Genomic DNA, 57671 nt, shown 5'->3' with positions numbered 1-57671 from the left:
GATCCAACAACGCATGTCTGACGCCTATCAGCTCGTCCACGACTTCCCGACCGTGCATGCCGCGTTGTCGTCGGGTGAGGTCACGTCGGCGCACGTTGATGCGGTGCTCGAGCACGGGCTCCCCGTGGAGGCTGGGCCCGCAAGGGACGCCTACGTTGAGCGTGCTCTGGAGCTGGCGCGGGCGGAGTCCCCGAACCGGTTGCGGCGCATGCTGCGCCGCATCGCGGAAGAGGTACGCGACATCAGCATCACGGAACGCCATCGCGAGGCCAGCCGCGCCCGCACCGTCTGGGTCACCGACGACCAGGACGGCATGGCCACCCTGCACGCCCTCCTCCCATCCGTGCTCGCGCACGGAGTGAAGGACCGGTTGGATCAGATGGCCCACGCCCTCCGCGCCAGCAATCGGGCAGCCAGAAGCAAGGGTACGGGCGGGGGCGGCGGCTTTGGCTCGGGTGCTCGTGTGGGCTCCGGCGGAGATGTCTGGATCTCCATAGACGCCGGCGCCGTCGTCGATACCGGCGCGAACGCTGACGCTGACGCTGCTGGGTTTCACGATGTGCGGACGGTGGATCAGATCCGCGCCGACCTCCTCGCCGACCTGCTCCTCACCGCCACCCCTGACAGCGTCGACACCGCCATCGGATCCATCCACGCCACCATCGCCGTCACCATCCCCGTCCTCACCCTCCTCGGACAAGACGACACCGGCACCGAACTGGACGGCATCACCCCCATCGACGCAGACACCGCCCGCGTCCTGGCCGGCGGTCAGCCCGGGCTAGACCGAATCCTCACCCACCCCATCACCGGCGCCATCCTCGCCACCGACCGATACCGACCCACAGCCGACATCAAACGCTTCCTCACCCACCGAGACCAACACTGCCGACACCCCGGATGCCGCGTCCCGATCCGCTACACCGACATCGACCACAACCACGACTGGGCCAACGGAGGAAAGACCGACATCAGCAACCTCGCCCCACTCTGTCGCCGGCATCACACGTTGAAGACCAGCGCCGACTGGAAGCTCACACCCCACCCCGACAATGACGGCACCGTCATCTTCCACACCCCCGCCGGCTACACCCACACCGAGAACCCACCACCGCCCCACACCGTCACCTTCACACCCACCCCTGAACACGACGGCAGTATCAATCCGACATGCGACCACAGCGGGAACACTGACGACGCACCACCGTGGTGACTGGAACGCGGAGCCTGTGTCTCCTAGACAGTTCAGAACGCGTCTGGACTATCCGAAATGCGGCGCAACCGTCGGGCACCACGTGGCGCAACCGTCTGGCACGGGTCTCAACCGTCGGAACGTGCCTTGACGGTCGGGAATGTGCTTAACGGTCGGGAATGTGCTTGACGGTCGGGATACGCCTCGACTGTCCGGAGCAAAGCCCGATCATCGGAACAAGGCCCGACCATCCGGAACGCGCCTCGATCGTCCGGCACGAGACCCGACCACTGAGAACGCGCCTCAGCCGTCGGGAACGAGGCTCAACCGCACACGAAGCCCGTCTGGCCGACTACGAGTCCGCCAGTGAAGCCAGAAGGACCGGGTCGGGGAGGTACGCCACGATCGTGAGGTCGGGAGCGTCCTGCGGTGTGATCTTCACCTGCTCGAACACCCGCTCGCCATCGACCGGGTGAACGAATGCGCGCCGGCGGGAGGCGAAGCGGTCGATCTCGTGCTCGTCCCAGGCCGTCGCGAAGTCCGGACTCGCGCCACGCAGGAAGCCCACGAGCCGCACATGGTCCGGCCCGCCGATACGACCGCCGGCCTCGGCCCGATACTCCGCCAAGAACTGTCGCGACGTGGTGTCCCAATCGGGGAGCATCGCTCGGACATATGGATCGGTGAAGACGAACACCAGCAGATTGCGTTCCTCAGCTGGCGCCGTCACGACGCCGGGGAAGAGATGCTCGTACGCCGGATTCCAGGCGGCGATGTCCCAGTGCGGGGTCACGGCGAAGGCGGGCGCGGGATCGAGCGCATCGAGCAGGTGCTGAACGTGCGCGGGCACGGGGTCCGGCGCGAGCGGTTCCGGACGGGGCGACGGCGTGAATCCCGCGAGTCCGAGCAGATAGTCGTGTTCGGCGTGGGTCAGCCGGAGGTTGATCGCAATCGCATCGATCACCTGTCGCGACGGATTGATGTCTCGACCCTGTTCGAGCCAGGTGTACCACGTGACCGACACGCCAGACAGGAAGGCGATCTCCTCCCGACGCAACCCGGTGGTCCGCGCGCGTCCGACCGGGGGAAGGTCGTACTCGGCGCGGTTCACCCCCGTGCGTCGCCGACGCAGAAACTCGCCCAGTTCACGCCGCGAATCATCCACCGCGGTCATGAGTGCCTCCTCTTCACGGGCCGTCATGGAATCGGAACCTAGCAGTCCCACTACTAGTATCAGCGCCGTCCGGCTGCAGTACCGACGATGACCGAGGTCACGTCCATACTGGATCCATGCCGATGCTTCGATCTCGTACCGTGACCCATGGCCGCAATATGGCCGGTGCCCGCGCACTGATGCGCGCTTCCGGCGTTGCCGATTCGGACATCGGCAAGCCGATCATCGCCGTCGCGAACTCCTTCACCGAGTTCGTCCCCGGGCACACGCACCTCCAGCCCGTCGGACGCATCGTCTCGCAGGCGATTCACGATGCCGGGGCTGTCGCGCGCGAGTTCAACACGATCGCCGTCGATGACGGTATCGCGATGGGCCACGGTGGCATGCTCTACTCCCTCCCGTCGCGCGACCTGATCGCCGACTCGGTGGAGTACATGGTCAACGCACACTGTGCCGACGCCCTGGTGTGCATCTCGAACTGCGACAAGATCACGCCCGGCATGCTGATGGCCGCGCTGCGCCTCAACATCCCCACCGTGTTCGTCTCCGGCGGACCCATGGAGGCAGGCCGCGTCACCCTCACCGACGGCTCCGTGCGCTCGCTCGATCTGGTCAACGCGATCTCCGACGCCGTGGATGAGTCCATCTCCGACGCCGACATCAGCCTCATCGAAGAGAACGCCTGCCCCACCTGCGGCTCGTGCTCCGGCATGTTCACGGCCAACTCGATGAACTGCCTCACCGAGGCGATCGGCCTGTCACTTCCCGGCAACGGATCCGTCCTCGCCACGCACACCGCGCGCCGCGCGCTGTATGAGAAGGCCGGCGCGACGGTCGTCGACCTCGCCCAGCGCTACTACGAGAAGGACGACGAGTCGGTCCTGCCTCGCTCGATCGCGACCCACGAGGCGTTCGACAACGCAATGGCGCTCGACGTCGCCATGGGCGGCTCCACCAACACGATCCTCCACTTGCTGGCCGCCGCCCGCGAGGCCGGCGTCGACTACGACCTGCACGACATCGACGCTCGCTCCCGCCAGGTGCCCTGCCTCGCCAAGGTCGCGCCGAACCCGGCCTACGGGAAGATGTACTACATGGAGGACGTCCACCGCGCCGGTGGCATCCCCGCTCTGCTCGCGGAGCTCCACCGCGGTGGGCTGCTGCACACCGACGTCAAGACGGTGCACTCCGACTCGCTGCAGCAGTGGATGGACGACTGGGACATCCGCGGCGGAAAGGCCACCGACGAGGCCAAGGCCCTGTGGCACGCCGCACCCGGTGGACAGCGCTCCTCGACGGCCTTCTCGCAGTCCAACGAGTGGACGTCGCTCGACACCGACGCTGCCGAGGGCTGCATCCGCTCCGTTGAACACGCCTACTCGAAGGACGGCGGACTCGCCGTGCTGCACGGCAACATCGCCCGCCACGGCTCGGTCGTCAAGACGGCCGGCGTGGACGAGTCGATCTGGGTGTTCGAAGGCCCCGCAGTGGTCTGCGAATCCCAGGAGGAAGCGGTGCAGAAGATCCTCGACAAGACCGTCAAGGAGGGCGACGTGGTCGTCATCCGCTACGAGGGTCCCCGGGGCGGTCCGGGCATGCAGGAGATGCTGTACCCGACGTCGTTCCTGAAGGGACGCGGCCTCGGTAAGAAGTGTGCCCTCATCACCGACGGCCGCTTCTCCGGCGGCACCTCGGGCCTCTCGATCGGACACATCTCACCCGAGGCTGCCTCGGGCGGCGAGATCGCGCTGATCCAGGACGGCGACCTGATCCACATCGACATCCCCAACCGCTCGATCCGCGTGCTCGTGGACGATGCCGAACTGGATGCGCGTCGCGAGAAGCTCGAGGAGAACGGCGGCTACCACCCGCAGAACCGCGAGCGTCAGGTGTCCGCGGCACTCCGCGCCTACGCCGCCATGGCGACGTCGGCCGACAAGGGCGCCGTCCGCGACGTCGACGCCCTCTACCGGATGACCGCGCCGCAGCCTGCCTGATCCACTCCCGTCGAACGCGCCCGCGAATTCCGCGGGTGCGTTCGACATTGCGAGCGACAGTGTGTCCGTTCTCGGACACGCGGCGGACTCATTTTCGTTGCCAGCGTGAGCCCACGAGCACTCCCGCGGAGGCTCCCACGGACTCGTGGTGTTGGCGTGGCGTCCGCCGAGGTCCGCGCGCTGACGTGTGGGTGTAGGTGCTGCGAGGGCTCCCACGCGCTGACGTGTCGGTGTAGATTCTGCGGAGCCTCCGGCGCCACTACTGTTCGGTACGTGGCCGTTGGAGGTTTCTCGCGCGTTGACTTGTCGACGTGGACCCGCTGAGGTTCTCGCGCGGGGTAGGGGTATCTTTCGCGCTGACACCCCTCCGTTGGCGACGACCGGAAAGCCCGCGCGGGCCCGTGTTCACTGGACAGGAGGCGAAGCAGGGGCCCGCATAGAATAGGGGGATCATGAATCCCGATTCGCTCGCCTCAGCCCTGTTCGACGTCGTCGCCCCCATCCTCGCGGAGCGACGACCCGGCGAGGACCTCGGCGTGAGCGTAGCCGACATCACGCTGGAGCGCCCGAAGAACCGCGACCACGGCGACTGGGCCACCAACATCGCGATGAAGCTGGCGAAGAAGGTCGGCACCAACCCGCGCGAGCTGGCGCAGCTGATCGCCGAGGCCGCATCGTCGATCGAGGGCGTGGACTCCGTCGAGATCGCCGGACCCGGATTCATCAACATCCGCCTCGAAGCTGGTGCTGCGGGTGAGCTGGCACGCACAATCGTCGACGCCGCCGAGAAGTACGGCACGAACGAGACGATGGCCGGACGCAGCGTCAACGTCGAGTTCGTGTCGGCTAATCCGACCGGTCCGCTGCACATCGCGCACACCCGCTGGGCGGCGCTCGGCGACTCCATCGTGCGCCTGATGATCGCCAGTGGCGCGACCGCCGTGCGCGAGTACTACATCAACGACGCGGGTGCGCAGATGGATCGCTTCGGCCGGTCCGTGCTCGCCGCGGCGCAGGGTGAGCCCACTCCGGAGGACGGCTACCCGGGCGAGTACATCACCACGCTCGCCCAGGCGGTGCTCCTGGAGCGCCCCGACCTGCTCAATCTTCCTGTCGAGGAACGACAGTCGGTGGCGCTGGAGATCGCCTATCGCCTGCAGCTCGCCGAGATCAAAAGCTCGCTGGACCGCTTCAACGTGCCGTTCGACGTCTGGTTCAGCGAGCGCACGCTGCATGAGAAGGATGCCTCCGGCCTCAGCGACGTCGACCGCTCCGTCGACCGCCTGCGGGAGCAGGGGCACGTGTTCGACGAGGACGGTGCGGTCTGGGTGCGCACCACCGCATTCACCGACGACAAGAACCGCGTGATCCGTCGCTCCAACGGCGAGTACACCTACTTCGCCGCGGACGCCGCGTACTACCTGAACAAGACGGACCGCGGCTTCGAGACGAAGATCTACCTCCTCGGTGCCGACCACCACGGCTACGTGAACCGCCTCAAGGCTGTCGCGGGGGCTGCGGGCGAGGACCCGGATTACAACATCGAGGTGCTGATCGGGCAGATCGTCTCGATCAACGGCGCGCGCCTGTCGAAGCGCGCGGGCAACATCATCGAGATGGACGATCTGCTCAACTGGATCGGCACCGATGCGCTGCGGTACTCGCTCGAGCGCTCTCCGGCCGACTCACCGCTGGATCTGGATCCTGAGATCCTGCGCAAGCGCACCAACGACAACCCGGTGTTCTACGTGCAGTATGCCCATGCCCGTACCTTCAACGCGGCCAAGAACGCCGACGACTCCGGCGTCGATCGCTCCGTGTTCGCGCCCGAGACGCTGACGCACGAGACGGAATCCGCGCTGCTCGGTGCCCTGCAGGAGTTCCCGCGCCTGGTCGCCTTCGCGGCCGAGGTTCGCGAACCCCACCGCGTCGCGCGCTACCTCGAAGAGATCGCCGGCCTGTACCACCGCTGGTACGACAACTGCCGCATTGTGCCCCTCGGTGACGCGACTGTCGAGCCCGTGCACCACAGCCGCCGCTGGTTGAACGATGCGACCGGCCAGGTGCTGCGCAACGGACTCGACCTGCTCGGGGTCAGCGCTCCCGAACGGATGTGACATGACCAGCGAAGCACCCACGGCCGGCCCGCGCCCGAAGCGGCGTCGCTGGCCGTGGGTGCTCGCGGCGGTCGTCGTCGCGCTCGTCGCGATCCTGGTCGCCGCCGAGCTGATCGCCCGGGCCCTCGTTCCCGGCATCGTCGCGGACAAGCTTCGTACAGCGCTGTCCCTTCCCGCCGAGCACCCGGTTCAGGTAGAAGTCGACGGATGGGCTCTGCCCCAGGTGATCGCCCAGCGCTTGGACCACGTCGTCGCCTCATCGGACGGCGTGACTCTCGGCACGCTGACAGCCGACATCTCGGGCACGGCCGACGGCGTGACATTCGACGGAGGAATGCAGTCCGCGCGGATCAGCGCGGAGATCTCGGCGGAGCAGATCCTCGCTCTGGTGTCGACAGCGGGGGTCCCGCTCGAGGATGTGACCTTCGGCGACCACGTGGTCACGGGAACCACAGCGCTGACCTTCTTCGGCCAGCGCATTCCGATCTCGCTCACGCTCGCACCGGCCGTTGCCGACGGCGACCTGCAGCTGACAGCCGAGAGTGCAGACGTCGGCGGGATCACCCTCACCGCGGACGGCGTGCGCGAGAGGTTCGGAGACCTGGCGAACGCTGTGATCGGTCCCTGGCCGGTGTGCCTGCGCGGTCAGCTGCCGACCGGGGTGCATCTCGCCACGGTCACGGTGGGTCCGAACGGCTTGGTGGCCACGGCCGATCTCGACGGCCGCATCGCCCTGGATCCCGCGCTGCAGGCGACGGGAACCTGCGACTGACCGGAGCCGGGTCGCAGATGGAAGACGCATCTCGGGCACGTGGGAGGCGTGCGTTTGTGGTCTTCCACGGGCATCGACGACAAGAATCCCGCGGGCGGCGTGGGACCGCGACCACCCGTGCGCCGGGGTCGCGGACCGAAAACGCATCCCGGGGACGAAGCAGGCATGGGCTTGTCGTCTTGCACGGACGCCGCCGGAATCTCCCGCGCGACGCGGAACGACACCTGGCCAGGGCCGGCATGTCGGTTGCCCTAGACTTTTGGGACGATCCGACCGCGCCCGCGTCGCGGCGACCGCACCCGTCCAGAATAGGTCCGCTATGTCTTCCGCCCTGCCCGACAGCCTTGCTCCCGGGTGGCTTCACGAGCCCGCAGACGCCAACGGGCTGGCCGATGGCGTCTGGCCCGCGCGTGCCCGTCGCGACGATGACGGACGCCTCGTGTTGAACGGCATCCCTGCCGTGCGCTTGGCCGAGACCTACGGCACTCCCGTTCTGGTGCTGGATGAGGACGAAGTTCGAGAGCGTGCCCGCGGTGCCGCCCGCGCTTTCGCTGCAGCAGCCGAACGGCATGGCACCATCGCGCGCGTGTATTACGCGGGCAAGGCGTTCCTGTCCACGCAGATCGCGCGCTGGGTGACCGAGGAAGGGCTGAAGGTGGACGTCTGCAGCCCCGGAGAGCTCGCGGTCGCACTGCGAGCCGGAGTCGCTCCCACCGAGATCGGCTACCACGGCAACAACAAGAGCTCGACGGCGCTGGCGGAGGCGCTCGCGGCCGGACTGAGCACCATCGTGGTCGACAACATCGATGAGCTGCGTCGCCTCGACACTGTCGCGCACGCCGCGGGCACCACGGTTCGCGTGGTCTTGCGTGTGCAGAGCGGTGTGCACGCGGAGACGCACGACTTCTTGGCCACGGCGCACGAGGATCAGAAGTTCGGCCTCTCGGCGACGGATGCAGAGCGCGCCGCCGCGCTCATCCACGACACGGATGCCCTGGAGCTCGTGGGCGTGCACTGCCACATCGGCTCACAGATCTTCGGCGTGGCCGGCTTCCGCGAGTCGGCTTCGCGTGTGATCGACCTCTCCATCCGTCTCGGCGGCGGGCAGCCGCTTCCCGTACTGAACCTGGGTGGTGGTTTCGGCATCGCCTACACGTCCGCCGATGACCCCACGCCCCTTCCCGTGCTCGCTGAAGCGATCATCGAGGCAGTCGCGGAGGTCGCCGCCGAGCGTGGCGTCGCACTGCCAGAGCTGGCCTTCGAACCCGGACGTGCGATCGTCGGCACCGCCGGGGTGACGCTCTACCGTGTCGGATCCGTGAAGGACGTCACGGTGGAGACCGCGCACGGCACGGGGCAGCGCACCTACGTAGCCGTCGACGGCGGAATGAGCGACAACGCCCGCACGGCGCTGTACGGCGCGCAGTACTCCGCGCGGCTCGCGGATCGCGCGAGCGACGCTGCTCCCGCCCTCAGCCGCGTGGTCGGGATGCACTGCGAGTCCGGCGACATCGTCGTGGACCACGAGTACCTTCCGGGCGATGTCGCCGATGGCGACCTGTTGGCCGTTCCGGTCACGGGGGCCTACTGCGCATCGCTCGCCAGCAACTACAACCACGTTCCGCGCCCGCCGGTAATCGCCGTCTCCCACGGCACTGCCCGGGTCATCGTTCGTGGTGAGACCATCGCCGACCTCCTCGCGCGTGACGCGGGCGTGGACGGCGCGAATGAGCCGGCCATCGGCTCAGAGGAGAACGCATGATCGACTACCGACGCCTCCGTATCGCCCTGCTCGGAGCCGGCTCCGTCGGCTCGCAGGTGGCCCGGCTCCTGCTGGAGCAGCGCGCTGAACTGGCCGACCGCGCCGGTGCCGATCTGGAGCTCGTCGGCATCGCCGTGCGCGATGTGAACGCACCTCGCGATACCGACATCCCGCGTGAGCTCTTCACCACGGACGCCGCGGGCCTCATCCACGGTGCTGACATCGTCATCGAGCTCATGGGCGGCCTCGAGCCGGCGCGCGAGCTCATTCTGGAGGCCATCAACTCCGGCGCCGATGTGGTCACCGGCAACAAGGCGCTGCTTGCCACCAGCGGCCCCGAGATCTTCGAGTCCGCCGAGCAGGTCGGAGCCTCGGTGTACTACGAGGCGGCCGTTGCCGGAGCCATCCCGATCATCCGCCCGCTGCGGGACTCGCTCGCCGGTGACCGCGTCAAGCGGATCACGGGCATCGTGAACGGCACCACCAACTACATCCTCGACCGCATGGACACCGAGGGTGCGGAGTTCGACGCGGTGCTCGCGGATGCACAGCGGCTGGGCTATGCGGAGGCGGACCCCACCGGAGATATCGAGGGCTTCGATGCGGCGCAGAAGGCCGCCATCCTCGCCAGCCTCGCCTTCCACACCACGGTTCCCCTGGAGTCGGTGTATCGCGAAGGCATCACCACCGTCACCGCCTCGATGATCGAAGCCGCGCGTCACGCCGGATTCGTCATCAAGCTGCTGGCCGTGGCCGAGCGCATGGACACCGACGGCCAGGAGAGCATCTCCGTCCGCGTCTACCCGGCGCTGGTGCCCCGCGAACACCCGCTCGCGAACGTCCACGGTGCGAACAACGCCGTCTTCGTCGAGGCGGAGGCGGCCGGCCCTCTGATGTTCTACGGCGCAGGCGCGGGCGGTGTGCAGACGGCATCGGCCGTGCTGGGAGACGTCGTCTCCGCGGCCCGCCGCCACATCGCCGGCGGCGTCGGCGTGGGGGAGTCCACGCGCGCCAATCTGCCGATCGTCCCGATCGGCGCTGTGACCACCCGCTACCAGATCACCCTGGAAGTGACGGATCAACCCGGTGTGCTCGCGACCGTCGCAAGCATCCTCAGCGACGGCGGCGTGTCCGTTGCGACGGTCGAACAGACCGTCGTCGACGGCGCTGGTACGGCCCGCATCGTGATCGGCACGCACACCGCACGCGAAGAAGATCTGAGCAGCACTGTTCAGCGCCTGACGGCCAGTGACGTCGTCCGCGCCGTGAGCAGTGTGCTGCGCGTTGAAGGAGAGTGACGTGGCACGTTCCACGAGCGGACTCGTCCGCGATGTCGTCGACCCTCGTCCGGGAAAGCTCCGCCTCGCATGAGCGCCCGCACGGTTGCGGTGCGCGTCCCGGCCACGAGTGCCAACCTGGGCCCCGGTTTCGACACCCTCGGCCTGGCGCTGAGCGTTTACGACGACCTGACGGTGACCGAGCTACCCGCGGGCGAGCTCGAGATCGACATCACCGGCTCGGGTGCTGACGACATCCCGCGCGATGAGTCGCACCTTGTGGTGCGAACGATCCGTCATGTCTTCGCGGAGTACGGCATTGCGCATCCCGGCCTCCGGCTGGTGGCGCGCAATGTCATCCCGCACGGCCGGGGGATGGGGTCGTCCGGCGCGGCCGTGGTCTCGGGAATCCTCGCGGCCAAGGGACTGCTCGAGGGTCGAGTGGAGCTCAGCGAAGCCGACCTGCTGCGCATCGCGACCGAGATCGAGGGGCATCCCGACAACGTCGCCCCGGCCTTGTTCGGTGGCCTCACGATCGCCTGGATGACTCCTGAGGGGCCGGCGCACAAGAAGCTGCTGGTGCACCGCGGCGTGTCGCCCGTGGTGTTCGTTCCCGACTTCACGATGTCCACGTCGCTGGCTCGGAGCCTCCAGCCCACGCAGGTGCCGCGGGAGGATGCGGTGTTCAACGTGTCGCGTTCTGCGCTCCTGATCGCCGCGCTCATCCAGAGCCCCGAGCTGTTGCTGGCTGCGACCGAGGACAAGCTCCACCAGGACTACCGAGCACAGGCGATGCCGGCCACGATCGAACTGGTCAAGGCGTTGCGCGCTGAAGGCTTCCCCGCCGTCGTCTCGGGTGCGGGTCCGTCCGTGCTTGTGCTGGCCGACGGGCCGGGCGCCCGCGCCGCCGCCGTCGATCTCGCCGCCGACGCGCCCGGCGCGACCTGGGACCCGCGCATTCTCGCTGTGGATTTCAAAGGTGCTACAGTGAGGAACATATCGGGGGATTCCACGCCTGGAGCGTGATCTGACCTCCGATCGCAATTCTGCGAAACCTCTGCATCATCCCATCGGGAGAACGCAACTTCCCTCCTGATGGTCGTGCTCGTCCGAGTGACGAATGCAGAGATGTCTGACATTTCCCACCTTCAGAGGAGCGCTCGTGGCGTCGAACTCCGACATCGAGAACACCCCTGCCGTCGAGACGGCACCCGCCGCCGAGGCAGCACCCGTCCGCAAGCGTGCACCGCGACGTGCAACGACGGCATCCGCGGCCAAGGCAGCTGAGGCATCCGCCGAGGCCGCGCCTGCAGCCGAAGCGGCACCGGTCGCTGACGAGGCGCCGGCCAAGGCTCCGCGCAAGCGCGCACCGCGTCGCACCGCTGCCGCAGCCGAGACACTCGAGGCTTCGGCACCGGAGACCCCAGCAGCCGACGCGTCGAGTGCCGAGGAGGCGCCGAAGAAGCGTCCGTCGCGCGCTCGCAAGCCGAAGGCTGACGCTGACGCGCCGGCAGAGGCCGCTGCAGACGCGACCCCCGCTGCCGATGCTGCAATGGAGACCGAAGCTCCGGCCAAGCCCAAGCGCACCCGGACGACCAAGGCCGCGGCTGCGAAGGCAGCGGCCGAAGCCGAGGCCTCCAACGTCGCGCCGAACGCCGATTCGCCCCGTCAGGAGTCCGCGGAGAGGGGCGAAGCGGCACCTGCCGCCGACGCAGCGCAGACATCCGACACCAACGGCGAGCCGTCAGAGGGTGGCGATCAGGCCGAAGGCGGTCGCCGCACCCGTAACCGCAACCGCAACCGCAACCGCAACGGTGGCGAGGGCTCGCAGAACGGCGACGGCCAGCGCAACAACGGCGGCCAGCAGAATGGCAACCAGAACAATGGCGGCCAGAACAACGGTGGCCAGAACAACGGCAACCAGAACAACGGTGGCCAGAACAACGGTGGCCAGAACAACGGCAACCAGAACAACGGCAACCAGAACAACGGCAACCAGAACAACGGTGGCGGCCAGCAGAACAACAACGGCCGCAACAACCAGAACCAGAACCAGAACCACGGCGACGACGACGGCAACTCGCGCAGTCGCAAGCGCACGAACCGCCGCGGTGTCAACGTGCAGCAGGACGAGTTCGAGCCCGAGATCGGTGAGGACGATGTCCTGATCCCGATCGCCGGAATCCTGGATGTGCTCGACAACTATGCGTTCGTGCGCACTACCGGTTACCTTGCCGGACCGAGCGATGTGTACGTCTCGCTCGGACAGGTGAAGAAGTACAACCTGCGCAAGGGCGACGCGGTCGTCGGTGCGATCAAGCAGCCCCGCGAGAGCGAGCAGAGCGGTCGCCAGAAGTACAACGCGCTGGTCAAGGTCGATTCCATCAACGGTCTGTCCGTGGACGACGCCGCGGCTCGCGTGGAGTTCGGCAACCTCACCCCGCTGTACCCGCAGGACCGTCTGCGTCTGGAGACCGCGCCGGAGAAGCTGACCCAGCGCATCATCGACCTGGTCGCCCCGATCGGCAAGGGCCAGCGCGGCCTCATCGTCGCGCCGCCGAAGGCCGGCAAGACGATCGTGCTGCAGCAGATCGCGGACGCCATCGCGCAGAACAACCCCGAGGTTCACCTCATGGTCGTTCTGGTGGACGAGCGCCCGGAAGAGGTCACCGACATGCAGCGCCGGGTGAAGGGCGAGGTCATCGCCTCCACCTTCGACCGTCCCGCCGAGGATCACACCACCGTGGCGGAGCTCGCGATCGAGCGCGCCAAGCGCCTCGTGGAGCTGGGCCGCGACGTGGTCGTACTGCTCGACTCCATCACTCGCCTCGGTCGCGCCTACAACATCTCGGCACCGACCTCGGGCCGTGTGCTCACGGGCGGCGTCGACGCATCGGCGCTGTACCCGCCGAAGCGCTTCTTCGGAGCTGCGCGCAACATCGAGAACGGCGGATCGCTCACGATCCTCGCCACCGCTCTCGTGGAGACCGGATCCAAGATGGACGAGGTCATCTTCGAGGAGTTCAAGGGCACCGGCAACTCGGAGCTGCGCCTCAGCCGTCAGCTCGCGGACAAGCGCATCTTCCCGGCGGTTGACGTCAACGCATCGTCCACGCGTCGCGAGGAGATGCTGCTCAGCCCCGACGAGGTCAAGATCACGTGGAAGCTGCGTCGCGCCCTTGCAGGCTTCGACCCGCAGCAGGCGGTGGAGGTCATCCTGGGCAAGCTCAAGGAGACGTCCTCCAACGTGGAGTTCCTCGTGCAGATGCAGAAGTCCATTCCGGCTCCGACCGGTGGTTCTGCGCACGCGCACGAGAACAACATCCGCTGAGTCGCGATCCAGACGCTGATGTTCGAGTCCGTCCAGGCTCTGATCGACGAGCACCGCGCCGTCGAGCGCGAGCTCGCTGACCCGGAGGTTCACGCCGATGCCGCTCGTGCCAAGCGAGTGAATCGGCGTTACGCCGAGCTCAGCAGGATCGTCAAGGCTCATGAGGACTGGGTGGCGGCGGGGGAAGACCTCGCTGCCGCCCGGGACCTCGCCAAAGAGGACGACGCATTCGCGGCGGAAGTTCCCGGGCTGGAAACACAGCTGGCCGTCGCTCAGGAGAAGCTGCGTCGTCTGCTGATCCCGCGCGACCCCGACGACGCCCGCGACGTGATCATGGAGATCAAAGCGGGCGAGGGCGGCGCGGAGAGCGCGCTGTTCGCCGCCGATCTGCTGCGCATGTACTCGCAATACGCGGCGCACCAGGGGTGGAAGGTCGAGCTTCTCGATCGAAACGAGAGCGATCTCGGCGGCTACAAGGACGTGCAGGTGGCCATCAAGGGTTCCTCGTCCGATCCGTCGCAGGGCGTCTGGGCGCACCTCAAGTACGAGGGCGGCGTGCACCGCGTGCAGCGTGTTCCGGCCACGGAGTCGCAGGGACGTATCCACACCTCCACCACGGGCGTGCTGGTGTTTCCTGAGGTCGATGAGCCCGAGGAGCTGCACATCGACCCGAACGATCTCAAGATCGACGTCTACCGCTCGTCGGGCCCGGGCGGACAGTCCGTCAACACCACCGACTCGGCGGTTCGCATCACGCACGTCCCCTCTGGGATCGTCGTGTCCATGCAGAACGAGAAGAGCCAGCTGCAGAACCGTGAGGCCGGCATGCGCGTGCTGCGCGCTCGGCTCCTCGCCAAGCAGCAGGAAGAGCTCGCGGCCGCCGCATCCGACGCCCGCAAGACGCAGATCCGCGGCATGGACCGCTCCGAGCGGATCCGCACCTACAATTTCCCCGAGAATCGCATCGCGGATCACCGCACCGGCTACAAGGCCTACAACCTGGATGCCGTGCTGGATGGTGCGCTGGAGCCGGTCATCGCCTCGTGCATCGAGACCGACGAGCAGGAGCGGCTGGCAGCCGTCGGTGACCAGTCCTGATCGAGCCTCGGGCTCCGCGGGTTAGGCGCGTGCCATGAACTTGGCGGGATCGTCGAGGGGTTCGAAGCCGTAGGACGCATACAGGCCGTGCGCGTCCGCAGTGATGAGCATGACACGGCGGAGTGCCAGCGGCTCGAGCTCGGCCGTGATGCCGGCCATCAACCGCTTGCCGATGCCCTCGCCTCGTCGTTCCGGGTCCACGAACACGTCGCAGAGCCAGGCGAAGGTGATGCCGTCCGTGATGATGCGCGCGAAGCCGACCTGTTCGCCAGATTCGGCCTCATAGACCCCATACGCGCGAGAGTTCGCGATCGCTGCGACGTGACGCTCACGCGCTCGGTCCTGACCCCAGTACGACTCTTCGGCGATCCACCGGTGGGTGCGATCGATGTCGATGCGAGCGGGATCGGCGGAGAACTCGTAGACGGCCATGACGCAACGCTACGACCCGCCTGTCCTACTCGGGGCAGGCCACCGCGGCGGTCGTGGCTCGTGCTCGAACGTGGCTCGTGCTCGCGGCTCGTGCTCGCGGTCGACGGGGTCGAGCGCTCGAACGTGGCCCGATCGTCACGTGTGCGCGGTCCGCGGTGTCGGTCGTCGTGTGATCTCAGCGGCTCGACGAGAAGAACACGTTGGTGATCGCCTGGGCCGTGCTGCGTGCTCCCTGCCGCGTCGCCCAGCGCGTGAACGGGCGAAGGATCCTCCCCAGCCCGGAGCGACCGGGAGCGGTGCGGTGCCACTGCACTGTGACGTCGACGCGCGCGCCGCCCGCCGACGGCGCAAGCTCCAGAAGTAGGCGCTGTCGGTTCGCTCGGGGGAGGTCGGGGTATGTCACCTGCCACTCCACATGCGTCGGCATGCTCGCGCCGAGGAGAGTCCAGTGCTGGTGGCGGATGCCGTCCCGTACCCGCAGGGGGCGACCGTCGGGACCCGCCGCCGGCGTGGTCGCAAGCCAGCTGCCGTTGTCCATGGACAGTGCGGACTCACCGACCGACGGCGCCCATTCGTGAAGGCGCAGCGGGTCGGCGAGGAGGTCCCAGACGACCTCGACCGGCGCAGCAACGTGAACTCCCACGCTCCCGCTGAGAACGCCAGTGTCGATTGGTCGCGGTGGCGGCGTGTCGCCCGCCGCGTCGAGCACCCGCTCGAGCTCCGCCCGGTCCAGGGTCGTGTGCGCGAGAACCTCCGCGACGTGACCGCTCGGTTCGTCCAGCACAGCGCGCAGGATCGTCGCCGAGAAGTCGTGTGTGACCGGCACCGACTGGAACAGCTGCAGGACGCGACCGCTCCACTCGCACCGGGTCATGTGGCGCCCCGATGAATCCTCGGGCTCCGGGGAAACCACGGCGATGCCGAGCGCAGCGAGCCGGTGTGCTCGGGTAGCCACGATCGCCGTGCGCAGGTCGTCCCGCTGGACGCCGCCGGCGCGGAGCGCTTGCCCGCCCAGCCCATCGTCGACGGTGAGGGCGATCAGCAGATCGTCCAGGTCGGCAACGGTGCGGTGATGCCGCGCGGCCTCGGCAAATCCCGCCATCGACAGCGTCTGCGAGGCGGCGAGAGTGGCGGCGAGGCGGCTCATGACGACCTCCGCGGTAGCGCGATGGTCGGGTCGACACGGCGGCTGTACTTCTTGTGGACGGCCTGACGTGTGACGCCGAGAGCCGCAGCGATGTCGGTCCAGCTCATGCCGGCGCGCAAGGCGGCCTCGACCTGTCGGAGTTCAAGCGACTCGGTGAGTTCGCGGAGGGAGACGACGGCCCGCAGCCCCGCGCGTGGATCGGAGGTGTCGGTGGCGACATCCACCATCGTGGTCTGTGTCATGATGTCAACCTAGGTTGCTTGGTGACCGTTGTCAACCGAGGTTGCTTGGCGTGAGGTAGGTAGCGACGGTTGCGGAGTCAGCGGAAGGCGGGCGGACGAGGAAGCGGGCCCCGCTCCGCCTCCAAGCGCGCTGCGAGTGCGAGGATCGCGCGCTCACCGCCCGGGCGGCCCACCAGCTGCACGCTCCACGGACGTCCGGACGGGTCGGCGAGCACGGGAACGGTGATCGCGGGGAGCCCGGCGACGTTCACCCAACTGGTGTGCGGCGCGTACTCGACCTGCTGGTCGAAGGTGCGCTCGGCGTCGGCGGTGTCGTACCAGCCGAGCGGACGTGGGCTGAGAGCGAGGGCGGGCGTGAGGATCGCGTCGTCATCGGCGAAGGCCTCGATGGTCTGACGCTCGAACAGCCGTGCCGCAGCGTAGGCGGACACGAGTCGCTGCGCATCGAGGGCACGTCCCTGACGGGCCAGCCAAGCGGTGATGGGCTCCACCCGATCCAGGGCCGAGTCATCGAGGGGCAGTGTGACAGCACTCGCGCGCCACAGAGTTCCGAACAGCTCCGGGTACCCGGTGGGTCGCCAATCCGCGCTCTCCACCCTGACGCCAGCGGACGCGAGCACACGGGCCGCGTAGTCGTATGCCGCCCGCGCGTGCGGGTCCAGGATGAGATCCATGGCCTCGTCCCACGGGGTCACCAGAGTCATCCCCACCCGCATGCCCGCGACCCCTTCGCGGGGTGCGTCGACAAACGGACCCGATCCTGGCGCCAGGACGGAGCGGTGCGACGGTGCCATCGTCGTCAGCACGTCCAACAGCAGGGCGGCGTCGGCGACCGTGCGGGTGATCGGGCCGTTCACCGCGAGACCGTCGTAGGAATCCAGACCCGCGCCGATCGGCAGCCGGCCGCGGGAAGGCTTGAGCCCCACCACCGCACACGTGGCCGCGGGGATGCGGATGGACCCGCCGCCATCGGATGCCGGAGCCCAGGGGAGCAGGCCTGCGGCAACGGCGGCGGCGGCACCGCCACTGGAGCCGCCCGCGCCCGTCATCGTGTCCCACGGGTTCCTCGCCGCGGGTCCCACCCGCGGCTCCGTGAAGCCAGTGAGACCGAACTCCGGTGTGGTGGTCTTGCCGAGACTGATCCCGCCCGTGGCATCGAGTGCCTCAGCCAGCGGATCCGATGTGACGGGCACGTTGTCGGCGAAGGCGAGCGAGCCGTATCGTGTGGGCACTCCGGCGCGGGCGACCAGGTCCTTGTCGCCGAACGGGATGCCGCGCAACCGCCCCGCTGGCAGCTCTCCCGATGCGCGCTGCACTGCAGCATCGGCGGTGACCTCTGTGAACGCGCCGACCTCTGCGTTGAACCGGTCGATTCGCTCCAGGTAGTGCGCGACGACGTCGGTCGGGCTCAGCGCGCCCGCGGCGATCTCGGCGGTGAGCTCGACAACGGTGAGGTCATGGATCCGGGTCACCGTTCGAGCCTATGGCGTGGGCGCGCGCAGGTGTGTTCTGTAAGGGAGCTGATGAGATCAGGTAGTGCACGCGGGGAGGGGACCCGGGTGTGTCTGGGGTGAGTGCGGGGCGCATTCTTGGATGCCACAGGTGCGTGCTGGGACGGCGCGGGTGTCATCTGTGGGTCGCGTCTGGACTAGATCATGTACTCCGGCGCAGTGAGGACAGCGCGCGTGTCCTCGCCGGGAACGCGCGGCCGCGCCTTCGCGGGGATGCCGATGAGCACCGAGTCGGCGGGAGCATCACGGGTGACGACGGCGTTCGCGCCGATCGCCGATCGTTCCCCGATGGTGATGTCGCCCAGCACCTTCGCTCCCGCGCCGATCGCGACGCCGTCCTCGATGGTCGGGTGGCGTTTGCCCGCTGCATGAGTACGTCCGCCCAGGGTGACGCCGTGGTACATCATGACGTCGTCGCCCACGACGGCCGTCTCCCCGATGACCACACCGGCACCGTGATCGATGAAGAATCGGCGACCGATGCTCGCGCCCGGATGGATCTCGATTCCGGTGAGGAAACGCGTGAACTGTGATCCCGCGCGTGCCAGGAAGCGCAAATTACGCTGCCAGAGCCAGTGGTTGAGTCGATGCGCCCACAGCGCGTGCAGGCCGGGGTACAGCAGCGCGATCTCCAGCGAGGTGCGCGCCGCCGGGTCCCGTAGACGCGCGGCGGCGAGGTCCTCGCGCAGACGGGAAAGGGCGCTCATGCTTCCATCCTGCCGTCTCGCGGACGGCGTCGGTCGAGTATGACAGTGCCCGCCCATATGACGGTGCCAATCCATATGACCGAACTGGTGAGGAATGCCAACAGGAACGGGCCGGATCGATGTGATCCGGCCCGTTCCGCACGTCTGACGGTTCAGCCCTCGCGCAGATCCTCGAACAGCGCGGTGGTGATGTATCGCTCGCCCGTGTCGGGAATGACGACCACGATGCGCTTGCCCGCAGCCTCCGGGCGCTTGGCCACCTCCAGTGCTGCCCACACGGCGGCACCCGCCGAGATACCCGCGAGGATGCCCTCGTCCGCGGCCAGCGCGCGGGAGGAGGTGATAGCGTCCTCGAACGCGACGTCGATCACCTCGTCGATGACGCCCTGGTTCAGGATCGGGGGGATGAAGTTCGGGCCGAGGCCCTGGATCTTGTGCGGGCCGGGCGTGCCCTGCGTCAGCAGGGGCGAGTCCTTCGGCTCCACGGCCACGATCGTGATGCCGGGAACCTTCTCCTTCAGCACCTCGCCGACGCCCGTGATGGTGCCGCCGGTGCCGACTCCGGCCACGAAGTAGTCGATGGCGCCGTCGGTGTCGCGCAGGATCTCCTGTGCGGTTGTGCGGCGGTGAATGGCCGGGTTCGCCTCGTTCGCGAACTGGCTCGCGAGGATCGCGCCGGGAGTCTCAGCGACGATGCGCTCTGCCTCGGCGACTGCGCCCTTCATTCCGCCGGCGGGGTCCGTGAGAACCAGCTCAGCGCCGAATGCGCGCAGCAGCACGCGACGCTCGATGGACATCGACGACGGCATGGTCAGGATCACCTTGTAGCCGCGGGCAGCGCCCACCAGTGCGATGCCGATTCCCGTGTTGCCGCTGGTCGCCTCGACGATGGTGCCGCCGGCGGGAAGCGCACCCGACTCCTCTGCTGCGTCGACGAGGGCGACGGCGAGACGGTCCTTCACCGATGAACCCGGGTTGAAGAACTCGAGCTTGGCGACGATTTCGGCACCAGTGTCCGCGCCGAGACGGTTGAGGCGCACCAGCGGGGTGTCGCCGAACGTGGAGGTGATGTCTGCGTGAATACCAGCCATGTGCGGGGCCTTTCGGGTTGGACGAGCAGCGTTGCCGTTCTGGCACGATACGACGCCCGGGTGTCCGGTATCCGTAATGTGACGTCGCTTGACGGGTGACGGGGTGACGGGGTGACGTCGCTTGACGGGGTGATGGGGTGAGGTTGAGCTGACGAGGTGCCGCTGTCAGGGTCGGCATCCGTCCGTTGACGCTACTTGACGCTGCTTGACGGTGCGACGACCGCAATAGGCTGGGGGAGCGTCGCCCGGACGCTCCCGAGGAAGAGGACCGATGACGACGGATTCGCCGCTCACTCTGCGTGCTGCCCTGGAATCGGGCACCACCGTGCTCGCGGAAGCCGGCATTCTCGACGCGGTGGTGGACGCCGAGCTCCTCGCCGCCCACGTGCTGGATCTGTCCCGCGGCGCAGTCCAGGCCGCTGTCGTCACCGGGAGAGAGTTGACCCCCGACGAGGCAGCCGCGTTCGATGAGGTGATCGCTCGCCGAGCCGAGCGGGTTCCCCTGCAGCACATCACCGGGCTCGCCCCGTTCCGTCACCTGGAACTCACCGTCGGACCCGGTGTGTTCGTCCCGCGTCCTGAGACGGAGATCCTCGCGCAGTTCGCGATCGATGCGCTCGCGGCCATGCCCTCGCCGCGTCCGCTCGCGGTCGACCTGGGCACAGGCTCCGGTGCGATCGCGCTCGCGATGGCCACCGAAGTCCCGCATGCGCGCGTTGTCGCCGTGGAGCGCAGCGCGGACGCGCACCGCTGGGCCGCGCGCAACGTTGCACGACTCACCGACGGAAACCTGGAACTTCGCCACGGCAGCTTCGTCGACGCGCTCGAGGATCTCGCCGGGACGGTTTCGGTCGTCGCATCCAACCCTCCGTACGTTCCGGCCGGCGCGATTCCGCGCGATCCGGAAGTTCGCCTGCACGATCCGCGGGAGGCGTTGTACAGCGGCGAGGATGGCCTCGATGACATCCGCACGATCTCGCGGGTGGGGCTGCGGCTTGCTCACTCCGGTGGAATGATCGTGTTGGAGCACGGTGAATGGCAGGGCGAGGGCGTGCGGGAGATCCTGACCGCCGACGGCTGGCAGGCTGCCGCCACGCACCCCGACCTCACCCACCGCGACCGCGTAACCACCGCCCTCCGCCCCTGACCCTCATCCCACTCCTGATCCTCATCCCACTCCCGGCCCTCATCCGGCCCTTGATCCTGACCCGGAACCCGCCCCCGGCCCGCGTCCCCTCCGTGCGCTGGACCCATACCCCGCGAGACTTCCGTCTGTGGGCGAGAATCCGTGCAACGCGGCGATTATCGCCCGCAGACGCAAGTCTCACGGGAACCGCAGGGCCGCGCGCCGTAGACTGGAGCCGCCATGTCTCCTGTCTTCGACTGCTCTGATGAAACGCAGCTGCTCAGCGGCATGCGTCATGCCCGCCAGGCCATCGCTCGAGGCGAGCTGATCGTCCTTCCCACCGATACCGTGTACGGCGTCGGCGCAGACGCGTTCAGCCCTGCCGCAGTGCAGCGACTGCTGGATGGAAAGGGGCGCGGACGCAACCAGCCGCCGCCTGTGCTGGTGGGCAGCGTCGCCGCGATGACCGCACTCGTCAGCGAAGTGCCCGCGGCAGTCAACGACCTCATCGACGCCTTCTGGCCCGGCGGCCTCACGATCGTCCTGCCGGCGCAGGAGAGCCTGGTGTGGGATCTCGGCGAGACGCGCGGCACGGTCGCCGTGCGCATGCCCGATCACCGCATCGCCCGTGAGCTGCTGATGGAGACCGGCCCGCTGGCCGTGTCCAGCGCCAACCTCACGGGCCGGCCAGCCGCACGCAACGCGGCCGAGGCGCAGGACATGCTCGGCGACGCCGTGGCCGTCTACCTCGACGGGGGAGAGGTCACCGAAGGCATCGCCTCGACGATCATCGATGCCACCACCCTGGTCCGCGCTGCCGACCTCCCCGAGGGGCAGGAGCCGGTCGTACGCGTGCTGCGCGAGGGGGCGATCTCCCGCGATCGACTCCGCGAGGTGCTCGGCGACCTTCTCGAAGCCGATCCGGTGCCGGTCACCATCGCGCTGACCTCGGATACCGATGTCCCTGCTGCAGATGACTCATCGTCAGACGCTCCTGCGCCGGGAGCCTCCGTTACGGACGCTTCCACCTCAGACACTGATGCTTCCGCTGCCGACGGCGCCGCGAGCGTGGAAGGCCCTCCCGGCGGCGAGCACGCGTGAAGCAGTATCTCTTCGCCATCATCCTCACGGGAGCCATGTCGCTCATGCTCTCGTGGGGCGTATGGCAGTTGAGCATGCGCTTCAAGCTGTACCCCGGCATTCGCGAGCGCGACGTGCACACCACGCCCACGCCGCGTCTGGGTGGCATCGCGATCTTCCTGGCGTTCGCGCTGATGGTCCTCATCTCGCGGGCGAACCCCTACTTCGCCCCGTTCTGGGCGGATCCGGCGCCGATCATCTCGATCCTGATCGCGTCCGCGCTCATCGTCGGCGTCGGTGCGGCGGATGACATCTGGGACCTGGACTGGATGATCAAGCTCGGCGCGCAGTTCATCGCCGCCGGCATCATCACGATCGGCGGCGGGCTGCAGATCATCGCGCTGCCCATCGGGGGGATCATGGTCGGCTCCAGCTGGATCAGCATCGCCGCCACGATGATCGTGATCGTCGTCGTGATGAACGCGGTGAACTTCATCGACGGCCTCGACGGCTTGCTCACCGGCACGGTGTTCATCGCCGCCGGCGTGCTGTTCGCATACTCCTACCTGCTCGTCCGCGACACCGGTGGCGACAACAACTTCAACCTCGCCACCTTCCTCGCGGCCGTGATCGTGGGGGCGTGCGCTGGATTTCTGCCGCTGAACTGGCGACCCGCCAAGCTCTTCATGGGAGATTCGGGCGCCCTGCTGCTCGGCCTCCTGCTCGGCACCTGCACCATCGCGATCCTCAGCCGCATCACGCCGGAGATGCTGGACCCCGAGACGTTCGGCCAGTCCATGCTGCTCGGAGCGTTCATCCCGATTCTGCTGCTGCCGATCATCATCGTGATCTTCCCCCTCGCCGACTTCGTACTCGCCGTGCTGCGTCGCATGGGGGCGGGCAAGAGCCCGTTCGCGCCGGATCGCAAGCACCTGCACCACCGCATGCTCGACCTCGGCCACTCCGATCGCGACTCCACGCTCATCTTCTACGCGTGGACGGCCGTGCTGTCGCTGTCTGTGCTGCTGATGTATGTCGCGGTGCGCGAGCGCTGGCCCGGCGGCTACTGGCTCGGAATCGTCTTCGCGGCGATCGGACTGGCCGCGTGCGCCGTCGTCACCTTCATCCCACCCGAAAACGCGCGCCGCGCACGACGCCGCGCCCTCCAGGAGGCCTCGAAATGACCCCCGCAGCTCCCGTCGCCAGTAATCCCGTCCTTCGGCGGGTTCTCACCGTCGCCGCCATTGTCACCGCCGTGCTCGCTGTGGCGGGTGCGGCGATCGGATTCGCCGTGTCCGGTACTTCCGGGCTGTTCAGCGCGCTCGTGGGTGTCGTCCTCGCCGCCCTGTTCCTCGGCATCACCAGCGGCAGCATCCTGATCGCGAATCGCTGGAACGGCGATCCTCTCTATCCCACGCTGTTCTTCTCGATCGTGCTCGGCGGCTGGGTGATCAAGTTCGTGATCTTCATCGCCGCGCTCTTCCTGCTCCGTGGGGCGGCCTGGCTCGACTCGATGGTGTTCTTCGTCGCCCTGGTGGTCAGTATTCTCGCGACCCTCGTGGTCGATGTGATCGTGATGATGAAGATGCGCATCCCCTACGTCTCCGACATTGACCTGCCCGAGACCTTCGACGATGAAGAGGAAGCTCGGAACCCGGCAGCGGGGGAGGATACGCCTTCTGATCGGGATGCGTCATCCAGCAACGCGGAGAAGCCGTCCGATCGCCCGTGATTCGATTCGTGACATCCCGGAAATCTTGATAGGCTGAAGAAGTTCCCCTGGCCTGTGGTGCGCCTCTTGTGCGCGAAGGTCGGGATGACGCCGTCTCACCCATCGTCGTATCGGCTCGCCCGGTGCCCCGAAGTTGGAGCCGCAACCTGTGATCCACGCCGCGAGCCTTATCGCCGCAGCCGCATCGTCTGAGGACGAAGACGGCTTCCATGCCCCCTCCATCTGGGAGTTCTTCCCGGATATCGTTTTGTTCGAGGGCACGCCGTTCGCGATCAACCGGATCCACCTGATCCAGATCCTGGTCACCGTCGTGCTCGTGCTGATCCTCTGGCTCGGCACCCGCAAGATGAAGCTGATCCCCGGACGCGGTCAGTCGATCGTCGAGATGGGCTTCGACTTCGTGCGCGTCAACATCGCGCATGACCTGCTCGGACGCAAGGACGGCAACCGCTTCCTTCCGATCCTGACCACCCTGTTCTTCATGATCCTGTTCATGAACCTGACGGGTGTCATTCCGGGTCTGAACCTGGCGGGTACCTCGATCATCGCGATGCCGTTGCTGCTCGCCGTGGTCGCATACGTGACCTTCATCTACGCGGGTCTGAAGAAGAGCCCCAAGGGCTTCATCAAGAACTCGCTGTTCCCCTCGGGTGTGCCGTGGCCGATCTACTTCCTGGTCACGCCGCTGGAGTTCATCTCGACCTTCATCATCCGTCCCGTCACCCTGACGCTCCGACTGCTGATGAACATGATGGTCGGCCACCTCATGCTGGTGCTGTTCTTCTCGGCCACGTGGTTCTTCTTCTTCCACGCCGGTGGCTTCTTCCCCATCCTCGGTGTCGGCACGCTCGCAGCGGGCTTCGCCTACACCATCTTCGAGCTCCTGGTGGCCTTCCTCCAGGCGTACGTCTTCACCATCCTGACTGCGGTCTACATCCAGCTCGCAGTCGCAGACGAGCACTGAGCGGGTCGGCACAAGCCGTACCCACCCAACGAAAGGAAAAACCGTGGACGCTACCACGATTCTCGCCGCAGTCTCCGGAAACGTCGGAACGATCGGCTACGGCCTCGCGGCCATCGGTCCCGCCATCGGTGTGGGCATCGTCGTCGGCAAGACGATCGAGGGTGTCGCCCGTCAGCCCGAGCTGCAGGGTCGCCTCCAGGTCATGATGTGGATCGGTATCGCCTTCACCGAGGCGCTCGCCTTCATCGGCATCGCGACCTACTTCATCTTCCAGGGCTGATTCACCTACTGACACGTAAGGAGACAGGATGCTGAACGCTCTTGTCACTGCCGCAGCCGGCGAGGGGGAGACTCCGAACCCGCTGATTCCGGCGATCTACGACATCGTGTGGTCCGCGGTCTGCTTCGTCGTCATCCTGCTGGTCGTCTGGAAGGTCGCCCTTCCGAAGGTCACGAAGATGCTCGACGAGCGCTCCGCGGCCATCGAGGGCAACATCGCCAAGGCCGACGAGGCTCAGAAGCAGGCCGAGGCGGCTCTCGCGGAGTACACCGCGCAGCTGGCCGAGGCACGCAAGGAAGCCGGCACGATCCGTGACGCCGCCCGCGAGGATGGCAAGAAGATCGTCGCCGAGGCGAAGGAGGCCGCGACCACGGAGGCCGCGCGCATCCAGACCGCTGCTTCCTCGCAGATCGAGGCTGAGCGTCAGGCCGCATTCGTCTCCCTGCGTGGCGAGGTCGGCACGCTGGCCCTCAGCCTGGCGGGCAACGTGATCGGCGAGACGTTGAACGACGACACGAAGGCTACGGCTGTCGTCGATCGCTTCCTTGCTGACCTCGAGGCCTCCGAGAAGGCGAACCACTGATGGGCAGCGCGACCACTCAGGCACTCGCGGCGTCGGTGAAGGCGCTCGACGCGCACACGCTCGATCTCGCCACCGCACGCGACCTGTTCGCAGCCGCGCGTGCGGTGAACGAGTCGACGCAGCTCGCCGGTGCCCTGTCCGACTCCGCAGCCCCCGTGGCCGCGCGTGAACAGGTCGTGAAGGCTGTCTTCGGCTCGGCGCTCAGCGCCGCAGCCGTGGACGTCCTCACCACCGTCGCCGCACAGCGTTGGTCTGATGCCGCCGGTCTCGCCGACGGCATCGAGGAGCTCGCGATCCGCTCGGCTTCGGCCGCGGATGTGAACGCCGACATCGAGGGAGAGCTGTTCGGCTTCTCTCGTACCATCGCTCAGAACCCCGAGCTGGAGCTCGCCCTCGGCAGCCGCCTGGGTCAGTCTGCGGCGAAGGGTGCCCTCGTCGAGAAGCTGATCAGCAGTGCCGCTTCCGCCGCCACGACGCTCATCGTCTCCTCGCTCGTGCAGCTCCCGCGGGAGCGGCGCGTTCGTCAGCTGCTGAACAGGGCGATGGACATCGTCTCGGCGCAGCGCGGCCGCACGGTCGCCACGGTGGTCTCGGCCGCCCCGCTGAACGACGAGCAGAGCAAGCGCCTCACCGCGGCGCTGGCAGCCAAGTACGGCTCCGGCGTCACGCTCAACACGGTCATCGACCCCACGGTCGTCGGGGGACTGCGCGTGCAGATCGCCGATGACGTGATCGACGGATCGATCTCGTCGCGTCTGGCCGACGTGCGCCACAAGCTCATCGGCTGACACCAGACTTTCCCGCACCAGCGGAGAACTTCGGGGCAGGGCCCCACTGAACGAAGGAACACAATGGCAGATCTCTCTATCAGCCCCGATGTCATCCGTGACGCGCTGAAGGACTTCGTCGCCGCTTACGAGACCCCTGGCGCTTCCGCGACCGAGGTCGGCACCGTCATCGACGCTGCCGACGGCATCGCGCACGTCGAGGGCCTCCCGGGCGTGATGGCCAACGAGCTCGTCCGATTCGCCGATGGCACCCTGGGTCTTGCCCAGAACCTCGACGAGCACGAGATCGGCGTCGTCGTCCTGGGCGAGTTCTCGGGCGTCGAGGCCGGTCAGGAAGTCACCCGTACGGGCGAAGTCCTCTCGGTCCCGGTCGGCGACGGCTACCTCGGCCGCGTCGTTGACGCGCTCGGCAACCCGATCGACGGTCTCGGTGAGATCGGCTCGATCGAGGGTCGTCGTGCTCTCGAACTCCAGGCACCGGGCGTCATGCAGCGCAAGTCGGTGCACGAGCCCATGCAGACCGGCATGAAGGCCATCGACGCGATGATCCCGGTCGGTCGTGGCCAGCGTCAGCTGATCATCGGTGACCGCCAGACCGGTAAGACGGCCATCGCGATCGACACCATCATCAACCAGAAGGCCAACTGGGAGTCGGGTGACGTCAACAAGCAGGTCCGCTGCATCTACGTCGCCATCGGCCAGAAGGGCTCGACCATCGCTTCGGTGAAGGGCGCGCTCGAAGAGGCTGGCGCGCTGGAGTACACGACGATCGTGGCCGCTCCCGCCTCGGACCCCGCGGGCTTCAAGTACCTCGCCCCCTACACCGGCTCGGCCATCGGTCAGCACTGGATGTATGGCGGCAAGCACGTCCTCATCGTGTTCGACGACCTGTCGAAGCAGGCTGAGGCCTACCGTGCGGTTTCCCTGCTGCTTCGTCGTCCGCCGGGACGCGAGGCCTACCCGGGTGACGTCTTCTACCTGCACTCGCGTCTGCTGGAGCGGTGCGCGAAGCTCTCCGATGAGCTGGGTGCCGGCTCGATGACGGGTCTGCCCATCATCGAGACGAAGGCCAACGACGTCTCCGCGTACATCCCGACCAACGTGATCTCCATCACCGACGGCCAGATCTTCCTGCAGTCCGACCTGTTCAACGCCAACCAGCGTCCGGCCGTCGACGTGGGTATCTCGGTCTCGCGAGTCGGTGGTGACGCTCAGGTCAAGTCCATCAAGAAGGTCTCCGGTACGTTGAAGCTGGAGCTGGCCCAGTACCGCTCGCTCGAGGCGTTCGCGATGTTCGCATCCGACCTCGATCAGGCGTCGCGCCGTCAGCTCGACCGTGGAGCCCGCCTCACCGAGCTGCTCAAGCAGCCGCAGTACTCGCCGTACCCGGTGGAGGAGCAGGTCGTCTCGATCTGGGCTGGCACCAACGGCAAGCTCGACACGATCGCCATCGAGGATGTGCTTCCGTTCGAGCGCGAGCTGCTGGACTACGTCGGTCGCAACACCGAGATCCTGACGCGCCTGCGCGAGACCAACGTGCTGGATGATGACACGGTTGCCGAGCTGAACAGCGTCACCGACAAGTTCATCCTCGAGTTCAACGGCGGCAAGGGCCGCGCGATCAACGCCCTCGGCAACGAGAGCGTGGATGCAGCCGCTTCGGACGACGTCACGCAGGAGAAGATCGTCAAGGGTCGTCGGGCGTAATCGCCTGACGGAGAGACACTCATGGGCGCACAATTGCGGGTCTACAAGCAGAAGATTCAGTCTGCTCAGACCACTAAGAAGATCACGAAGGCGATGGAACTCATCGCGGCTTCGCGCATCCAGAAGGCACTGACGCGTGTACACGCGGCAGCGCCCTTCTCGCGGGCCGTGACGCGTGCCGTTTCCGCCGTCGCGACGTACTCCAATGTCGATCACCCGCTCACCACCGAGCCCGAGCAGATCCGCCGTTCCGCGGTCGTGATTTTCGCTGCGGACCGCGGTCTTGCGGGTGCCTTCAACTCCCAGATCCTCCGTGAGGGTCTGGAGGTTGCTGAGCTGCTGCGCAGCGAAGGCAAAGAGGTCGTCTTCTACCTCGTCGGACGCAAGGCGGTCGGCTACTTCCAGTTCCGGAAGCTGGCTGCCGCCGGCGAGTGGATCGGTGACACCGATTCGCCCTCGTTCTCGACGGCGGAGGACATCGCCAACACCCTGCTGGAGGCGTTCCGCACGGACTACGCCGACGGCGGTGTGGAGGAGATCCACCTCGTCTACAACCGGTTCGTCAGCATGATGACCCAGGAGCCGGAGAGCGTTCGCCTGCTCCCGCTGGAGATCGCCGAGGCGGATGCCGCCGACGTGTCCTCCTCGCAGGTGTACCCGCTCTACGAGTTCGAGCCGGACGCCGAGACGGTGCTGGACGCGATCCTGCCGGTGTACATCCAGTCCCGCATCTTCAACGCCCTGCTGCAGTCGGCTGCCTCCAAGCACGCCGCCACGCAGAAGGCGATGAAGTCGGCCTCGGACAACGCCGACAAGCTCATCACCGACTACACGCGCCTGCGCAACAATGCGCGCCAGGCCGAGATCACGCAGCAGATCGCCGAGATCGTCGGCGGCGCGGACGCTCTGGCGTCCTAAGACCTCATCACGAAAGAGAAGACCATGACTGACACCGCCACGGCAGCTCAGACTGCGGTCGTCGGGCGCGTCGCACGCGTCACGGGGCCCGTCGTCGACATCGAGTTCCCGCACGACGCGATTCCGGGTATCTACAACGCGCTGAAGACGACCATCGTCATCGGCGATGACGCGACCGAGATCACGCTCGAGGTCGCACAGCACCTCGGCGACGACCTCGTTCGCGCCATCTCGCTCAAGCCCACCGACGGTATGGTCCGCGGCCAGGAGGTGCGCGACACCGGTGAGCCGATCATGGTTCCCGTCGGTGACGTCACCAAGGGCAAGGTGTTCAACGCCACCGGTGACGTGCTCAACCTCGAGCCCGGCGAGACCATCGAAGTCAGCGAGCGCTGGCCCATCCACCGCAAGGCTCCGAACTTCGACCAGCTCGAGTCGAAGACCACCATGTTCGAGACCGGTATCAAGGTCATCGACCTGCTGACGCCGTACGTGCAGGGTGGAAAGATCGGTCTGTTCGGTGGTGCCGGTGTCGGCAAGACCGTTCTGATCCAGGAGATGATCCAGCGCGTTGCGCAGGACCACGGTGGTGTGTCGGTGTTCGCCGGTGTCGGTGAGCGTACCCGTGAGGGCAACGACCTGATCCACGAGATGGAGGAGGCGGGCGTCTTCGACAAGACCGCGCTTGTCTTCGGCCAGATGGACGAGCCGCCGGGAACGCGTCTTCGCGTGGCGCTGTCCGCGCTGACCATGGCGGAGTACTTCCGCGATGTTCAGAACCAGGACGTGCTGCTCTTCATCGACAACATCTTCCGCTTCACGCAGGCCGGTTCCGAAGTCTCGACCCTTCTGGGTCGTATGCCTTCGGCCGTGGGCTACCAGCCGAACCTCGCCGACGAGATGGGTGTGCTCCAGGAGCGCATCACCTCCACGCGTGGTCACTCGATCACCTCGCTGCAGGCGATCTACGTGCCGGCCGATGACTACACCGACCCGGCTCCGGCGACCACCTTCGCCCACCTCGACGCCACCACCGAGCTCTCGCGTGAGATCGCGTCGAAGGGTCTGTACCCGGCCGTGGACCCGCTGACCTCGACGTCGCGTATCCTCGACCCGCGCTACATCGGTGCTGACCACTACCGTGTGGCCAACTCCGTGAAGCAGATCCTGCAGAAGAACAAGGAACTTCAGGAGATCATCGCCATCCTCGGTGTTGATGAGCTCTCCGAAGAGGACAAGATCGTCGTGTCCCGCGCACGTCGCATCCAGCAGTTCCTCTCGCAGAACACCTACATGGCGAAGAAGTTCACCGGTGTCGAGGGTTCGACGGTTCCGATCAAGGAGACCATCGAGTCGTTCGACGCCATCGTCAAGGGTGACTTCGACCACGTGGCCGAGCAGGCCTTCTTCAACGTCGGTGGCATCTCCGACGTCGAACAGCAGTGGGCGAAGATCCAGAAGGAGAACGCCTGATCATGGCGCTGCACGTGACCCTCGTCTCCGCGGAGTCGGAGATCTGGACGGGAGACGCCTCGCTCGTCGTGGCGAAGACCGTCGAAGGCGAGATCGGTTTCATGTCCGGTCACGAGCCGGTGCTGGCCATCCTCGCGGAGGGTCAGGTGCGCATCACCACCACCGACGGCAGCAAGGTCATCGCTTCGGCGAAGGACGGCTTCCTGTCGATGGAGGGATCGGACCTCACCATCGTGGCGGGCAACGCCGCACTGGTCGCCTGATCGGCTCTCGCTGAATCGACCATTCAAAGCGCGCCGGCAGCCCTCGGGCTGTCGGCGCGCTTCGTCGTGTGATGGCCGCTCGGCCATCGGGAAAGGACATCGTGCTGGTTCTTCTGCCGCCGTCGGAGACGAAGCGTCCCGGCGGCACGGGCGCACCGCTGGATCTGGCTGCTCTCGCCTGTGGCGACCTGCTGCCGCAGCGTGAGCGCACCGTCGACGCGCTGGTCGCGCTGTCGGAGGACGCCGATGAAGCGGCTCGGGTGTTGAAGCTCAGCGAACGTCAGCGCGGTGATATCGCCGTCAACGCGGCGCTGCGCGATGCGCCGACGCTCGCGGCAGTGGATCGGTACACCGGTGTGCTGTTCGATGCGCTGGCCGCGAGCGACCTCGATCGCTCGGCGCGACGCTGGCTCGGGGAGCACGTCATGATTCACTCCGCCCCATTCGGGCCCGTGGGCGCACTCGATCGGATTCCGGCATATCGCCTCGCGGCGGGAACATCGATTCCGTCACTCGGTGCCCTCAAGCGCCTGTGGGCCCCAGCGGTATCGGCTGCCATCTCCGCGCATGCTCCGGCATTCGTTCTGGATCTCCGATCGGAGGCCTATGCGTCGCTCGGCCCGATACCGAACGATGTCGCGAGCGCGTACGTGCGCGTGGTGACTGCGGGGGAGGACGGCACCGCGCGCGCCCTCAACCACTTCAACAAGCATGCGAAGGGCGAGCTGGTTCGTCGGCTTGCCCAGGAGCGCCCGCGGATCCGCTCCCGTGCTGGTCTGCTTCGCTGGGCGCACGGCGCCGGTGTGGTGCTGCGAGAACGCGGCGTGGAGCTGGACCTGGTCGTCTGAGCACCGGGCAATGCAGAAGGGCCGGAGCGATGCTCCGGCCCTTCTGCATTGCGTATTACTTGATGAAGCGGAAGTTCACGGGGTAGCGGTAGCTGCCGCCGCTGTTGATCTTGACAGCCGCCAGGATGCAGAACACCACGTTCGCAACCCACAGGAGCCATGGCAGCTTGCCGACGATGTCGGCGACGCCCCACGCCCCCGTGGCGATGAAGATGCCGGTGAGGATCGCGGCGACGATCGTCACAGCGACCTGTCCGATGAGGAGCGTGATCTGCCAGTTGACAGCTTCCTTGCCCTCCACGTTGGTGCGCGGGCCGCGGTCCTTGCCGATCAGCCAGATGATGAGCGGCGGGATGATGTAGAAGATGCCACTGAGGTGCGCCCACATGGCCATGGTCTGGTCCTGCGCCGGCGCGTACGGCGGGTTTCCGCCGCCCGAGTACGGGGGCTGACCGTAACCCGGCTGCGGGGCACCGTACTGCGGAGGCTGCGGGGTGCCGTACTGGGGTGCCTGCGGTGCGCCGTACTGGGGTGCGCCGTACTGCGGTGCCTGTGGTGCCTGTGGCGCGCCGTACTGCGGAGGCTGCGGTGCGCCGTACTGCGGTGCGCCGTACTGCGGTGCCTGCGGTGCCTGCTGGCCATAGGGCGGAGGCTGCGGGACGCTGTCCTGAGGAGCCTGGGGTGCTCCGTACTGCGGCGCCGCCGGTGCCTCGTACTGCGGCGGCTGGGGCTGTCCAGCGTTCGGATCGTAGGCGCCGGGCTGCGCCGAGTCCGGGGCCGGCCGTTGAGGAGCGCCCTGGGGCTCCTGGGGCTGCTCCGGCTGTGAGCCGTTCGGATCGCTCATGAGGGCCTTCCTTCTGTTTCGTTCCGCGCAGAAAATCAGGCGGCATGCGGAATGCGAGGTCCGCAAGCAATAACGGTAGTCTGCACACCGCGGGGAGGCAACGAGGGACGTCGCAATTACCGCCCTCTCGGCCTCGGACGGCGGGTGCCCGGAGCGATCCTCGGCCCGGCCGTGGCGCTCGCCGGATCATGTCGCCGGCGTCTACTAGGATGAATGAAAGCCTCAGCGTGAGGCATCAGAATCTGAGGGAGGCCCGGCGTGACGGAGCGCGGCACGACCGAATCCCTCGTCGTTGCGTTGCCCAGCGGTGATGACGTCACGCTCACCTGGTACGGCGCCACCGACACGGGTCGTCGGCGCGAGGTCAACCAGGACGCCTTCCTCACCAGCTACCCGCTGTTCGTCGTCGCCGACGGCATGGGTGGTCATATCGGCGGTGAGATCGCCAGTGCGAGCACGGTGGATCGGTTGCGCGCGATGGTCGAGAAGGGCAAGGTCTCGGCCAAGGCCATCGAACGTTCGCTGACTCGCGCGGTCGCGGACATCGTGTCCCACCCGGAGACCACCGATGAAGGAACGGGCACCACGCTCACCGGTGTGTATCTCGACACCGACGCCACCCGGGAATCGTGGGTCACACTCAACATCGGCGACTCCCGCGTCTATCTTCTCCGTGACGACCAGCTAGACCAGCTCACCACGGATCACTCCGTCGTTCAGGAACTCATCGCCGCGGGGCGACTCAGCCCGGAAGAAGCGGAGAATCACCCGTACGGGAATGTCATCACTCGCGCGGTCGGCCCCAGCGACAAGGTCATTCCCGACTACGTACGCGTCGAGATCTGTGACGGCGACCGTTTCGTCGTGTGTTCGGACGGGCTCACCAAGGAGCTCACCGACTACGGCATCCAGCACTTTCTCAACGCCAACCCCGACCCGCGGGACGCGGTCGAGGCGATGATGCAGGCCGCGCTGGAGAACGGCGGTCGCGACAACGTCACGATCATCGTGCTGGACGTCGCCCGGGCTGCCGCTTCGCGCTGACGCGACCTCCAGCGCCCCGGTGGGCCTGATGCAGTAGTCGGTGTCGCGGTCTTGGGCATGATGCTCCTCCCCAGGAGCCGCCCGGCCGCATGTTGTTCTGCTTGTCCACGTTCTGTCGGCATCGCCTGCGCCGATCCGGCATCGTCGGAGGATGAGCTTCCTCCTCACCGCACGAACGTCCTCCGCGGACGAGCCGCTCACACTCCCACCCGCCCCGACGGCGCAGCCGCCCACGTCGCTTCCGCTGGTGGCGGCTGTTGTGCCCGTGATCGGCGCCGTCGGGATGTGGATGATGACCGGCTCGGCGCTCATGCTGTGGTTCGCGGCACTCGGTCCGCTGATGCTCGTGGCGGGACTCGCGGATCGTGCGCGGGGACGCCGCCGAGAAGGACGACGAGAGCGCGTGTCCTTCTTGGCCGCGATGGAATCAGCGGCGGACACCGTGGCGCAGCGTCAAGGACGGGCGCGCCGCGATCGGTGGGCGGTTCATCCGAGCGTAGCCGATCTGGTGGCGGCGCCCGCGGAGGTCTGGCGCAGCCACCCGCAACGCGAGGGAACAGTGACTCTGGGCAGCGGGATGGTTCAGGTGGAGACCAGCATCGGTCGCGGGGACGAGCGCCCCGAGGTGCAGGAGCTGCGTGCGCGCGCTCAGACGCTTGCGGATTCGCCGGTCGTCGTTGCGCTGGATGGCGACATCTGTGTGCGCGGCAATCCGATCGTCGCGGCCGCGGTGGCGCGGGCCATCGTGCTGCACGTCTGTCTGCTGCATCCTCCCGGACGATGGCAGGTGCTCGCTCGAGGAGAGCCCTGGCAAGAGGATCTTCCGCACACTCTGGGCGCGCCGGGCGCGCGAACTCTGGCCCTCGTCGGGCCGACGGATCCGCGCCCGCCCGCCGATGTGACGGTCAGCTGGACTGACCGTCGAGGCAGCGTTCCCGCCGGCGCGCCCACGGTCATCGAGTTGGACGACGCTCTGACTGCGGTTGTCGGTCGCGGTGCGGTGACCGCCGCGCTGCGCTGCGAAGCCGTGTCCACAGCGCAGGCCGTCAACACCGCGCTGATCCTCGGTGCGCGAGCGCAGAGCGAATCATCGTCAGATGACCCGTTCGTCCCCTTCGCCCAGCTTGGCGAAGCTGAGGGGGTGCTCGCGGTATCGATCGGGCGAGCGGGCGGACAGGACGCGGTTCTCGACATCGTGACGGATGGCCCTCATGCCGTGGTCGTGGGGACCACGGGAGCAGGCAAGAGCGAGTTCCTCATCACCTGGGTCGCCGCACTGTGTCGCTCCTACCCACCGGACGCCGTGCAGCTGATGCTCGCCGACTTCAAGGGCGGCACCGCGTTCGAGCCTCTTGCGGCCCTTCCGCACGTCGTCGGAGTGCTCACAGATCTGGACGGCGAACTCGCGGAACGCGCCGTCCGCTCGCTCGCGGCGGAGATCCGACGCCGGGAGGCGGTGATCGCCTCCGCCGGAGCACGCGATATCGGTGACAGTCGTGTCACCCTGCCGCGCCTGATCATTGTCGTGGACGAGTTTCCGGCGCTCATCACCCAGCATCCGGAGGTGGAACCGGTCTTCACCGATATCGCCGCGCGCGGACGAGCGCTCGGCATGCATCTGGTGATCGGCGCGCAGCGTGTGGCCGGGGTCGTGCGCGACGCCACACTGGCGAACTGCCCGTTGCGGATCGCCCTGCGCGTATCCAGCGAACAGGACAGCCGCGCGGTGATCGGGGACGACGATGCCGCTCGCCTCTCCGGCGGGCCCGACGGGCGCGGGATGGCGTACGTCCGCCGCAGCGGTGATGCCGTGCCGATCCGCACGCGCATCGCGCTCACCTCGACCGCGGATCTCGCGCGCGTGGCGGGCATTCATCACGACATTCCCTCGCTGGCGCGACCCTGGCTTCCTCCGCTGCCGGATCGGATCGGCCTGAGCGAGGTGAATCGACACATCAGTGAGACGGAAGGCGATCAGGATGGGGCGGACCCGCATCTGGTCATCGCGGTGGCAGATGATCCTGACCACCAGCGACGCCGGGTTGTGCGCCTCGCTATCGGTGAGCGAGGACTCGTGCTGCTGGGGAGGGCCAAGTCTGGCAAGACGACGTTCGTCGACATGCTGGACGCTCGGGTGAGCCAGACGCTGCGCGTCGCGTCCGATCCGGAGGCCGCCTGGGATGCGCTGGTGCGCTGGGAGGCAGAGAGCCCCGCGCTCGTGCTGATCGACGACCTGGACGTCCTCCTGACTCTCTGGCCCGAACCGTGGGCCGGGGAGGCGGCGGCCCGCATCGAGAGTCTCGTTCGTCGTTCCGGGATGGCCGGCACCACGGTGATCGTCACGGCGCAGCGTGCATCAGGCCCCTCCGCACGCATCATCGACCTCATCCCGCGAAGAGCCGTGCTGGCGCAGGCGAACCGCGCAGACCACCTCCTCGCCGGGGGAGAGTCGTCGGCCTTCCGTGCCGATCGTCCTCCCGGTCGTGCCACCCTCGATGGGCTGGAGGTGCAGCTGCTCTGTCCCGACGAGGCGAGGGACGGGGCGGGCACGGAGGAATCCGCGATGCCGCCACTGCGATCGTCGCGAGCCGAGGCCGCGGGGCGCGAGACGGGCGTGCCACGCTGGCGGCCCGCAGGACCGGGTGCGCTCACGGGGGTGGTGCTGCGGGGATCAGCGCAGCGGCATCGCCACCTCGAGCGGATCTGGGCGGCGTCGTTGCTTTCGGTCTCGGACGTTCCCGCCACGGAGCTCGATCCACCGCGGGATGTGGTGCTCGTGGGCGATCCGGAGCAGTGGCAGCGCGCCTGGCGTCTCCTGGAGGCAGTGCGACGCGAGGGGGAGCTGGTGATCTCGGCGGAGTGCTCCAGCGATGTTCGCACGCTGACGGGGGATCGTTCGCTGCCGCCCTTCGCGTTGCCGGGGCGAGCATGGCTGTGCCGCATGGGCGCGGCGCTCACCCGGGTGACCTGGGAGTGAGGATGGACCGAGTGGGTGGGCAGAGTGTCGGGCCGTTGCAACCGTTGAGATCAGAGGCGCACCGTGGAGCGGATCCGGCCGACAGGATATCCGTCGGCACGTGTATCCAAGCGGGCGTGACCGTTCAAATCAGAGGTGGACCGTGGAACGGATGTGGCCGACCGGGCGCCCGCCGCCACGCACGTCAAGACCGAGCAGGGTGTCCGCTTCCGCGACCTGTGTTGCTGTGAGGGCACCCGCTTGACCGAGGAGGTGGACGGCAACCGTGTGGCCGGCGCGCGTGGAGCCGTCCAGTGTCTTCACCACGACCGTGGTGCCGTCCGGAGCCACCATCGTCTGCACGCCCTCGGCGCCGAACTTGGAGTACACGCCGAGCTTCTCGACGAGAGAGCTGTCGGGACGACCCGGACCCTCGATGGTCCACGGGTTCTCTCGGACCGCCCGCATCAGCTCACCAGCGAGTCGATACAGCGCGAAGGGCGAACGCTCAGAGGCTGTGCCGACGCGCTGGATCGCGCGGGCAAGGCCGGCGAGCGTCATCGCGTACACCGGCGCCCCGCACCCGTCGATGGTGGTGATCTGCATTTTCTCGCCGACGAGACGCTCGATCACGTCGCGCGCGTGCGCCTGGAGCGGATGGGAGGGATCGGTATAGCCCGCCGTCTCCCAGCCCGAAGCCCGGCACGCGAGCAGCATCGTTGCATGCTTGCCCGAGCACGCCATGCGCAGTGGCGAGACTTCTTCGCCGCGGCGGATCATGTTGTCGCGCGTGGCGCTGTCGGCCGGCCAGGATGCCGGGCACTCGAGATCCGAGGGGCGCAGTCCGCCGCCGAGCAGCATCTCGGTGACGACTTCCACGTGCAGGTCGGTGCCGACGTGGCTGGCGGTCGAGATCGCGAGCTGTTCGCCCGCAAGCTGAGCGCCCGCGGTGAGAGATGCCAGGGCCTGCAGCGGCTTCATCGTGGAGCGAGGCAGGATGAGCGCATCGGTGCGTCCGAAGGAGCCCCGAACCTCACCATTGGGGGCGAGGACGATGGCCGCCCCGGCGTGCCGGGATTCCACGAAGCCGTTGCGATCCACCACGGCCAACTCGACCGCATCCTGCACACCGAAAGTTTCTATCACCGTCACCGTCCTAGCCTAGCTGCGCTCCAGCGCACGGCCCGGGCGCTCGCCGCCGCCAGCATGAGAGACTGCCAGCATGAGCCAGCACGAGTATCGCCAGAACGCCGAGTGGACAGGGAACACGGGGGCAGGAACCACCGGCTACCGCGACTACGAGCGCTCGGTGACGGTGCGTGTGGATGGAAAAGCCGACCTGCTCGCCTCCGCGGACAAGCCCTTCCGTGGCGATCCGCAGCGCTGGAACCCCGAGGACCTGCTGCTCTCGTCCCTGGTCTCCTGCCACCTGCTGAGCTACCTGCACGCGTGCGTGCTGGCCGACGTGGTCGTCACGGCATACACCGACGACGCCTCGGGAACGATGATCACCGAGGGCAACGGCGGTCGCTTCATCGAGGTCGTGCTCCGCCCCCGCGTCACCGTCCGCGACGCCGACATGGTCGACCGAGCGATCGCCGCTCACCACGACGCGCACGAGTGGTGCTTCATCGCGAACTCCGTCAACTTCCCCGTTCGGGTGGAGCCGGAGATCGTCGTCGCGTAGCACAGGGTGCGGCTCGGACGCAGAGCGCGGTGGCGGTGCTCAAAGGGTGTTCACGGCGCTCGTCGACGACCACACGTTTGATATGTGGGGTGCCGTGAGACTTGCGCGGATGCCGTGACGTGCAGAGGCCGGCCCCGCGTGTCGAGGAGAACGGAGTGCGACCGGAGACGGGTCGTGTGACCCGCGCTGGTGCACGATGACCACCAGCGCTCGTCGAGGACCACCGCCTGATGCGTGCGACCGGAGACGAGCGGTGCGACCCGCCCCCCGACGGTCGTGTGCGGCTATCAGCGGCGCTCGTGGGGGAGAACCTGCTTGATCCGCTCGATCGGGTTCTGCGCGGGAGCCTCGTTGTACGTGCCGGCCAGCTCTTGGCCGGAAAGGGCGTGGATCGCGGCCATGATCTCGTCGGTGGCGAGGCGGCGTGCGCGACCGGAGTCCGCAGAGCCGTGCCTCGTCACATCGATCGGCTCACCGAAGCGCACGGTGATGCGCTCCGAGCGGGACGGAAGCTTCGCCCCCTTCGGCAGAGCCTTGTCCGTGCCGATCAAGCCCACGGGCACCACGGGTGCTCCGGTCTGCAGCGCGAGGAACGCCACACCCGTGCGCCCCTTGTAGAGGCGGCCGTCGAGTGAACGCGTGCCCTCGGGATACAGCGCGACGGCACGACCCTGATCCAGGACCTGACGCTGCTGGTCCAGGGCGTCAAGCGCGGCCTGGCCGGCTCCTCGTCGGACGGGGATCGCGCCGATGGAGGTGAAGAACGTTCGCGATGCCCATCCGCTGAAGCCGGTGCCGTCGAAATAGCTCGACTTCGCCATGAAGTGCACGGGACGGGGGGCGGCCACCGGAATGGCGAACGAGTCGATGAAGGAGAGGTGGTTGCTCGCCAGGATCACGCCGCCGGTGCGTGGAATGTTCTCGCGCCCCTCGATGCGCGGCCGATAGATCAGTCGTGCAATCGAGCCGATCGCCAGTCGACCCAGGGAGTAGGCACCGCGGTTCATAGTGCCGGCGGAGTCCGTGCGGGTGTCGACTTCGGGTGCGTCGGCATTCTCGGACTCGGGAGAGGTCATTGGGAGATTTTACCGCGCGACTCATTCCTTACCCGGCATGCCCGCGCCGCCCGCGCGCGTCCTGAACCTGGTGTTCCCAGCAGATCCGTATGGGGAATGCGGGAGAATGAATGATCCGTCCGAACAAGAGAGGTGCCTTCGTGCGCTCACGCCGCCTGTTCCCCCTGATCGCTCTCGGCCTCGCGGCCCTCGCGCTGACGTCCTGTTCGGGAACGTCCTCGCCCAGCGCAAGCTCCTCGGCCTCGGCCTCCTCGTCGGCCTCCGCGGGAACCGTCGCCGCCACCGACGTGTGCGAGCAGCCCGCAGCCGAAGGCGACATCTCGAAGTCCGTCACGGTCTCGGGTGACGACCTCACCGCCGCACCCACGATCGCGATCGGCGACGCCGCGGTCCCCACCGCGATCGAGCGCACCGTCGCTCTCGCCGGCACCGGTGACAAGCTCGCGGATGGCGACTATGTGAGCTACGCCGTCACGATGTTCGACGCCACGGGCACGCAGACCTCGGACCAGGGTCACACGGGCGCGGCGCTCACCGAACAGCTCACCGCCACCACCGGCATCGGTCAGATCTTCGGCTGCACGACGGTCGGCAGCCGCATCGTGATCGCCGCACCTCAGCAGGACGGCTCGGCCGGCTACTGGGTGTTCGATGTTCTTGACGCCACCCCTGGCGCACAGTGGTGCACCGTGTCGGACAAGCCCGGAAAGCTGCCCGAGGTCGCCTTCGACACCGCAGGCAAGCCCAACATCACCATCCCCGCCGGCACCACAGCACCCAGCGAGGTGGAGCTGAGCGTGCTCACCGAGGGTGACGGCGACGTCGTCGGCGAAGGCGACAGCGTGACCGTCGACTACACCGGCGTGAAGTGGTCGGACGGCACCGTCTTCGACAGCAGCTGGGACCGTGGCGAGCCCGCGACGTTCTCCACCACGGGCGTGGTGACAGGCTTCAAGCGTGCGCTCGAGGGGCAGAAGGTCGGCTCCACGGTGCTCGTGGCCATGCCGCCGAAGTGCGGTTACGCCGGCACCGGCAACGAGCTCGCCGACGAGACGCTCGTCTTCGTCGTGAAGATCGAGTCGTCCGCGCCCGCCGCAGGCTGATCCAGCTCCCAGAGCAACGCGTCGTCCCTTCGGGGGCGGCGCGTTGCCCTTTGTCGTGAGATCGCGTCATGCTCGCCCGACCCGCACCTCCGGCAGTGGGTCGTCCTCTGCGGGCGGGGCGTTTCAGGTGGCACCCGCGAGCGGCATCGTTAGGCTGAGGACATGCGTCGCATCCTCATCCTCGGCTCCACCGGTTCGATCGGAACGCAGGCACTGGATGTGATCCGCGCCAATCCGGGACGGTTCGAAGTGGTGGGCCTCGCAGCAGGGACCAACCACGAGGCCGTCGCCGCGCAGGCGGCTGAGTTCCAGGTCGAGTACACCGCGATGGGTGCTGTCGAGGCCGAGCAGCTTGTGCGCGATGTCGATGCGGACGTCGTGCTCAACGGCATCACCGGCTCGGTGGGACTGGGCCCCACGATCGCCGCGCTGGAGACGGGACGGACCCTCGCCCTGGCCAACAAGGAGTCCCTGATCGTCGGTGGCGAGCTGGTGACATCGATCGCCGAGCCCGGCCAGATCGTCCCGGTCGACTCCGAACACTCCGCGCTGGCGCAGGCCCTGCGCTCCGGCACCTCCGCCGAGGTGCGCCGTCTCGTCGTTACGGCATCCGGTGGCCCGTTCCGGGGCCGAGACCGTGCGTCGCTGACAGAGGTGACCCCGGCGCAGGCGCTGGCGCACCCGACGTGGGACATGGGACGGGTCGTGACGACGAACTCCGCGACACTCGTCAACAAGGGTCTTGAGGTGATCGAAGCCCATCTGCTTTTCGGAGTGCCGTACGATCGCATCGATGTGGTCGTGCATCCGCAGTCCATCGTCCATTCCATGGTGGAGTTCATCGACGGTTCGACGATCGCTCAGGCGTCGCCGCCGGACATGCGCCTGCCGATCTCGCTCGGGCTCGACTGGCCTCACCGGATCGGCGGTGTGGGGCTGCCGTTGAATTGGACCACCGCGACAAGCTGGACCTTTGAACCGCTCGATGACGACGCCTTCCCGGCGGTCCGGCTCGCCAAGCGCGTCGGCCGCGCCGGCGGTACGTTTCCGGCCGTGTTCAACGCGGCCAATGAACAGGCGGTGGACGCGTTCCATGAGGGTCGGCTGCCGTTCCTCGGCATCGTCGAGCTGATCGAGCGAGTCGTCGATGCGCATGAGGCGCCGACCGCGCTCACCCGGGAATCGCTCGCTGAGGCCGAGGCATGGGCACGTCGCGCCGCCGACGCCCTCATCGAGAAGTCATAGACGCTCGCCGAGAAGTCGTGGCCGCTGGCCGAGAAGTCGTAGCCGCTGGCCGAGAAGTCGTAGACGCCTTCATAGGGCGAAACGAAGCGCGCCGTGAACGCGGGTCAGTCGCTGTAAGGGACAGACCAGCGCGGCTCGGGGACAGGCCAGCCGGCGTCGCGCAGCGCGCGGCGCGCGAGCTCACGCGCCGAATACGGGGTCCGAACACCGCGGATGTCGCGATAGTCCTGGTGACCGGGACCCGCCCAGAGGATCGCATCGCCGTCGCCGACCAGTTTCACGGCCTCGACGATCGCCGTCTCCGGCGGTGAGTACTCGTGGATCTCGGCATCGGGCTGAGCGAGTCGTGCGCCTTCGATCAGCGTGCGCCGGATGCCGCTGGGCTCCTCGAAGCGCGGGTGGTGGTCGGTGATCACCAGAATGTCGCTGCCGAGAACGCCAGCGCGACCCATGTCGTGCCGCTTGGTGGCGTCCCGGTCACCGTCGGCGCCGAACAGCATCAGCACCTTTCCAGGCGTCACGCGCCGAACCGCGGCCAGAGTCTTCTCGAACGCATCGGGGGAGTGCCCGAAGTCGACGTAGACGGCAGGTCCACGCTCTCCCGACACGAGCTCCGTGCGACCCGGGAGATACGCGGTGACGCCACCATCGCGATCGAGCGCGGCGACGATGCGATCCCAGGCGTACCCGCCCTCCAGAAGCATGACGATCGCGAGGCCCGCGTTAGCCGCCATGTGCGGACCGATGACGGGCACGACGGTGGTGAGGGTGCGTCCGTCGCGAGCAGTGAGGCTGAAGCGCGTCCCGGACTGCCGCTCTTCGACGATGTCCACGACCCAGTCGGCGGCGCGCGCAGCGTCAGGATCGGGTGCGATCAACGGCGTGCCGATCGTGACCACGGGGATGCCGGCGCGCTCGACCACGCGTGCTCCGGCGGCGGAATCCAGACTCACCACGCCGCGACGAGACCGATCCGGCAGGAACAGCGGCAGCTTCGCCTCGAAGTACTCCGCCATATCGGCGTAGTCATCGAGGTGGTCGTGGGTGAGGTTCGTGAACCCCGCGACATCGAACATGAGCCCATCGACCCGGTGCCGGCTGAGAGCCTGCGCGCTGACCTCCACGGCGACGGCTTCGACCTGACGCTCACGCATCAGCGCCAGCAGCGCGTGGAACTCGCTGGCCTCGGGCGTCGTGAGGCGAGAGACGATGACCTGACCGGCGATGTGTCGCTCGGCCGTGGACGACAGACCCGTGGTGACGCCGATCTGTCGCAGAATGCCCTCCAGCAGGTGGGAGACGCTGGTCTTGCCGTTGGTGCCCGTGGTGCCGAACAGCAGCGGGAGCTTGTCGTCCGCGCCGGTGGAGTACACCCACGCCGACAGTGCACCGAGCGTGCCACGGGGATCGTCGACCACGACGATCGGAAGACCCGCGTCGGCAGCGATCGCCGCACCGCCTTCGTCGGTGATGATCGCGACGGCGCCCTTCTCCGCCGCGGTGGGCGCGAACTCCGCACCGTGCCGATTGACGCCGCGGATCGCCACGAAAGCCTCGCCGGCGCGCAGGTCGGCGGTGGCGAGGGTGATGCCGGTCACAACCACGTCGCCGATTTCCCCGCGGGTGCCGACGCCGAAGCGATCGGCGAGTTCACGCAGGGAACGGTGTAGCGGGTTCTCTGGGCGGAGGACCGGCGGAAGGTTCGGAGTGGGAATGTCGCTGCTCATGGCTCATCCATCATTCCACGCGGGCGCGTTTCGCGATGCGGCGCGCCCGACGTGACCGCATCCGCGTCGCACGCTCCCGCAGCGCCGAGAGCCGCGGTAGCCGGATGCAGGAGACGGTTTCATGAGCCAACTCAAAGGCGCTGGCGGTAGCCTCCACATGTGAGCGTCGTCTTCTTCATCATCGGCATGGCTGTGATCCTCGTGGGCCTGGCCGTGTCGATCGCGCTGCACGAGATCGGCCACCTCGCCCCCGCGAAGCTCTTCAAGGTGCGCGTGGGGCAGTACATGATCGGATTCGGCCCGACGATCTGGTCGCGTCGCTTCGGGGAGACCGAGTACGGCTTCAAGCTGCTGCCCCTCGGCGGCTACATCTCGATGGCCGGTATGTACCCGCCATCGCCGAAGGGGAGCAGGGCGGGACGGGCCGGGGCCGGGTTCTTCGCCACGATGGTGCAGGACGCCCGCGCGGCAAACGACGAGACGCTGGACGGTTCCGAGGAGCGCACCTTCTACGCCCTTCCCACGTGGAAGCGCATCGTCGTGATGCTCGGCGGTCCGGTGATGAACCTGATCCTCGCGATCGTGCTGTTCACGATCGTCTTCAGCGGATTCGGTGTGCAGACCGCCACCACAACCCTCGCCAGCGTCAGCCAGTGCGTGCAGCAGTCGGATGTTGCGGGCGACACCTGCGCGGCGACCGATCCGATCGCTCCCGCCGCGCAGGCGGGACTCCAGCCGGGCGACACGATCCTCTCGATCGGCGGCACCGCCGTGCACGAGTTCTCGGACGTGTCCGCGATCATCGCAGCGTCCGCGGGCAAGGAGCTCGATGTCGAGATCCGTCGCGATGGCGTGGAGCAGACGGTTCAGCTCACGCCGCTGCTCACGGAGCGGCCCGTGATTGGATCGAACGGCAACGCGGAGACGAACAGCGACGGCACGACGAAGACGCAGCCCGCCGGTTTCATCGGTGTGACCGCGCAGACCGCGATGGTGCCGCAGCCGCTGTGGGCGGGACCGCAGCAGGCGTTCAACAACGTCGGAGCGGTCGCCGGCGTGATGGTTCAGCTTCCGCAGAAGCTCTATGGCACGGCCGTTTCCCTCTTCACGGGCGCCGAGCGTGATCCCGACGGACCGATCTCACCGGTGGGAGTGGGCGTCATCGCGGGAGAGGTCGCCGCCTCTGACGCGCCGATCGCCAGCCGCGTGGCGGGCATGCTGAGCCTTGTCGCATCCCTGAACGTCGCACTGTTCGTCTTCAACCTCATCCCTCTGCTTCCGCTGGACGGCGGCCACGTCGCCGTGGCGCTGTGGGACGGCCTCAAGCGCACGTGGGCGAAACTGCTCGGCCGGCCGGCACCGAAACCCGTCGACGCTACAAAGCTGGTGCCCGTCACCTTTGTCGTGGTGGTGTTCCTGGTGGCGATGGGTGCGCTGCTGGTGGTCACCGACGTCGTGAACCCGATCAGCATCCTCGGCGGCTGAGGCGCGCGACCCAGATACGCCGCGTCACCGGCAACGTCGTGCCGTGTCCCCACTCTGTGGTCTCACTGTCTGCACCCGGGTCGTCCGCTGGTTGCATCGCCTGAGACCACCTCTGTGGTCTCACTGACTGCGCTTGTGTTGCTTCCTCGCTGCTGTATGTGAGACCAACTCTGTGGTCTCACTGACTGCGCTTGTGTTGCCTCTTGGCTGCGTCGCCTGAGACCAGCCTTGTGGTCTCACTGTCTGCACTCGGGTCGCCCGCTGGTTGCATCGCCTGAGACCACCTCTGTGGTCTCACTGACTGCGCTTGTGTCGCCTCCTGGCTGCGTCGCCTGAGACCAGCCTTGTGGTCTCACTGTTCGCACGTGTGTCGCCTCCTCGCTGTTGTACCTGAGACCAGTTGTGTCCTTGGGCTCACGAACTGTCGGGCGCGGGGGCGGTGGCTGCTGCCATTGAGACCATCGGGCGAGGCAGTCATCCCAGCGGGTCCCAGCCGGCGGCGCGCAGCGCGCGCTCGACCCGCCTCACCGCGTCGGCGCCCCCGTTCGCCAGCTGGTGGTTGAGGACGCGAACCAGCGTGACTCCTGCGGCGCGCAGATCGTCCCAGCGCTCGGCGTCGCGCCGGAACTGGCTGAAGTCCTCCGCATGCTGGCGCCCGTCGAACTCGACGGCAACATTCCAGCGTCGATAGAACAGGTCCACGCGGGCAAGGAACCGATCCTGGGGGTCAAAGACATCGACGTTCAGTTCCGGTTCGGGCAGCCCGCGGCGCTGGAGGACGAGACGGAGAAGCGTCTCTCGCGGCGACTCCGAGCCGACTCTGACGTCGTCGAGGATCACGAGGTGTATGCTCCGACGTTGATGCACCAGCTCTGCCGCGAGTACCTCCACCGTCGTCAGCGCATGTCGGGGCGAGACCAGGTAGTCCGCCGCGGCCACGAGGTCGTCGGCGGGCCAGGTTCCGGTCACCTGCACCCATGCGCGTTCGGGTCGCTCGATCGGGAGCCGGTGAAAGAACGGGCCGCCGTCATCGCGAGGACGATACCGGTGCCCCACGACTCCGGGAACGCGAGGTGGGGATGCCGGATGCCAGACGCCGACATGCAGCGGACGGGCGTGACGCCCGGGCGGCAGCGGCGCTCCCCACAGTGCCAAGGCGGTGTCTGCGCAGAAGAACTGGCCGGGCGAGAGCCGAGGCGCGTACTCCTCAGATGCGGCGTGCACATCTAACGGGTCGAGTTCGGAAGCGGCTGCGTCTGCGGCGCGGCGGACCCCGCGATAGGGCCGGACGAAGCGAGGGCCCCGGAGCACCCCGGGTGTGAGTCCCGCACGAATCCCTTCCGCGAGCGAGAATGCGTGGCGTCCAAATGGCGAGGGCTGGGAGTTCATCCGCCGAGCCTGACGCAGTGGCGCTGCACGGCGAGGCCGTGCGCGCGCATCGGGGGACGGACTTCCTGTCTTCGACTGCTGGGGAGGAGTCGATGCCTGCGACATGGTCTCACTGACGGTGGAGCAGCACCGCCGTCGCGGCTAGGGGGTAAGCCGTCGCCGCGGCGACGGGGCAGGGCCGTTGCCGTGCTTGGTCTCACCATCGGTCGCGTGAGGCTGGATGGCGAGCATGTTCTGAGAGCGAGCCGGTCGTTGGTCTCGGAAGATGTCGGCTAGCGACGACCTGGCTGCGGAAGGTGCGACCAGAGGGACGATCCATGGCGTCCGCCGCAGCGCATGATCCGATCGGTCCGGCCCCGGCGGTGTGCGCAGCATCGTCGGCGGGGCGGGACCTCCTCCGGGGTTGAGCGGTGGCTGGTCTCAGGATCAGCACCGGCACCTGTCGGGCGGTGGTTTCTGAGACCGAGCGGGTGGCTGGTCTCAGAAGCTGGAGGGTCGGGGGCATTCAGCGACAGAAGGTGAGACCAATTGCCTCGTGGACCCGGCTGTCGGGGCCGAACAGCGGTGACTCTCGTCTGGCGGCGTCTTCGACCAGGTACGACCCAGAGCGGGGGATCCATAGCATCCGCCGCAGAACACGCCGCGGATGGAGTCCGGTAGGCGGTGCGTGCAGCACCGCCTACCGGGCGGGATCTCGTCCGGGGGTGAGTCGGTGTCTGGTCTCAGGAGCGGTACCCACGTCGCCCTCGGACGGCGGTTTCTGAGATCAGGTCGGTGGCTGGGCTCAGAAACTGGCGGGTCGGGGGCCTTCGGCGACAGAAGGTGAGACCGGCTCCGGGGCCGACTGACCGCAGCGCCCGACCGTAGTGGCCGATCAGCGTGAGACAGCGTCCGGCGGCGATCTCTCCGCCCGAGGTGGCTCAACCGCCACGGGCGCAGACACCGCGACGGGCGCCGACACCGGCACGGGCGCCGACACCGGCACGGGCGCCGACACCGGCACGGCCCCGACACCGACACGGGCGCGGGCGCCGACACGGGCGCGGGCGCCGACACCGACACGGGTGCCGACACGGGCGCCGACACCGACACCGACACGGGTGCCGGCACCGACACCGGCACCGGCACCGATGCCGCTGGTAGCCGTGTCCGAGTCGGACGAGTGCTGCGTCAGCGGCGGCGGGAACGCACGGCGGGGCTGAAGGCGACGGCGGCCGAGATGAGTCCCACCCCGCCGACCAGCAGAATGATCGACCCGCTCCAGTCCGCACCGCCGCCACCGCTTGCGCCCGTGAGTGACACCCGGCGAGGATCCGCCGTGTCGTAGGTCACGCTCACGGTGCTGCCGATCGCAGGTTCGGTACCGCGGTGATTCTCGGTCGCTTCCTCGTACGCGGCTCCGTCCACGACGTACGTGACCGTGGGGAAGTAGCGCTTGCTCATCCCGGTGCCCGATGCGTAGTCCACCTGGGTCACGGTCGCATCGATCGGCTGCGAGGACCGCGACGCCTCAACGGCATCAGCGCCGAGCTGGACCGCGCCGAACGCGAGTGCCGCGAGTCCGATCACGAGGGAGAACGCCGACCAGGGCCACCCCCAGCCTCGTGATCCGTCCCGAGCCATCAGGCGAGGGCCTGAGAGACGAGCCGTTCGAGCGTGTGCAGACCGTCGCGCGACAGAATCGACTCCAGGTGGCCCTGCACCGAAGCCGTGCGCGGCCCACGCAGCGCGTAGACGTCGCCGCGATCGTCCGCGGACAGCTCCAGATCCGCGACCGTGGTGGTGCCCGGGGACACCCGCGCGGTAAAGGTGTTGTAGAAGCCGACCGATGCGGGCTCGCCGAAGACATCGACGGTCTTCTGCACTCCCTGGTGCGGCGAATCGAGCGGGCCGAGATCGATGCCGACCGAGTCTGCGAGGATCTGATGGCTGAGGCACACCGCCACCAGCGGCTGCTCGCCCGAACGGCGGGCGGCGACCACCTCCCGCATGCGACGGATCCGGGCGCTGGTGTCATCGCGCGGATCGCCGGGACCGGGGCCTGCCACGACCAGATCGGCCGCAGACACCTGTTCGTCGGTGACTTCGTTCCAGGGCACGATCGTGGCGTTCAGGCCGAGGTGGCGGAGCTGATGCGCGAGCATCGTGGTGAAGCGATCCTCGGCGTCCACGACCAGCGCCGACGAGCCGGAGAACGGGCCTGCGAGCGTCTCTTCGCTGCCGTCCTGTGGGTTCATCCAGAACGGTGCGAGGCGGCTGTTTCGGGACGCAAGGAGTTCGGCGATCTCCGGATCGGCAGCGAGAGACACCGGCTCGGGCTGCGGCGCATCGGGGTCCGCGGCGGAGACGACGGGCACATCCCGGGAGATCGCTCCGATCGCGCCCAGAACACCGGCCGCCTTGCCGTGCGTCTCACCCACTTCGCCGGCGGGATCCGAATGGCGCACGAGTGTGGCACCCACCGGGACGCGAAGTCGGCCGTCGACCAGGTAGGCGGTGCGGATCAGGATGGGCGCATCGAGGTCATGGCCGCCCTCGGCGTTGGGGGTGAACAACGCGGCAACGCCGGAGTAGTACCCGCGCGGGGTGCGCTCGTGACGCTGGATCACCGTGCAGGCGTTCTGCATGGGGGAGCCGGTGACCGTCGGAGCGAACATCGTCTCGCGCAGGATCTCGCGCGGATCCATTCGGCTCGACCCCCGCAGCATGTACTCGGTGTGCGTCAGTCGCGACATCTCCTTCAGATGTGGGCCGGTGATGCGCCCACCGTCACTGCAGACGGCCGACATCATCTTCAGCTCCTCATCCACCACCATGAACAGCTCCTCTGTCTCCTTCGTGGAGCGGAGGAACTCGGTGAGGGATTCCTTCGTGGCACCGCCGGCCGGGTGACGGAACGTGCCGGAGATCGGATTCATCGTGACGACGCCGCCCTGCGCGGAGACGTGCGCCTCCGGGCTCGCACCGACGGCGATGTGGCCCTCGGTGATCACCGCGAAGGTCCAGTACGCGCCGCGCTCATGCTCCAGAAGCGCGCGGAACCACGTGAGCGCGGCAACGCGGGGGTCGGCATCGACGCCGGCGACGTAGTCACGGCGGATCACGAAGTTCGCGCCCTCGCCGCGACCGATCTCATCGCGGATCACCGTGCGGACGATCTCGGCATACTCCTCGTCGGAGATGTCGAAGCCGGCATCGGCGAGCGGGATGGGTGTCGTCGGAAGCTCGGCGATGAGCTCGGCGCGAGGAACACGGACGTGCCGGTCGACGATGAGCGTCCGCAGCGGCGCATCGTCCTCGTGAGCTGAGAAGCCGCGCTCGCGCACCTGGCGATAGGGCACCAGCGCGAACACCTCTCGCGGCACTTCGTCCACAGTGAGCGGGATGTCGGCCAGCAGATCGACATCCGACACCTCGCCGGTGAGGATCTCCACATCCGGTGACCCCTGGCGGGCGAGCAGCACGAAGGCACCGGAGGTCGGGATCGTGGACCCCTGCGCGGCGTCCGCGGCCGGATCGGTCTCGGGCGTCAGCGACCCGGTCATGTGTTCTCCTGTTCGGGGCGGAGTCTGATTCGAAGGCTCGAAACACGAAAGACCGCCCAATGGGGGCGGTCTGGATCGTGGCTACGCGAAACACCGCCTCAGGAGGCGGGCCACCAGGACAGGTTCGCGTGCATGCGCCGAACCTATCACAGCGCGCCCGTGGCTCTCGCGCCGGATGACGCCGATGTGACGCGCGGCGCTGTGAGTTCCATCGCGTCGGCGGACGAGGCGCGGCGCGGCCGTCGCCTCACGCCGGTTGGCTCCGGTGTCGCTCGGCGCCGTCGGGCGTATGAGTGAGACACGGCCGTCGTGCAGGCGCCAGGCCGTAGGCTGGGGAGGTGCCCGCTGTGAATCTCGGTATGCCCGCCGCCCGCGAAGTCCTTGCCCCGCGTCGGAAGAGTCGACAGATCCGTGTCGGCAAGGTTCTGGTCGGTGGTGACGCACCTGTCTCGGTGCAGTCGATGACCACGACCAAAACCACCGACATCAATGCCACCCTGCAGCAGATCGCCGAGCTCACCGCCTCGGGGTGCGAGATCGTGCGTGTGGCGGTGCCGAGCCAGGACGATGCCGACGCGCTTCCCGCCATCGCGCACAAGAGCCAGATCCCGGTGATCGCCGACATCCACTTCCAGCCGCGCTACATTTACGCGGCCATCGACGCCGGTTGTGCCGCGGTTCGTGTCAACCCGGGCAACATCCGCGAGTTCGATGGCAACGTCGGCGAGATCGCCGCCGCCGCGAAGGCTGCCGGTGTGTCGCTGCGCATCGGCGTCAACGCCGGATCCCTCGACAAGCGGCTGCTGCAGAAGTACGGCAAGCCCACCGCGGAGGCTCTCGTCGAGAGTGCGGTGTGGGAGGCCAGCCTGTTCGAAGAGCACGACTTCCACGACTTCAAGATCTCCGTCAAGCACAACGACCCGATCGTGATGGTGAAGGCTTACCGCCAGCTCGCCGAGCGGGGCGACTGGCCGCTGCACCTCGGTGTTACCGAGGCGGGTCCCGCCTTCCAAGGCACCATCAAATCCGCGACCGCATTCGGCATCCTGCTGTCGGAGGGCATCGGCGACACCATCCGCGTCTCGCTCTCCGCACCTCCCGCCGAAGAGGTCAAGGTGGGTCACCAGATCCTGCAGTCCCTGAACCTGCGCGAGCGCAAGCTGGAGATCGTCTCGTGCCCCTCGTGCGGACGCGCGCAGGTGGACGTGTACACCCTGGCCGACAACGTGACCGAGGGACTCAAGGACATGACCGTGCCGCTGCGCGTGGCGGTCATGGGCTGTGTCGTGAACGGCCCGGGTGAGGCTCGCGAGGCTGACCTCGGAGTCGCCAGCGGCAACGGCAAGGGCCAGATCTTCGTGAAGGGCCAGGTCGTCAAGACCGTTCCCGAGGCGGACATCGTGGCCACGCTGATCGAAGAGGCTAACCGAATCGCCGCAGAGATGGGCCCCGACGCGCCCCTCGGCACCGCGCAGGTCGTCACCAGCTGATCCGCGCCGGCGGGCGAGCGTGATGCACGAGCGTTTCGTCGCGCTTCGCCTGCGCGGCAACCGGGTGAGCCTGGGTTGCGCAGCAAAAGGGGCTGCGCTTCGCCTGCGCGGCAACCGGGTGAGCCTGGCTTGGTCGGCAACCAGGGCTGCGCTTCACTGGCGCAGCGGCGGGACGCCTTGCCTCCGCAGCAGAGAGACGCTAGCGTGAACGGGTCGCGATCGACGTGACCCGGCTGGCCGGCATGAGGGAGAGGAGTGATGACCGATGAACACGACCACGGTGTCATCCGTACCCTCTCACCTTCCTGAGGCCGCAATCTGACGTTCCGCATCGACTGAGCGGCGGCCTCCCTTCTGGAGACCTCTCTCATGTCATTCGAGTCCTTCCTCGACTCTTCTTCTATTTCTTCGTCCCGTCCATTCGTCTTCGACGACGATGTCCTCGCCGGCCATGCCTTCGACCAGCGCGAGCCGGGGCCCGACCAGCGGTGGAGCACCTGGCCTGCCGCCTCACCCACTGAGCGCGGCCCGCTTCCACATCCGTCGTGGCTCGAGACGAGCGCGGCTGCTTTCGATACTGAGCTCGGGATCGTCAAGACCGGCAAGGAAGCGGACGTCTTCCTCATCGAGCGGGCGATTCCTGACCAGGCGGGCTGTCTCCTGGCCGCGAAACGCTATCGCGGCGTCGAAACCAGCGACTTCCACCGCTCCGGTCAGTACGAGGAGGGCCGACGACTGCGCCGTTCGCGCGATGTGCGAGCGGTGGAGAAGAAGTCCGCGTACGGCCGCTCCGTCTCCGCAGGACACTGGGCGGGCTCCGAGTTCGCGGCACTGTGCGCTGCCTACGAGGCCGGCATCCCGGTGCCCTATCCCGTTCAGGTCTCGGGCACGGAGGTGCTGCTCGAGTTCATCGGACAGGGGCGTCAAGCGGCCCCGCGACTGGCTCAGACGCGGTTGCGCGGGCCAGAACTGGCCGATCCGTTCGACCAGGTGCGCGCGCTGCTGATCGCCTTCGCCCGCGCCGGATTGGCGCACGGTGACCTCTCCGCGTACAACCTGCTGCTGCACCAGGGGCGCGTGGTGGTCATCGACCTTCCGCAGATCGTGGATCTGGCGGCCAATCCTGCGGGTGCGGATTTCCTGCATCGCGACGTGCTCAACGTGTGCACGTGGTTCCAGCGCCGCGGTCTGGAGGTGGACGCCGAGGAGGTCTTCGCGGACGTCATCGCTCAGCTGTGGTGACGTGTTGACGGTGGGTGCGCGGCTGCTCCTGGCACGCGCTGCGACGAGCGCGTCGGCGGGTGATCGGGACGTCCCGAGGGAGTCCTGCTCTGCGGGCCAGGCGTGCCACCCGGCGTGGCCGAATCGTTGCGGCTGGCCGTATGGCCCTTCCCTATGATCGAAGAATGCGCTCTCCGCTCGCTCGATTCCTCACCGCTGTGGCGGCGACACTGGTTCTCGCCGGGTGCACGGCGGCCGAGCCGGGCCAGGCGGCTTCGAGTACCCCGGCCGCGTCGACACCGTCGGTGTCGGCTGAGCCGACCGACGAGACGACGCCGGTAGACGATGCCGCCGAACCCGCGGAAGCGGAGATGGCCTTCGCCGGGGACTGTGCGCAGGTGCTGACGGATGCCGACCTCGGCGCGATCGCAGCCGCGGCCTGGACGCTGACGGACGCGGGCGGCCCGGACCCCGCGTCCGCGCTCGCGGGAGCACTCAGCTGCCGCTGGGACGGCGCAGGAGCCGGGGTAGTCTCGGTGGACATCCTCCCGTTGTCACTGGTATCCGACGAGGCTCTCGCGACGCCGGACATCGTCGCCTGCCCGGACACCGAGGGCCCCGACCTGTGCATGGCAGAGCTCGCGGTGGGCGACTCCTGGCTCATCGCCGGAGCAGGCACCGAGGATGCGCTCTCCGCCGTCGTGGGCCGTGTCGGCGCGCGCCTCATCGGGCAGCGCCCCGTGGCCGCCCCGCTGCCGGCAGGCTCCTGGGCGCTGCCGGACTGCTCCGTGATCGTGGACGCCGTCCGTGCGAGCGGAATGTCGGATGCGGAAGCGGGCGTGCAGAACGACTCCCAGCCGTACGGCCCACTGTGGGACACGCTCGCGGGGGATGGACGCGCCGGCTGGTGCGGCGCTCATCAACCGGAACAGGGTGGTATCTCCATTGCGCTGTATCCGGGCGGCGCCGATCAGGGGTCCGAGCCGAGCGGTGAGGAGTTCGACGTGGACGGTGCCGATCAAGGCTGGATCACTCGCGATGACGCCGGGCTGAGCACCGGAGTGCTGGACGCGGGCGTCAACCGGCTGACATTCGCCACCTCCGGCTTCCTGGCCTCGCAGGACGACCTTCTCGCCAAGATCCTGTCTGTGCTGACGGAGCGCACGGATCTCTGAGCATCCGCGCGCGCTCGTCCCACCTGGCCGTGGGCGTGAGAGAGTTGCCGACGTGAATGAGACGCTCGTGACCTTCCCCTCCGGTGCGATCGAGGGCGATGCCGTCGTGACGGCCGTCCGCCCGCATCCCGAGGGGGCCGTGATCGTGCTGGACACCACGCCGTTCCACCCGGTTGATCACACGTGGCCCGACCAGCCGGGCGACACCGGAACGATCGTCGTCGCAGGCGCAGAACTGCGTGTTCGCGACACGGTGATGGCCGCGACCGAGAATGGCGTGGACGTGCTGATCGGCACCGACATCCCGGTCAAGCGGGGCACCGACGGCTGGACCTGGTTGGTTGCGCATCTCGTCGAGGGGCAGAGCTCGGTCTCCGAGGGCGTCGCCGTTCGAGCCCTCGTCGACGGTGATCGTCGCGCCGATCTGAGTCGCGGTCATACGGCCTGCCACCTCGCTTCCCTCGCTTTGGACGCGGCGCTCGCGGACCTCTGGCGCAAGGAGGTGCGTCCCGACCCGCTCGGCAACCCTGACTTCGAGGGCCGCGCCAACGAGACCAGCTTCATCCACCACAATGGCAGCGTCGATCGCTATCGCCTGGGTAAGAGCCTGCGCAAGGCGGGTTTCGACACAGAGGCGTTCGCAGCCTCCCTCACCGAGCGTGAAGAGCGGGCGAACGCTCTGCTGTCCACCTGGGTGGCTGCTGGGTCGGCCAGCCGCATCGAGACGGCCGGACCGGGAATCACCGACATGCGAACCTGGCACTGCACGCTGCCGGAGGGGGAGGCCTCCTTCCCGTGCGGCGGCACGCACGTCGCATCCTTGGCCGACGTTCGCCGCATCACGGTGGCGTTCACGATGCCGGATGAACAGACTCTCGTGATGACCACGAGCGCGGTTCCGGTCTGATCCCGACCGGCGTCATCGGTGCCTGACCGGCGCGCGCTGTCGTTCAGGCCCTGTTCGCCGGGGCATGGGAGGGTGGAGGCATGACCGAAGCCACCCTGACCCCCGGACCCGATGAGACCCTGCGCGCCGAGATGGATCGGATGCTGCACGACGCCGGCATCACGGCGAACCGCGAGCTCATCCGCCGCATCATCGGCACGGCGATCGAGCTGGGGCGCGACGGCACCGAGCGTCTGGATCTGAAGATCACGGCGTCGGCGGTGGTGGAGATGCGCCGTGCGTTCCGCATCTTCGCGCCATACGCGGGCGTTCCGAAGGTGACCATCTTCGGTTCCGCACGCACGCGGTCGGACGACCCGCTGTACGAGCAGGCGCACGATATCGCCGAGCGTCTGGCCGAGAGTGGTTGGATGGTGGTGACGGGGGCGGGCCCCGGCATCATGCAGGCTGCGGCAGAGGGCGCTGGCCCGGATCGCGCGATCGGCGTCTCGATTCGTCTGCCCTTCGAGGAGCGGCCGAACGCAATCTTCGCCGACCGCGACAACGTGGTGGCGATGAAGTACTTCTTCACCCGCAAGCTCATGTTGATGAAGGAATCCAGCGGCTTCGTGTGCGTGCCCGGTGGGTTCGGAACCATGGACGAGATGTTCGAGCTGCTCACCCTCCAGCAGACAGGCAAGGCGGAGCCGATGCCGATCGTGCTGCTGGACGAACCGGGCGGCGAGTTCTGGTCGGGTCTGCGCCGCTTCGTCGAGGAGCAGATGATCCCCGCCGGAGTGGTGTCCGGCGATGACCTGGAGCGCGTCCTCATCACCGACTCCGTCGAAGCTGCCGAAGCGGAGATCACCGGATTCTGGCGCAACTACGACTCCCTGCGATGGATCGATGAACTGCTGGTGCTACGTGTGCGCGCTGTGCCGACTCCGGAGGAACTGGAGTCGCTCAACGAGCGCTTCGGCCACCTGCTCGTCTCCGGTCGCATCGAGGCGGTGTCGGCGCTTCCCGTCGAGATCGCCGATCAGGACGTGCCGGACCTGCCGCGGGTGACGATGATCCTGAACCCCTTCAAGGTGGGGCACCTGTTCCACGTGATCCGTGCGATCAACGAGCTCGGCTCCGCTCCCGATCGCGTGCCGGCCGGGACGAAGAATCCGTCCGAGTAGGCCTCACATCACATGCGCCTCCGTGAGCGAGTATCCTAGAGAGGATGCCCGCTCGCGGGTGAAGAGCTGAATATAGGGAGGCCCACCGTGGAGATCGATCTCGGACTGCTGCGCAACATCGAGCGAGAGAAGGAGATCCCCTTCGACGAACTCATTCGCATCATCGAGCAGGCGGTGCTCACGGCCTACGCCAAGCACACCTCGCCGGAGGGTTCGCTGCCCGTCGGTGCCCGCGCGTCGCTCGATCGCAAGACCGGCCACGTCGCCGTCTACATCCCCGTGCTCGATGACGAGGACGCCGTCATCGGCGAAGAGGAGCACATGCCCGCGGACTTCGGGCGCATCGCGGCCTTCGCGGCCAAGCAGGTCATCAGCCAGCGTCTGCGCGACATCGCCGATGACGCGGTGCTGGGGGAGTTCCGCGGCAAGGAGGGCGACATCGTCGCCGGTGTCATCCAGCAGGGCCCCAACCCCAAGATGATCCACGTGGACCTCGGCTCGGTGGAGGCCATCCTCCCGCCCGAGGAGCAGGTTCCGGGCGAGGAGTACACGCACGGCACGCGCATCCGCGTGTACGTCACGACGGTGGCCAAGGGCAACAAGGGTCCGCAGATCACCGTCTCACGCACCCACCCGGGCCTGGTTCGCAAGCTCTTCGCGCTCGAGGTGCCTGAGATCGCGAACGGCCTGGTGACCATCGAGTCGCTGGCTCGTGAGGCGGGACACCGCACCAAGATCGCCGTGATCGCGAACGACCCGCAGGTGAATGCCAAGGGGGCGTGCATCGGTGAGATGGGTCGTCGCGTGCGCGCGGTCACCGAGGAGCTGTCGGGGGAGAAGATCGACATCGTCGACTACAGCCCCGATCTGCCCACATTCGTCGCGAACGCGCTCTCTCCGGCGAAGGTGACCTCCAGCTTCGTGCTGGATGCCACCACCAAGGCCGTCCGGGCACTGGTGCCCGACTACCAGCTGTCGCTCGCGATCGGCAAGGAGGGCCAGAACGCCCGTCTCGCCGCAAAGCTCACGGGTGCGAAGATCGACATCCAGCCGGACTCGATCCTCGACGACAAGTGATCCGACGCGGCGGCGGACCCGTCGGCGAAACGCCGAAGCAGTCCGCCGCCGCGTGATCTCACGCTGGTGCGGGATTCCGCTCCAGCACCGCCATGCCGCGCCAGGACAGCCGTGTTGGTCGACGGCGATGAGAGCGAGCATGCACCCGGGAGGTGTAAGATGGAACCCGTACGGACGTGCGTCGGATGTCGCAGCCGTGCATCTCGCTCCGCTCTTCTGCGGGTAGTGGCCTCCGAAACCTCTCTCGTCATCGACGAGCAAGCTTCGATGCCCGGGCGAGGTGCGTGGGTGCACGACGATGCGCAGTGTCTGGAGAAGGCATTGCAACGGCGAGCATTCGTACGGGCACTCCGTGTGTCGGGGCCACTTGACACGCAGACCATCGAGAAACGGCTGAATGGCTATGGAAACAAAGTGAACGGCTCGAAATGAGACCCGTCCGCTGATACGGTCTGCCCTGCCTGGGTGGACCCAGACAGGAGAAATGTGGCTGCCAAACCACGCGTACACGAGATCGCATCTGAACTCGGTGTCGACAGCAAGGTCGCCCTTGCGAAACTGAAGGAACTCGGCGAGTTCGTCAAGAGCCCGTCGTCCACCATCGAGCCTCCGGTCGCGCGCAAGCTGCGTGCTGCCCTGGAGGCTGAGCGCGCTGCCGGCGGTGCATCCGCTGCCGCGCCCGCCCAGGCTGCTTCGGCAAAGCCTGCCTCCGCCCCCGGTCCCAAGCCGGGCCCGAAGCCGGGTCCCAAGCCGAGCGCTCCGGCTGCCGAGAAGGCACCCGAGGCCGCTCCGGTTGCGCCTGCAGCCCCGGCCGCTGAGAAGCCGGCTGGCGACAAGCCCGCCGCCGACAAGCCCGCTGCCGACAAGTCCGCTGCTGAGAAGCCCGCTGGCGACAAGCCCGCCAGCGGTGCCGGCAAGCCCGGTG

50 protein-coding genes (1 of these 50 running past the window's edge) are annotated in these 57671 nt (G+C 67.6%); 36 read left to right on the top strand and 14 right to left on the bottom strand.

The window, feature by feature from the left end; translation table 11 throughout:
- Nucleotides 1–1213, top strand: the 3' portion of a protein-coding gene (locus tag ACI3KU_RS12580) for a DUF222 domain-containing protein (RefSeq protein ID WP_404922641.1). It extends 320 nt beyond the left edge of the window; 1213 of the gene's 1533 nt are visible here — the last part of the coding sequence; its start codon lies off the left edge, out of view; it ends in the stop codon at nucleotides 1211–1213.
- Nucleotides 1214–1544: 331 nt separating this feature from the next.
- On the opposite strand, the gene ACI3KU_RS12575 is transcribed toward ACI3KU_RS12580, so the two are convergent.
- Nucleotides 1545–2366 (bottom strand): helix-turn-helix transcriptional regulator, encoded by an 822-nt coding sequence (locus tag ACI3KU_RS12575; protein ID WP_404922640.1) that lies wholly within the window; start codon nucleotides 2364–2366, stop codon nucleotides 1545–1547.
- Nucleotides 2367–2482: 116 nt separating this feature from the next.
- Between ACI3KU_RS12575 and ilvD the strand changes: the two genes are divergently transcribed.
- From ilvD to prfA, 8 genes are all read left to right on the top strand, one after another.
- Nucleotides 2483–4363 carry a dihydroxy-acid dehydratase gene (gene ilvD, locus ACI3KU_RS12570; protein ID WP_404922639.1) on the top strand — a complete coding sequence of 627 codons (1881 nt, stop codon included), beginning with the start codon at nucleotides 2483–2485 and terminating at the stop codon, nucleotides 4361–4363.
- Between the two features lie 452 nt (nucleotides 4364–4815).
- Nucleotides 4816–6480 carry an arginine--tRNA ligase gene (argS, locus tag ACI3KU_RS12565; protein ID WP_404922638.1) on the top strand — a complete coding sequence of 555 codons (1665 nt, stop codon included), beginning with the start codon at nucleotides 4816–4818 and terminating at the stop codon, nucleotides 6478–6480.
- 1 nt (nucleotide 6481) lies between these two features.
- Nucleotides 6482–7252 carry an LmeA family phospholipid-binding protein gene (locus tag ACI3KU_RS12560; protein WP_404922637.1) on the top strand — a complete coding sequence of 257 codons (771 nt, stop codon included), beginning with the start codon at nucleotides 6482–6484 and terminating at the stop codon, nucleotides 7250–7252.
- 319 nt (nucleotides 7253–7571) lie between these two features.
- Entirely contained in the window at nucleotides 7572–9014 is a 1443-nt protein-coding gene (gene lysA, locus ACI3KU_RS12555; protein WP_404922636.1) for a diaminopimelate decarboxylase, read from the top strand.
- Nucleotides 9011–10312, top strand: coding sequence for a homoserine dehydrogenase (locus tag ACI3KU_RS12550; protein WP_404922635.1), 1302 nt, complete (start codon nucleotides 9011–9013; stop codon nucleotides 10310–10312). Before lysA ends, ACI3KU_RS12550 begins: the two co-directional genes overlap by 4 nt.
- Nucleotides 10313–10381: 69 nt before the next feature.
- The gene (gene thrB, locus ACI3KU_RS12545; protein ID WP_404922634.1) at nucleotides 10382–11317 is read left to right on the top strand and encodes a homoserine kinase; all 936 of its coding nucleotides are present in this window, start codon (nucleotides 10382–10384) and stop codon (nucleotides 11315–11317) included.
- Between the two features lie 136 nt (nucleotides 11318–11453).
- Nucleotides 11454–13622: a transcription termination factor Rho gene (rho, locus tag ACI3KU_RS12540; protein WP_404922633.1), complete on the top strand. Its 2169-nt coding sequence runs from the start codon at nucleotides 11454–11456 to the stop codon at nucleotides 13620–13622.
- A gap of 18 nt (nucleotides 13623–13640) precedes the next feature.
- Complete coding sequence (gene prfA / locus ACI3KU_RS12535) at nucleotides 13641–14720, top strand: peptide chain release factor 1 (protein ID WP_404922632.1); 1080 nt, start codon at nucleotides 13641–13643, stop codon at nucleotides 14718–14720.
- Between the two features lie 21 nt (nucleotides 14721–14741).
- Here the strand turns inward: prfA and ACI3KU_RS12530 are convergent, their stop codons facing one another.
- The 6 genes from ACI3KU_RS12530 to cysK form a co-directional block, all read right to left on the bottom strand.
- Entirely contained in the window at nucleotides 14742–15152 is a 411-nt protein-coding gene (locus ACI3KU_RS12530) for a GNAT family N-acetyltransferase (protein ID WP_404922631.1), read from the bottom strand.
- A 175-nt stretch (nucleotides 15153–15327) separates the two neighbouring features.
- Nucleotides 15328–16299 carry an SRPBCC family protein gene (locus tag ACI3KU_RS12525; protein ID WP_404922630.1) on the bottom strand — a complete coding sequence of 324 codons (972 nt, stop codon included), beginning with the start codon at nucleotides 16297–16299 and terminating at the stop codon, nucleotides 15328–15330.
- The gene (locus tag ACI3KU_RS12520; protein WP_404922629.1) at nucleotides 16296–16541 is read right to left on the bottom strand and encodes a hypothetical protein; all 246 of its coding nucleotides are present in this window, start codon (nucleotides 16539–16541) and stop codon (nucleotides 16296–16298) included. The genes ACI3KU_RS12525 and ACI3KU_RS12520 overlap by 4 nt, the downstream gene beginning before the upstream one ends.
- A gap of 77 nt (nucleotides 16542–16618) precedes the next feature.
- Nucleotides 16619–18013 carry an amidase gene (locus ACI3KU_RS12515; RefSeq protein WP_404922628.1) on the bottom strand — a complete coding sequence of 465 codons (1395 nt, stop codon included), beginning with the start codon at nucleotides 18011–18013 and terminating at the stop codon, nucleotides 16619–16621.
- 176 nt (nucleotides 18014–18189) lie between these two features.
- Nucleotides 18190–18759 (bottom strand): serine O-acetyltransferase EpsC, encoded by a 570-nt coding sequence (epsC, locus tag ACI3KU_RS12510; RefSeq protein ID WP_404922627.1) that lies wholly within the window; start codon nucleotides 18757–18759, stop codon nucleotides 18190–18192.
- Between the two features lie 152 nt (nucleotides 18760–18911).
- Complete coding sequence (gene cysK / locus ACI3KU_RS12505) at nucleotides 18912–19850, bottom strand: cysteine synthase A (RefSeq protein ID WP_404922626.1); 939 nt, start codon at nucleotides 19848–19850, stop codon at nucleotides 18912–18914.
- Nucleotides 19851–20121: 271 nt separating this feature from the next.
- Here cysK and prmC point away from each other — a divergent pair, with 271 nt between their 5' ends.
- The 13 genes from prmC to ACI3KU_RS12440 all read left to right on the top strand — a co-directional run bounded on the left by prmC (nucleotide 20122) and on the right by ACI3KU_RS12440 (nucleotide 31612).
- Entirely contained in the window at nucleotides 20122–20997 is an 876-nt protein-coding gene (gene prmC / locus ACI3KU_RS12500; protein ID WP_404922625.1) for a peptide chain release factor N(5)-glutamine methyltransferase, read from the top strand.
- Between the two features lie 219 nt (nucleotides 20998–21216).
- Nucleotides 21217–22077 (top strand): L-threonylcarbamoyladenylate synthase, encoded by an 861-nt coding sequence (locus ACI3KU_RS12495; protein ID WP_404922624.1) that lies wholly within the window; start codon nucleotides 21217–21219, stop codon nucleotides 22075–22077.
- The gene (locus tag ACI3KU_RS12490) at nucleotides 22074–23240 is read left to right on the top strand and encodes an MraY family glycosyltransferase (RefSeq protein ID WP_404922623.1); all 1167 of its coding nucleotides are present in this window, start codon (nucleotides 22074–22076) and stop codon (nucleotides 23238–23240) included. Before ACI3KU_RS12495 ends, ACI3KU_RS12490 begins: the two co-directional genes overlap by 4 nt.
- A complete protein-coding gene (locus ACI3KU_RS12485) occupies nucleotides 23237–23788 on the top strand; it encodes a hypothetical protein (RefSeq protein ID WP_404922622.1) in 552 nt (183 codons plus the stop codon). The genes ACI3KU_RS12490 and ACI3KU_RS12485 overlap by 4 nt, the downstream gene beginning before the upstream one ends.
- 148 nt (nucleotides 23789–23936) lie before the next feature.
- The gene (gene atpB, locus ACI3KU_RS12480; RefSeq protein ID WP_404922621.1) at nucleotides 23937–24752 is read left to right on the top strand and encodes a F0F1 ATP synthase subunit A; all 816 of its coding nucleotides are present in this window, start codon (nucleotides 23937–23939) and stop codon (nucleotides 24750–24752) included.
- 43 nt (nucleotides 24753–24795) lie between these two features.
- Nucleotides 24796–25032 carry an ATP synthase F0 subunit C gene (gene atpE, locus ACI3KU_RS12475; RefSeq protein ID WP_404922620.1) on the top strand — a complete coding sequence of 79 codons (237 nt, stop codon included), beginning with the start codon at nucleotides 24796–24798 and terminating at the stop codon, nucleotides 25030–25032.
- A gap of 28 nt (nucleotides 25033–25060) precedes the next feature.
- Nucleotides 25061–25615 carry a F0F1 ATP synthase subunit B gene (locus ACI3KU_RS12470; protein ID WP_404922619.1) on the top strand — a complete coding sequence of 185 codons (555 nt, stop codon included), beginning with the start codon at nucleotides 25061–25063 and terminating at the stop codon, nucleotides 25613–25615.
- Nucleotides 25615–26403, top strand: a complete 789-nt coding sequence (locus ACI3KU_RS12465; protein WP_404922618.1) for a F0F1 ATP synthase subunit delta — start codon at nucleotides 25615–25617, stop codon at nucleotides 26401–26403. Before ACI3KU_RS12470 ends, ACI3KU_RS12465 begins: the two co-directional genes overlap by 1 nt.
- 63 nt (nucleotides 26404–26466) lie before the next feature.
- Entirely contained in the window at nucleotides 26467–28110 is a 1644-nt protein-coding gene (gene atpA / locus ACI3KU_RS12460; RefSeq protein WP_404922617.1) for a F0F1 ATP synthase subunit alpha, read from the top strand.
- Between the two features lie 21 nt (nucleotides 28111–28131).
- Entirely contained in the window at nucleotides 28132–29028 is an 897-nt protein-coding gene (locus tag ACI3KU_RS12455) for a F0F1 ATP synthase subunit gamma (protein WP_404922616.1), read from the top strand.
- Between the two features lie 24 nt (nucleotides 29029–29052).
- On the top strand, nucleotides 29053–30501 hold the full coding sequence (gene atpD, locus ACI3KU_RS12450) for a F0F1 ATP synthase subunit beta (protein WP_404922615.1): 1449 nt from the start codon (nucleotides 29053–29055) through the stop codon (nucleotides 30499–30501).
- Between the two features lie 2 nt (nucleotides 30502–30503).
- Entirely contained in the window at nucleotides 30504–30764 is a 261-nt protein-coding gene (locus ACI3KU_RS12445) for a F0F1 ATP synthase subunit epsilon (protein WP_231092741.1), read from the top strand.
- Between the two features lie 101 nt (nucleotides 30765–30865).
- Entirely contained in the window at nucleotides 30866–31612 is a 747-nt protein-coding gene (locus ACI3KU_RS12440; protein ID WP_404922656.1) for a YaaA family protein, read from the top strand.
- A gap of 55 nt (nucleotides 31613–31667) precedes the next feature.
- Here the strand turns inward: ACI3KU_RS12440 and ACI3KU_RS12435 are convergent, their stop codons facing one another.
- Nucleotides 31668–32456 (bottom strand): DUF4870 domain-containing protein, encoded by a 789-nt coding sequence (locus tag ACI3KU_RS12435; protein WP_404922614.1) that lies wholly within the window; start codon nucleotides 32454–32456, stop codon nucleotides 31668–31670.
- 258 nt (nucleotides 32457–32714) lie between these two features.
- On the opposite strand from ACI3KU_RS12435, the gene ACI3KU_RS12430 reads away from it, so the two are divergent.
- Nucleotides 32715–33500, top strand: coding sequence for a PP2C family protein-serine/threonine phosphatase (locus tag ACI3KU_RS12430; RefSeq protein WP_404922613.1), 786 nt, complete (start codon nucleotides 32715–32717; stop codon nucleotides 33498–33500).
- Between the two features lie 151 nt (nucleotides 33501–33651).
- Nucleotides 33652–36477 carry an FtsK/SpoIIIE domain-containing protein gene (locus tag ACI3KU_RS12425; protein WP_404922611.1) on the top strand — a complete coding sequence of 942 codons (2826 nt, stop codon included), beginning with the start codon at nucleotides 33652–33654 and terminating at the stop codon, nucleotides 36475–36477.
- Between the two features lie 129 nt (nucleotides 36478–36606).
- Here ACI3KU_RS12425 and ACI3KU_RS12420 read toward each other — a convergent pair whose 3' ends face one another.
- Complete coding sequence (locus ACI3KU_RS12420; protein ID WP_404922655.1) at nucleotides 36607–37602, bottom strand: asparaginase; 996 nt, start codon at nucleotides 37600–37602, stop codon at nucleotides 36607–36609.
- A 76-nt stretch (nucleotides 37603–37678) separates the two neighbouring features.
- Between ACI3KU_RS12420 and ACI3KU_RS12415 the strand changes: the two genes are divergently transcribed.
- Nucleotides 37679–38143, top strand: a complete 465-nt coding sequence (locus ACI3KU_RS12415) for an OsmC family protein (protein ID WP_404922610.1) — start codon at nucleotides 37679–37681, stop codon at nucleotides 38141–38143.
- A 287-nt stretch (nucleotides 38144–38430) separates the two neighbouring features.
- Here the strand turns inward: ACI3KU_RS12415 and ACI3KU_RS12410 are convergent, their stop codons facing one another.
- Nucleotides 38431–39150 carry a lysophospholipid acyltransferase family protein gene (locus ACI3KU_RS12410; RefSeq protein WP_404922654.1) on the bottom strand — a complete coding sequence of 240 codons (720 nt, stop codon included), beginning with the start codon at nucleotides 39148–39150 and terminating at the stop codon, nucleotides 38431–38433.
- 179 nt (nucleotides 39151–39329) lie between these two features.
- On the opposite strand from ACI3KU_RS12410, the gene ACI3KU_RS12405 reads away from it, so the two are divergent.
- Together ACI3KU_RS12405 and dxr are read left to right on the top strand one after the other, a co-directional pair.
- Nucleotides 39330–40322: an FKBP-type peptidyl-prolyl cis-trans isomerase gene (locus ACI3KU_RS12405; protein WP_404922609.1), complete on the top strand. Its 993-nt coding sequence runs from the start codon at nucleotides 39330–39332 to the stop codon at nucleotides 40320–40322.
- A gap of 162 nt (nucleotides 40323–40484) precedes the next feature.
- Complete coding sequence (gene dxr / locus ACI3KU_RS12400; RefSeq protein WP_404922608.1) at nucleotides 40485–41567, top strand: 1-deoxy-D-xylulose-5-phosphate reductoisomerase; 1083 nt, start codon at nucleotides 40485–40487, stop codon at nucleotides 41565–41567.
- Nucleotides 41568–41671: 104 nt separating this feature from the next.
- On the opposite strand, the gene ACI3KU_RS12395 is transcribed toward dxr, so the two are convergent.
- Entirely contained in the window at nucleotides 41672–43294 is a 1623-nt protein-coding gene (locus ACI3KU_RS12395) for a Mur ligase family protein (RefSeq protein WP_404922607.1), read from the bottom strand.
- A gap of 159 nt (nucleotides 43295–43453) precedes the next feature.
- Between ACI3KU_RS12395 and ACI3KU_RS12390 the strand changes: the two genes are divergently transcribed.
- A complete protein-coding gene (locus tag ACI3KU_RS12390; RefSeq protein WP_404922606.1) occupies nucleotides 43454–44779 on the top strand; it encodes a M50 family metallopeptidase in 1326 nt (441 codons plus the stop codon).
- A gap of 474 nt (nucleotides 44780–45253) precedes the next feature.
- On the opposite strand, the gene ACI3KU_RS12385 is transcribed toward ACI3KU_RS12390, so the two are convergent.
- From ACI3KU_RS12385 to ACI3KU_RS12375, 3 genes are all read right to left on the bottom strand, one after another.
- The gene (locus ACI3KU_RS12385; protein ID WP_404922605.1) at nucleotides 45254–46168 is read right to left on the bottom strand and encodes an endonuclease domain-containing protein; all 915 of its coding nucleotides are present in this window, start codon (nucleotides 46166–46168) and stop codon (nucleotides 45254–45256) included.
- Nucleotides 46169–47338: 1170 nt separating this feature from the next.
- A complete protein-coding gene (locus ACI3KU_RS12380) occupies nucleotides 47339–47791 on the bottom strand; it encodes a DUF3592 domain-containing protein (RefSeq protein WP_404922604.1) in 453 nt (150 codons plus the stop codon).
- Nucleotides 47791–49713, bottom strand: coding sequence for an anthranilate synthase family protein (locus ACI3KU_RS12375; RefSeq protein WP_404922603.1), 1923 nt, complete (start codon nucleotides 49711–49713; stop codon nucleotides 47791–47793). The genes ACI3KU_RS12380 and ACI3KU_RS12375 overlap by 1 nt, the downstream gene beginning before the upstream one ends.
- A gap of 359 nt (nucleotides 49714–50072) precedes the next feature.
- On the opposite strand from ACI3KU_RS12375, the gene ispG reads away from it, so the two are divergent.
- The 8 genes from ispG to ACI3KU_RS12335 all read left to right on the top strand — a co-directional run.
- Nucleotides 50073–51203 carry a flavodoxin-dependent (E)-4-hydroxy-3-methylbut-2-enyl-diphosphate synthase gene (gene ispG / locus ACI3KU_RS12370; RefSeq protein WP_404922653.1) on the top strand — a complete coding sequence of 377 codons (1131 nt, stop codon included), beginning with the start codon at nucleotides 50073–50075 and terminating at the stop codon, nucleotides 51201–51203.
- Nucleotides 51204–51572: 369 nt separating this feature from the next.
- Complete coding sequence (locus tag ACI3KU_RS12365) at nucleotides 51573–52445, top strand: serine protein kinase RIO (RefSeq protein ID WP_404922602.1); 873 nt, start codon at nucleotides 51573–51575, stop codon at nucleotides 52443–52445.
- 164 nt (nucleotides 52446–52609) lie between these two features.
- Nucleotides 52610–53599 (top strand): hypothetical protein, encoded by a 990-nt coding sequence (locus tag ACI3KU_RS12360; RefSeq protein ID WP_404922601.1) that lies wholly within the window; start codon nucleotides 52610–52612, stop codon nucleotides 53597–53599.
- 52 nt (nucleotides 53600–53651) lie between these two features.
- Nucleotides 53652–54506 carry a hypothetical protein gene (locus ACI3KU_RS12355; RefSeq protein ID WP_404922600.1) on the top strand — a complete coding sequence of 285 codons (855 nt, stop codon included), beginning with the start codon at nucleotides 53652–53654 and terminating at the stop codon, nucleotides 54504–54506.
- Nucleotides 54507–54586: 80 nt separating this feature from the next.
- Nucleotides 54587–55669, top strand: coding sequence for a TIGR00730 family Rossman fold protein (locus ACI3KU_RS12350; RefSeq protein WP_404922599.1), 1083 nt, complete (start codon nucleotides 54587–54589; stop codon nucleotides 55667–55669).
- An 87-nt stretch (nucleotides 55670–55756) separates the two neighbouring features.
- Nucleotides 55757–56746, top strand: coding sequence for a transcription termination factor NusA (nusA, locus tag ACI3KU_RS12345; RefSeq protein WP_404922598.1), 990 nt, complete (start codon nucleotides 55757–55759; stop codon nucleotides 56744–56746).
- A gap of 159 nt (nucleotides 56747–56905) precedes the next feature.
- Nucleotides 56906–57178 (top strand): YlxR family protein, encoded by a 273-nt coding sequence (locus ACI3KU_RS12340; protein ID WP_404922597.1) that lies wholly within the window; start codon nucleotides 56906–56908, stop codon nucleotides 57176–57178.
- A 54-nt stretch (nucleotides 57179–57232) separates the two neighbouring features.
- A partial coding sequence (locus tag ACI3KU_RS12335; RefSeq protein ID WP_404922596.1) for a translation initiation factor IF-2 N-terminal domain-containing protein occupies nucleotides 57233–57671 on the top strand: 439 nt, incomplete at its 3' end.

It is taken from the genome of Microbacterium sp. ZW T5_56 (genome assembly GCF_044987425.1).
Lineage (GTDB): Bacteria > Actinomycetota > Actinomycetes > Actinomycetales > Microbacteriaceae > Microbacterium.
The sequence above is the reverse complement of the archived record's forward strand: the minus strand, read 5'-3'. Positions and strand labels throughout refer to the sequence as shown.

Bases quoted from the DNA above. Each gene is read 5' to 3' on its own strand.
- ACI3KU_RS12575 (WP_404922640.1), bottom strand. From the start codon at position 2,366: ATGACCGCGGTGGATGATTCGCGGCGTGAACTGGGCGAGTTTCTGCGT.
- ilvD (WP_404922639.1), top strand. From the start codon at position 2,483: ATGCCGATGCTTCGATCTCGTACCGTGACCCATGGCCGCAATATGGCC.
- argS (WP_404922638.1), top strand. From the start codon at position 4,816: ATGAATCCCGATTCGCTCGCCTCAGCCCTGTTCGACGTCGTCGCCCCC.
- ACI3KU_RS12560 (WP_404922637.1), top strand. From the start codon at position 6,482: ATGACCAGCGAAGCACCCACGGCCGGCCCGCGCCCGAAGCGGCGTCGC.
- lysA (WP_404922636.1), top strand. From the start codon at position 7,572: ATGTCTTCCGCCCTGCCCGACAGCCTTGCTCCCGGGTGGCTTCACGAG.
- ACI3KU_RS12550 (WP_404922635.1), top strand. From the start codon at position 9,011: ATGATCGACTACCGACGCCTCCGTATCGCCCTGCTCGGAGCCGGCTCC.
- thrB (WP_404922634.1), top strand. From the start codon at position 10,382: ATGAGCGCCCGCACGGTTGCGGTGCGCGTCCCGGCCACGAGTGCCAAC.
- prfA (WP_404922632.1), top strand. From the start codon at position 13,641: ATGTTCGAGTCCGTCCAGGCTCTGATCGACGAGCACCGCGCCGTCGAG.
- ACI3KU_RS12530 (WP_404922631.1), bottom strand. From the start codon at position 15,152: ATGGCCGTCTACGAGTTCTCCGCCGATCCCGCTCGCATCGACATCGAT.
- ACI3KU_RS12525 (WP_404922630.1), bottom strand. From the start codon at position 16,299: ATGAGCCGCCTCGCCGCCACTCTCGCCGCCTCGCAGACGCTGTCGATG.
- ACI3KU_RS12520 (WP_404922629.1), bottom strand. From the start codon at position 16,541: ATGACACAGACCACGATGGTGGATGTCGCCACCGACACCTCCGATCCA.
- epsC (WP_404922627.1), bottom strand. From the start codon at position 18,759: ATGAGCGCCCTTTCCCGTCTGCGCGAGGACCTCGCCGCCGCGCGTCTA.
- cysK (WP_404922626.1), bottom strand. From the start codon at position 19,850: ATGGCTGGTATTCACGCAGACATCACCTCCACGTTCGGCGACACCCCG.
- prmC (WP_404922625.1), top strand. From the start codon at position 20,122: ATGACGACGGATTCGCCGCTCACTCTGCGTGCTGCCCTGGAATCGGGC.
- ACI3KU_RS12495 (WP_404922624.1), top strand. From the start codon at position 21,217: ATGTCTCCTGTCTTCGACTGCTCTGATGAAACGCAGCTGCTCAGCGGC.
- ACI3KU_RS12485 (WP_404922622.1), top strand. From the start codon at position 23,237: ATGACCCCCGCAGCTCCCGTCGCCAGTAATCCCGTCCTTCGGCGGGTT.
- ACI3KU_RS12470 (WP_404922619.1), top strand. From the start codon at position 25,061: ATGCTGAACGCTCTTGTCACTGCCGCAGCCGGCGAGGGGGAGACTCCG.
- ACI3KU_RS12465 (WP_404922618.1), top strand. From the start codon at position 25,615: ATGGGCAGCGCGACCACTCAGGCACTCGCGGCGTCGGTGAAGGCGCTC.
- atpA (WP_404922617.1), top strand. From the start codon at position 26,467: ATGGCAGATCTCTCTATCAGCCCCGATGTCATCCGTGACGCGCTGAAG.
- ACI3KU_RS12455 (WP_404922616.1), top strand. From the start codon at position 28,132: ATGGGCGCACAATTGCGGGTCTACAAGCAGAAGATTCAGTCTGCTCAG.
- atpD (WP_404922615.1), top strand. From the start codon at position 29,053: ATGACTGACACCGCCACGGCAGCTCAGACTGCGGTCGTCGGGCGCGTC.
- ACI3KU_RS12445 (WP_231092741.1), top strand. From the start codon at position 30,504: ATGGCGCTGCACGTGACCCTCGTCTCCGCGGAGTCGGAGATCTGGACG.
- ACI3KU_RS12435 (WP_404922614.1), bottom strand. From the start codon at position 32,456: ATGAGCGATCCGAACGGCTCACAGCCGGAGCAGCCCCAGGAGCCCCAG.
- ACI3KU_RS12425 (WP_404922611.1), top strand. From the start codon at position 33,652: ATGAGCTTCCTCCTCACCGCACGAACGTCCTCCGCGGACGAGCCGCTC.
- ACI3KU_RS12415 (WP_404922610.1), top strand. From the start codon at position 37,679: ATGAGCCAGCACGAGTATCGCCAGAACGCCGAGTGGACAGGGAACACG.
- ACI3KU_RS12410 (WP_404922654.1), bottom strand. From the start codon at position 39,150: ATGAACCGCGGTGCCTACTCCCTGGGTCGACTGGCGATCGGCTCGATT.
- ACI3KU_RS12405 (WP_404922609.1), top strand. From the start codon at position 39,330: ATGATCCGTCCGAACAAGAGAGGTGCCTTCGTGCGCTCACGCCGCCTG.
- dxr (WP_404922608.1), top strand. From the start codon at position 40,485: ATGCGTCGCATCCTCATCCTCGGCTCCACCGGTTCGATCGGAACGCAG.
- ACI3KU_RS12395 (WP_404922607.1), bottom strand. From the start codon at position 43,294: ATGAGCAGCGACATTCCCACTCCGAACCTTCCGCCGGTCCTCCGCCCA.
- ACI3KU_RS12385 (WP_404922605.1), bottom strand. From the start codon at position 46,168: ATGAACTCCCAGCCCTCGCCATTTGGACGCCACGCATTCTCGCTCGCG.
- ACI3KU_RS12380 (WP_404922604.1), bottom strand. From the start codon at position 47,791: ATGGCTCGGGACGGATCACGAGGCTGGGGGTGGCCCTGGTCGGCGTTC.
- ACI3KU_RS12375 (WP_404922603.1), bottom strand. From the start codon at position 49,713: ATGACCGGGTCGCTGACGCCCGAGACCGATCCGGCCGCGGACGCCGCG.
- ispG (WP_404922653.1), top strand. From the start codon at position 50,073: ATGCCCGCCGCCCGCGAAGTCCTTGCCCCGCGTCGGAAGAGTCGACAG.
- ACI3KU_RS12365 (WP_404922602.1), top strand. From the start codon at position 51,573: ATGTCATTCGAGTCCTTCCTCGACTCTTCTTCTATTTCTTCGTCCCGT.
- ACI3KU_RS12360 (WP_404922601.1), top strand. From the start codon at position 52,610: ATGCGCTCTCCGCTCGCTCGATTCCTCACCGCTGTGGCGGCGACACTG.
- ACI3KU_RS12350 (WP_404922599.1), top strand. From the start codon at position 54,587: ATGACCGAAGCCACCCTGACCCCCGGACCCGATGAGACCCTGCGCGCC.
- ACI3KU_RS12340 (WP_404922597.1), top strand. From the start codon at position 56,906: ATGGAACCCGTACGGACGTGCGTCGGATGTCGCAGCCGTGCATCTCGC.